Raw genomic sequence first — 51,241 nt, forward strand, 5'->3', positions numbered from 1 at the left:
GGGGGCGATCGCCATCGGCCACCCGCTCGGCGCGTCCGGCGCCCGCATCGCCCTGACCCTGCTCAACGAGCTGGCCCGGCGTGGCGGCGGGATCGGCGCGGCCGGCCTGTGCGGCGGCGGCGGCCAGGGCGATGCCCTGATCCTGCGCGTCCCGGCGGCGTGACCACCGGCTCCGCCGCGGGTGTCGGCCGCGAGCGGAGTCTGCCCGACCGCGCTCGCGCCCCGGCCACGGCGGGGCTGGGCGGGGCGGATCCGGCCACGGCGGGGCTGGGCGGGGCGGATCCGGCCACGGCGGGGCTGGCCACGGCGGAGTCGGCTGGAGCGGAGTCGGCTGCGGTGCAGTTGGTCGCGGCGGCCGTCGGCGGTGATCGGCGGGCGCTCGCGCGGCTGCTCTCGGCGGTGGAGAACACTCCCCGGTGGTGGCCCGAGATCAGCGCGGCGCTGGCCGGGCACGTCGGCGGCGCGCAGACAGTCGGCCTGACCGGCGCCCCGGGCGTCGGCAAGTCGACGACCGTCACCGCGCTGGTGCGGGCCTACCGCCGCGCCGGGCGCCGGGTGGGGGTGCTCGCGGTCGACCCCTCCTCGCCGTACTCCGGCGGCGCGCTGCTCGGCGACCGGGTGCGGATGAGCGAGCACGCCGGTGATCCCGGGGTGTTCATCCGCTCCCTGGCCAGCCGCGGGCGCCTCGGTGGGCTGGCGGCCGCGACCGCGCAGGCACTGCGGGTCCTCGACGCGGCCGGGTTCGACGTCGTCATCGTCGAGACCGTCGGCGTCGGCCAGGCGGAGATCGACATCGCCGCGCTCGCGGACACGACCTGCGTCCTGCTCGCTCCCGGCGCGGGCGACGACGTGCAGGCGGCCAAGGCGGGCCTGCTGGAGGTCGCGGACGTTCTCGTCGTCAACAAGGCGGACCGGCCGGGCGCGGCACGCACCGTCGCCGACCTGACCGCGCTGACCCGGATGCGCGCCGGCGCCCGGCGGCCGGCGGTGGTCCGCGTCGCCGCGACCCTGGGCGAGGGCATCGACGAGCTCGTCGCGCGCATCGCCGCGCACCGGCGGGAACTCGCCGCGACCGGTGAGCTCGACCGCCGCCGGCTGGCCCGCGCCGCCGACGAGATCCGGGGGCTGGCCCTGACCGCGCTGCGGGACCTCCTGGCCGCCCCGCCGCACGACGCGCGCCTGGCGGAGCTCGCCCACCAGGTCCTCGCCGGTGCCGCCGACCCCTGGTCGGCCGCCGAGTGCCTCCTCGGCGACATCCTGACGGCACAGNCGGCTCCGTCCCGCTGACGGTCCGGCCGACCCGGCACGTCCCCGGCGTGTCGCTGTCCCCGGCGTGTCGCTGCGCCCGGCACGTCGCTGCGCCCGGCACGTCGCTGCGCCCGGCACGTCGGTGCGAGCTGTGGGGGAGGATCTGCCGATGAGCCGTCTCGACGACCCGACGACGTCCGCCGACGAGCTGATCGACACCCTCGGCCTTGAGTCCCACCCGGAGGGCGGCTGGTACCGCCAGACCTGGGCCAGCCCCGACGTTGTCACGGCGCACGGCGGGCAGCGCCCCGCGATGACGTCCATCCTGTTCCTGCTGCGCCCGGGCGAGGTTTCCCGGTGGCATCGGGTGGCCTCGGCCGAGATCTGGCTCTGGCAGGGTGGTGGCACCCTCGAGCTCACCCTCGGCGGCACGGCCCGCCGGCCGTCGCCGGGCCCCGCAGGCCTGCTCGGGCCGGATGCGACGGCCGGCGAGGTGCCGCAGCTCGTCGTTCCGGCGGGGCAGTGGCAGACGGCCGCGCCCCGCGACGGGCGGCACGTTCTCGTCGGCTGCGTCGTCGCGCCCGGCTTCGACTGGGCCGACTTCGAACTCCTCGCCGACTAGACGACTCAAGTCCACACAGGGCGGGCCGGTGGCGGAGAACGCTCGTGGTCCGGGGGCGAGCGTGAGGTCAGGGCGGCGGCACTGCTGTTACTCAACGTCGATCGTCCACGACTCGGAGCAGGTGGGGCTTGCTCGCCTCAGCCGCCTGTCTACTTGTGATCACAATCGGATACGCGCCTGAACAGCCATCTCCGAGCTCATGAGGAAGGGTCCGGCGGCCGGTCGGTGCCCCATGACGGTCATCAGTTGCTGGAGGTCAGTGGCGGTTCGTCCGCCCGCCGACGTCATCAGCCTCCGGCAATTGCCGGAGCAACCGGCGGCTGGGGGCCGAGCGGGGGAGCGGACGCGGATCAGCGGGGGGCGGTCATCGCGGCGGTGAGGGCAGTCGCGGCGGCGACGAGGCTCGCCGGGTCCAGCGGGAGGGCGAGGATGTCGACCGCCCCGGCGCGGCGCAGCATGGTGCGCTCGCGGGGATCGGTGTCCTCGGTCAGGACGAATGCCGGCGTGGCGGCCGTGGTGGGGTCCGCCGCGAGCTGGGCGAGCAGCTCGGGCGCGCTCGCGTCGGGCAGGTCGCGGTCGAGCAGGATGAACGCCGGCCGCGCGCGGCGCACCGCGTCGACCGCGAGGGCCGCCCGTGGCACGGTGACCGGGTCGGCGGCGAGGCTTTCGGTGAGCATGTCCGCGACGGCCGCCCGCACGGCCGGATCGCCGCTGACGTGCACGACCCGTAGGCCGCCGGGAGCCGCCCGCCGCCCGACTCCGCCCGCTGCGCCGCCGACGGAGACGCGCGCGTGTCGCCCGCCGTGGGCACCACCCTCGCCGGTGCCGGTAGGGCGGGCCCGCCCATTGCCGGCGTCGCCATAGGCGGCGTCGCCATAGGCGGTGTCACCGTAGCCGGCGCGACCGTGACTCGCTTCGCCGTAGCCGGCGCGACCGTAGCTCGTCCCACGGTAGCCGTGGCCGCCGAGGTGATCGCCGAAGCCGTCGTCGTCGGAGTCGGGGTCCTCGAAGCGCATGTCGACGGCGTCGAGCACGATGGCGAACACGCTGCCGACCCCGTAGCGGCTGGCGACCGTCAGCACCCCGCCCATCGCGGTGACCAGGGCGTGGGAGAGGGCGAGCCCCAGCCCGCTGCCCTCGATCCCGCTGCGTTCGGCGCCCAGCCGCTCGAACGGTCGGAACAACCGGTCGATCGCCCGCGGGGACAGGCCCGCGCCGTCGTCCTCGACCTCGATGCGGATGCGGGAGCCCGTGATCGGCACGATGCCGACCCGCACGCTGCCGCCTTCGCGGCCGTACTTCAGGGCGTTGCCGACGAGGTTGAGCAGCACCTGCCACAGCCGGCGGCGGTCCGCGTCGGCGATGAGCGGCACGGCCGGGTCGATCACGCGGCGGATGCTGCGCTGCGCGGCGAGCGGCTCGACCAGCTCCACCACGCCCTGGACGATGTCGAGGACGTTGACCGGGCCCTTGTTGATGTCGCCGCGACCCGCACGCANCCGGGCCAGGTCCAGCACGTCATCGATGAGGGCCTGCATGTGCCGGCCGCCGGTGATGATCCGCTCGACGTCGTCGTGCAGGTCGGGGGTGAGTGGCTCCAGCTCCAGAAGCTGGGCGAAGCCGAGCATCGCGTTGAGCGGGGTGCGCAGCTCGTGGCCCAGGCGGGCGATCAGCTCGTCCTTGGCCCTGGAGTCGTTCTCGGCGATCTCGCGGGCACGCTGGTCGGTCGTGTCGCGGGCGAGCAGGACCAGGCCGCCGTCCGGATCGCGCCGGATGGTCACGTGGTGCGGCACGGTCGTCCCGGCGGGGTCGACCAGACCCACGGAGCCGCGCCACTGCCCGGACTGCGCCAGCGCGGCCGTCGCAGCCTCGCTGAGCGCGGCGCGGAACGCCGGGTCGACCACCTCGACGAGGTCCCGCAGATGCGGGTCACGGGGGATCCGGTCACCGAGGAAGGCGCGAGCCGCGGCGCCCATGTCGGTGACATGGCCGTCCGCGCTGACGACCACAGCCAGGTCCGTCAGCGCGTCGAGCAGTGTGCGTGGCCCCACCTACGCCTCGTCATCCGTCTTCTTCCACCCCACGGCGGGCAATGGTAGGGCGTGCCGTCAGAGCCCGTTGTCCCGGGTTTGCGTAAGCGCCCACACGGGGGTCGATCGCGCAACTTTTCGTGACAAGTCGCTAGCTTACCGACCCATCCGTTTTGTCAAAGTAGCAGGCGCGTGGCACTGCGTCGGAGCGATGGTCGTCGCGGCGTCGGCGTGGTAGGTCTGATCCCATGCTGGTTGCCTTCAGTGTCACGCCCATTGGAACCGGCGAGGGTGTCGCCGAGCTGGTCGCCGAGGCGGTCCGCATCGTGCGCGCGAGCGGCCTGCCGCACGAGACCAACGCCATGTTCACCACGATCGAGGGCGAGTGGGACGAGGTGATGGACGTCGTGCGCCGGGCCACGCAGGCCGTGGGCGCCCGTGCCGGCCGGGTCAGCCTCGTGCTCAAGGCGGACCTGCGCCCCGGCGTCAGCGACGCCCTGCACGGAAAGGTGGCGAGCATCGACCGGCTGCTCGCCGGGGGTCCCGCGGGGGACGTCGCGGGGGACCTCGCGGGGGACGATGCGGGCTGACCCGGGCCGCCGGGAGACGGCGCGGACAACGGGCCCCGAAAAGTCATCCGCCGGCAGGGCCGTCCGCCCCACCCGGATGTCACGATGGAGGCATGCAACGTAGGCCACCAGTCCCATCCGGACCGCCGCGGGGTGCGGGAGGCCCGGGACGACCCGGGCGCCTGCCCGACAGCCTCGGCGGTCTGCGCCTCGCCGGCGCCGTCCCCCTCGACCCGAAGCCGGCCACCCCGCCCCCGCCCGCGAACGCCGGGCCCGCCGCGACGGGCGCGAACGGCGCCACCGCCGCCGGCTCCGGTGACGCGCCCGGCGGTCCCGTGGTCATCGACGTCACCGAGGCGAGCTTCGCCACCGACGTCGTCAGCCGCTCGATGCAGGTGCCGGTCGTGCTCGACTTCTGGGCGTCCTGGTGCGGCCCGTGCAAGCAGCTCAGCCCGGTGCTCGAGAAGCTGGCGCTGGCCGACGGCGGTCGCTGGGTCCTCGCCAAGATCGACGTCGACGCCAACCCGGGCCTCGCCCAGGCGGCGGGGGTGCAGGGCATCCCGGCGGTGAAGGCCGTCGTCGGCGGCCGCATCATCGGCGAGTTCACCGGCGCCGTCCCCGAGCGCGAGGTGCGCAACTGGCTCGACCAGCTGCTTTCCCTCGTCGACGAGGCGATGGGCGGGATGCCCGGTGCGGCGGCCGGTGATTCCGCGCGGGATCCGCACCTGGCGGCGGCCGAGGCCGCGCTGGCCCGCGGCGACATCGACACGGCGGTCGAGTCCTACCGGGTCCGCCTCGCCGAGGCGCCGGCGGACCCGGATGCGCTCACCGGTCTGGCCCGCGCCGAGCTGCTGCGCCGGGTGCGCGACCACGACCCGGCGGACATCCGCGCGCGGCTCGCGGCCGATCCCGACGACGTGGACGCCGCGATCGCCGCGGCCGACCTGGGCATCGCGCAGGGCGACGTGGCCGGTGCGCTCGCCGGTCTCGTCGCGGTCGTGCGGCGTACCTCCGGCCCGGAGCGAGAGCAGGCCCGTGCCCACCTCGTCGACCTGTTCCAGGCACTCGGCGACGCCGAACCCGCCGTCGCCCCCGCCCGCCGAGCCCTGGCCGCAGCCCTGTTCTGACCGCGGCCCGGCGGCTGCGGCCCCGACTCCGCCGACGAGACGCCGACCCCGGCCAGGCCTTCAGGCCGGGGAACCGGGGGAGTCGGCGGTGCCGGGCTCGTAGCGGAACCAGACGGTGCCCAGCGGCGGCAGCGTAAGGGTCGCGGAGGCGGGCAGGCCGTGGTGGGACTCCTCGACGGCCTGCACGGCGCCGAAGTTGCCGACGTTGCCGCCGCCGTAGCGCTGTCCGTCCGAGTTGAGCACCTCCCGCCAGCGGCCGGGGAAGGGCAGGCCGAGGCGGTAGCCGTGGTGACCGATTCCGGCGAAGTTCGTGACGCAGGCCAGGACCCCGCCGTCCGCCGCGTCCGCCCCCGTCGGGTTGCCGCCGGCCGTCGGCTGCCCCGCCACATCGGCCCCGGCCCGGGCGGCTGCGTTCGGGGCGGCTGCGGCCGGGTGGCCGCCGGCCGAGGTCCCGTCCGACCAGCGCAGGAACGAGAACACGTTGTTGGCGGTGTCGTTGGCGTCGATCCAGGAGAAACCGCTCGGATCGCTGTCTCGGCGGTACAGCGCCGGGGTGGACCGGTACAGCTCGTTGAGGTCCGCCACCAGGTTGGCCACGCCCCGGTGCGACGGGTCGCTCAGCAGCGGCCAGTCGAGCGAGGCGGCCTCGTTCCACTCGTTGTCCTGGCCGAACTCGCAGCCCATGAACAGCAGCTTCTTGCCGGGATGCGCCCACATGTAGGCGTAGAGCGCGCGCAGGTTGGCGAGCTGTTCCCACCGGGTGCCCGGCATCTTGCGCAGCAGCGACCCCTTGCCGTGGACGACCTCGTCGTGGCTGAACGGCAGGACGAAGTTCTCCGAGTAGGCGTAGACCATCGAGAACGTCATCTGGTGGTGGTGGTAGCTGCGGTGCACCGGCTGGCGGGAGTTGTAGTCCAGCGTGTCGTGCATCCAGCCCATGTTCCACTTGAAGCCGAAGCCCAGCCCGCCGAGATGGGTGGGGCGCGTGACGCCCGGCCAGGCCGTCGACTCCTCGGCGATCATCATGACGCCCGGGAAGCGCCGGTAGACCGTCGCGTTGGTCTCCTGCAGGAACGCCACCGCCTCGAGGTTCTCCCGGCCGCCGTGCACGTTCGGCAGCCAGCCGCCGTCGGGGCGGGAGTAGTCGAGGTAGAGCATCGAGGCCACGGCGTCGACCCGCAGGCCGTCGATGTGGAACTCCTCGAACCAGTACAGCGCGTTGGCGACGAGGAAGTTGCGCACCTCGTTGCGGCCGACGTCGAAGACGTAGGTCCCCCAGTCGGGCTGCTCGCCCCGGCGCGGATCGGGGTGCTCGTACAGGGGCGTGCCGTCGAAGCGGCCCAGCGCCCAGGAGTCCCGGGGAAAGTGGGCCGGCACCCAGTCGACGATCACGCCGATGCCGGCGCGGTGCAGCGTGTCGACGAGGTGGCGGAACTCGTCCGGGCCGCCGAAGCGCGCCGTCGGCGCGTAGTACGCCGACACCTGGTAGCCCCAGGAGCCGCCGAACGGATGCTCGGCGACGGGCAGCATCTCCACGTGCGTGAAGCCGTTGTCCAGGACGTAGGCGGTGAGCTGGTCGGCGAGCTCGCGGTAGGACAGCCCGCGCCGCCACGAGCCCAGGTGGACCTCGTAGACGCTGATCGGCTCGGCGTGCCAGGCCGTGCGGGCACGCCGGTCGAGCCAGTCCTGGTCGTCCCACGTGTAGTCCGAGTGGGTGACGACACTCGCGGTGGCGGGCGGGACCTCGGTGCGGAAGGCCATCGGGTCGGCCTTCTGCCGCCACACCCCGTCGAAGCCGAGGATCTCGTACTTGTACCGAAGCCCGACGCCGGCGCCGGGCACGAACAGCTCCCACACGCCGCTGTGGNCCAGCGAGCGCATCGGGAACGCCCGGCCGTCCCAGAAGTCGAAGTCGCCGACCAGCCGCACCCCCCGCGCCGACGGTGCCCAGACGGCGAAGCTCACCCCGGTGACGGTCGTGCCGCCCGGGGTCGACAGCTCACGCAGGTGCGCCCCGAGCACCTTCCAGAGCTCCTCGTGCCGGCCCTCGCTGATCAGGTGCAGATCCATCTCGCCGAGGGTCGGCAGGTGCCGGTAGGGGTCGTCGACGACGTGGGAGCCGTGCGGGTAGGCCACCTCGACGCGGTAGTCGGGCAGGACCTCCGGCAGCGCCACGGCGAACACCCCGCCGCTGTGGAGTCGAGCCGCCGGGTGGCGGTCCTCGCCGACGAGCACGGTCACGGCGCTCGCGTCGGGACGCAGCACCCGCACGACGGTCGTGTCCCCGGCCGGGTGCGCCCCGAGCAGCGAGTGCGGGTCGTGGTGGGTGCCGTTGACGAGCCGTTCGAGGTCCTCGCGTGGCAGGCCGAGCGGCACGCCCGGCGCCGGCGCGGCGGCGGCGAGGGACGTCGGCGGCCTGGTAGCCGCGTCGGGGCCGCCCGGGGTCGCTGGGTCGCCGGCCGCCGCCGGCGCGTCGGTCGCCGAGTTGTCCAGATCGGGCAGGCGCCCCGGGACCCGGTCGGCCAGGGCCACGCGGCCCGAGCGGTCGCGGGCCGGTGCGCTCGCCGGATCGGCGTCGGGTCGGCCGGTGATCTGCCCGGCGCCGCGGTGTCCCGTCCGCGCCGTGCCGTTGTTGACGTCGCCGCTGTTCACTGGGACACCCCTGCCTCTCTCCGCGATGGGGACGATGGTTCGGCGCACCGGCGGCGGATCGGTCCGCCCGCTCCCGCTCATCCGGCCGGTGGGTGGGTCTGAGCCGGTGGGTGGATCTGAGCCGGTGGGTGGGTCTGGGCCGGTGGGTGGGTCTGGGTGAGCCGCTCCACCGAGGCCATCGGGATGCCGATCCACCCCGGCCGGTGGCGCGCCTCGTAGAGCACCTCGTAGACCGCCTTGTCGAGCTCGAACGCACGCAGCATCGCCGCGTCCTCGCGTGGGTCGCGACCGGCAGCGGCGCCGTACCCCCGGCAGAACGCCTCCCGGTTGCGGTCGNCCCACTCCTGCGCCCGGTAGACCAGCGCGGGCTCGTCGCCCCGCTCCAACAGCATGGAACGAGCCGCGTAGTCGAACGACCGGAGCATCCCGGCGACGTCGCGCAGCGGCGACTCCAACCCCACCCGCTCGGCGACCGGGCGGGCCGGCTCGCCCTCGAAGTCGAACAGCACCCAGCCCGAGTCGACCCGCAGCACCTGGCCAAGATGCAGGTCGCCGTGCAGCCGCTGGAACGGCCGGGGATGAACGACTGCCGGCGCCGCGCCGGTGAGCTCGTCGTAGGACTTGCGCACGGCGGCCTCGAAGGGCCGCAGCTCGGCAACGGCCTCGACGGCGGCGTCGAGGCGGCCGTGCAGGTACGTCACCAGGGCACGCAGCGCGTCGGCGGTGGGTGGGCGCGTCGGCAGTGCCCGGGCCAGGTCCGCGTGCACCTCGGCGGTGGCCACGCCGAGCCGCTCCGCTTCCGCGTCGAAGTCCCCGCCGACCTCGTCGGCGTGNAGGTCGGCCTCGGCGTAGAGGTCGCGCACGCTGGCCAGCGCCAGCCGCCAGCCCTCGGTCCCGCTGCGCAGGTACTCCTGGAGGAAACCGAGCGTGGTCTGCCGCCNCTCGACCTCCCCGGAGAACCAGGCGACCGGGGCGGCGACGTGCGTGCTGCCGACCCCGGCGAGAGCCCGGGTGACCTCCAGGTCCGGGTTGATGCCCGGCCAGAGCCGGCGGAACACCTTCAGGATGTAGGCGTCGCCGTAGATGATCGAGGTGTTGGACTGTTCCGCGCCGACGGCGTGCGCGGGCAGGTCGTCCAGCGTCCGCGTCGTCTCGGCGACGAGGTCGTCCCGGNGGGCCGAGCGGCCGAGGAACTGCAGCAGGGCGGCGCTGCCGTCGGGGTCGTGCAGCCCGTCGTACACCAGCCCGCCGGCACACTCGCCGATCAGGAAGCCCTCGTGGCCGAAGGGGGCGTCGGTCCGGACCACCAGGGGAACCTGGTAGTGGTCCGGTGGCCCGTGGTCGTAGTCCACGTCGACGACGAGCAGCCGCAGCGGCTCGAAGACGGTGGTGTCCCGGCGAATCCGGATCCGCCCGGCGCCGCGGCCCTTGCCGGCGAACCAGCGCTGTCGGGGAAGCCAGTCGGTCAGCAGGCCGGTCAGTTCGGCGTGGTGGTCACCCATCCTCGACCTCCCGATGCCTGTGCTCGACGATCATCGTGTGCACCTAACGTCGAATGTCCCGAAAGTTACCTTTCGTCAGCCACGTCGCGCGCGTACCACCGCGGCGACCTCGGTGTTCCCGCCGGCCAGCCCCGCGGTCTGCCGGCCGGCCCGCCGGTTTCACCGGACCCTGCCGCCGTCACCGGGACCGGGTCTAGCGCTCTACTCTCCCCCCGTCCGCCCCAGGGGGCTAGGGGGTGAATTCCCCCGGTACGGTCAACGCGAACCAGTAATGTCCGTGCCCGGGCAACGTCAGAAGGTAGGGAAGCTCGCCGATCGGCGGGAAGTGCACCCGGCCGAGCAGCTCGACGGGCACCAATCCCTCGAAACGGCGCAGATCCAGCTCCACCGGCTGGGCGAAGCGGGACAGGTTCGCGACGCACAGCACCCGGTCGTCACCGAATTCGCGCACGTAGGCGAAGACCGACGGATTGGACGAGGCCAGCTCCTCGTACGTACCCAGACCGAAGACGGGATGGCGCTTGCGCACCTCGATCATCCGCTTCGTCCAGGACAGGAACGACGTCGGCATCCGCTGCCCGGCCTCGACGTTCAGGGCCTGGTAGCCGTACACCGGGTCCATGATCAGGGGCAGGTAGAGCCGGGCCGGGTCGGACGTGGAGAAGCCCGCGTTGCGGTCGGGCGACCACTGCATCGGGGTCCGCACGCTGTCCCGGTCGCCGAGGTAGATGTTGTCGCCCATGCCGATCTCGTCGCCGTAGTACAGCACCGGGGAACCCGGCAGCGACAGCAGCAGGGCGGTGAACAGCTCCATCTGGTCGCGGCTGTTGTCCAGCAGCGGGGCCAGCCGGCGGCGGATGCCGATGTTCGCCTTCATGCGGGGGTCCTTGGCGTACTCCGCCCACATGTAGTCGCGCTCGTCGTCGGTCACCATCTCCAGGGTGAGCTCGTCGTGGTTGCGCAGGAAGATGCCCCACTGACAGTTCGGCGGGATCTGCGGCGTCTGGGCCAGGATCTCGGAGATGGGATAGCGCGACTCCCGCCGTACCGCCATGAAGATGCGCGGCATCAGCGGGAAGTGGAACGCCATGTGGCACTCGTCGTCGTTGCCGAAGTACTCNACGACGTCGGAGGGCCACTGGTTGGCCTCGGCGAGCAGCACCCGGTCGGCGTACTTGGCGTCGACCTCCTTGCGGACCCGCCGGAGGTACTCGTGGGTCTCCGGCAGGTTCTCGCCGTTGGTGTTGTCCCGCACGTAGAGGTAGGGCACCGCGTCGAGCCGGAAACCGTCGATGCCGAGGTCCAGCCAGAAGCGCAGGACCTCCAGCATCGCCTCCTGCACATCCGGGTTGTCGTAGTTGAGGTCGGGCTGGTGGGAGAAGAAGCGGTGCCAGTAGTACTGACCGCGCACCGGGTCCCAGGACCAGTTCGACTTCTCCGTGTCGACGAAGATGATCCGCGCCTCGGGATACCGCTCGTCCGTGTCTGACCAGACGTAGAAGTCCCCGAAGGGCCCCTCCGGATCCGACCGGGACGCCTGGAACCACGGGTGGGCGTCGGAGGTGTGGTTCATCACCAGGTCGGCGACGATCCGGATGCCGCGCCGGTGCGCCTCGTCGACGAGACTGACAAAGTCGCCCAGGTCGCCGAATTCGGGCANGATCTGGAAGTAGTCGCTGATGTCGTAACCGCCGTCGCGCAACGGCGAGGAGTAGATCGGCAGCAGCCACAGACAGTCGACGCCGAGCCACTCCAGATAGTCGAGCTTGGAGATCAGGCCGCGGATGTCGCCCGTGCCGTCGCCGTTGGAGTCGGCGAAGCCTCGGATGAGCACCTCGTAGAACACGGCGCGCTTGAACCAGTACGGGTCGCGGGACGACTCCCCGACGGGACCGGCGGGGGCCGGGCGGGGGGTGTCGTCGCCGATGGGCTCGCTGAGGGGCTCCGGCTCCGTCACGACCGGGCTCGCACGGTGAGGATGTGCGCGGGCTCGACGGACGGGTCGAGCCGGACGTAGTTGTCCCGGCCCCACCGGAAGGTCTGCCCGGTGATCTCGTCGGTCACGTCGAAGGAGTCGTCCCAGCCGAGGCCGAGGGCGGGCATGTCGAGGCGCACCGTGGTCTCCCGCGTCTCGTGCGGGTCGAGGTTGACGATGACGAGCACGGTGTCAGCGCCGCCCGTCCCGCCCGGACCGGCTGGCCCGGCCGATCCGCCCGGGTCGTCCACCTCCGCCAGCCGCTTGGAGTAGACGATGAACTCGTCGCCGTCGGCGTGGTGCAGGTGCAGGTTGCGCAGCCAGTGCAGCGCCGGGTGGGCCCGGCGGATCTGGTTGAGCCGGGTCAGGTAGGGCGCCAGCGAGCGGCCCTCCCGCTCGGCCGCCGCCCAGTCCCGCGGCCGGTACTGGTACTTCTCCGAGTCGAGGTACTCCTCGCTGCCCGGCCGGACCGGGGTGTTCTCGTACAGTTCGTACCCGGCGTAGACGCCCCAGGTCGGCGACATCGTGGCCGCGAGCACCGCCCGGATCCGGAACGCCGCCGGCCCGCCCTCCTGCAGGTAGCCCGGCAGGATGTCCGGGGTGTTCACGAAGAAGTTCGGCCGCATGTAGTGGGCGGCATCGATCAGTTCGCGGGCGTACTCCTCCAGCTCCCACTTCTGGTTGCGCCAGGTGAAGTACGTGTACGACTGGGTGAAGCCGACCTTGGCGAGNGTGTGCATCATCGCCGGCCGGGTGAACGCCTCGGCGAGGAACAGCACGTCCGGCTCGGTCGCCTTCACCTGACCGATGAGCCACTCCCAGAACTCGACCGGCTTCGTGTGCGGGTTGTCCACCCGGAAGATTCGCACTCCGTGCGCGGTCCAGTGCCGGACGACCCGCAGGATCTCCTGGTAGAGCCCGGTCGGGTCGGTGTCGAAGTTCAGCGGATAGATGTCCTGGTACTTCTTCGGCGGATTCTCCGCGTAGGCGATCGAACCGTCGCTGCGCACGACGAACCACTCCGGGTGGTGCTTCGCCCACGGATGGTCCGGCGCGCACTGCAGGGCGAGATCCAGGGCGATCTCCATGCCCAGGGAACGGGCCCGCGCGACGAACAGGTCGAAGTCCTCGATCGTGCCCAGGTCCGGGTGCACGGCGTCGTGGCCACCGTGCTCACTGCCGATCGCCCAGGGCGAGCCGGGGTCGTCCGGGCCGGGAACGAGGGTGTTGTTCGGACCCTTGCGGTTGACCTCGCCGACCGGGTGGATCGGGGGCAGGTAGACCACGTCGAAGCCCATCGCCGCGATCGCCGGCAGGCGCTCAGCGGCGGTGAGGAAGGTCCCCGAGCGCGGCGGGTCGAGGGTCGCCCCCTCCGAGCGGGGGAACATCTCGTACCAGCTCCCGTACAGCGCCCGGGGCCGGTCGACCCAGACCCGGTACAAGGAGGAGCGGGTCACCAGCTCGCGCAGCGGGAAGGCGTCCAGCAGGCTCGTCAACCGAGGGTCCAGGGCGGCGGCGATCCGTTCGTGGGGATCATCGCGACTGTCGTCGCGCAGCGCGGCCACCGCCCGGGCGATCTCGGCGCGCCGGCCCTCCGGCACGCCCGGCAGCGCCCGCAGCAGCAGCCGCGCGCCGTCCTCGAAGTCGACCGCGAGCTCGTCGACGTCCTGTCCCGCACCGACCTTGAGCTCGATGCCGTGCCGCCAGGTGGCGACCGGATCGGACCACGCCTCGACGCGGTAACCCCACAGGCCCTCGTCGCCGGTAGTGATCTCCGCCTCGAGCCGGTCGGTGCCGGAGCCCNCGGACCGCATGCGGATGAACGGCGTGCCCTGGCCGTCGGGTCCCGACAGCACGACGTTGGCGCCGATGAGGTCGTGACCCTCCCGGAACACGGTCGCACCGACGGTGAGGNTCTNGCCCACGACCGCGCGCGCGGGCCACTGCCCACACGACACGACCGGGGTCACATCGGAGATGACAACCCGGCCTACTGAACGTCCGATCATCATGGCGACCTTATCCAGACGAACCACGCCTCAATAGTCCGCCCTGCACGTGGCGAATAGCGACACCTCTGCGTGAACTGCCTGCGGCCACCGGATGGGTGATTGTTGGCGTTGGGGTGGGTCTGACGGCCCCGTCCGGATGGTTCCCGCCGAAGCCGATGTTCCCCAGTTGCTGCGCCTACGAACGTCCGAACCTCGTCTGTTGTGCCGTCCGGCGTGCACATTCGCTGCCGCACCGGTGACAGTGTCGGGCCCGGAGNGGATCCGGCGGGGCCGCCCCGCGTTGTTGTTGCGTTGGGTGACCGGTCGGGTCGTGTTCCATCCGCGTTTCCGCCGGGTGAAGTGACCGCCTGATGGGGTCATCGCGGGGCTGGTCCTGGTCCTGTCGGCTGCGCGACGGCGAGCGGGCTGGCGGCCCGGTATACCGGATCGGGTCGCGCGGCCGTCCGCCGCCGGACCGGCGGCGGACCGGCGGCGGGAACCTCGCGCGTGACTCGTTCGTCCCGCAGAGCACACGTACTCCGGCACGTGGCCTCCGCGGGCGGAGAGTCACCGTGCCGAACGCGTCGGGCAGTAGGCTGCCGGCGCCCGGCCGCCGGGGTATCCGGGACACCCGGGGGCGTGCCGCGCTTCCGGACAGCGGCCGCCGCCCGGCTCGGGTGCGGCCCCCAGACAACGCAGTCGACGCACAGCAGGAGGAACACAGTGGGAGTCAGTCTCAGCAAGGGCGGCAACGTGTCGCTGTCCAAAGAGGCGCCCGGCCTGACCAACATCCTGGTCGGCCTCGGCTGGGACGTGCGCAGCACGACCGGCGCCGACTTCGACCTGGACGCCAGCGCCATCGCGTGCCGCGCCGACGGCAAGGTCGTCTCGGACGGGCACTTCGTCTTCTTCAACAACCTCAAGAGCCCCGAGGGCGCGATCGAGCACCAGGGCGACAACCTCACCGGTGAGGGCGAGGGTGACGACGAGGCCATCTCCGTGAACCTCACGTCGTTGCCCGCGGAGATCGACAAGATCGTGTTCCCGGTCTCCATCTACGACGCGGACTCGCGCCAGCAGAACTTCGGCCAGGTCCGCAACGCCTTCATCCGCATCGTCAACGGCGCCGGCGGNACCGAGATCGCCCGCTACGACCTCACCGAGGACGCCTCCACCGAGACGGCCATGGTGTTCGGCGAGGTCTACCGGCACGGATCGGACTGGAAGTTCCGCGCCGTCGGCCAAGGCTACGCCTCGGGCCTGGCCGGGATCGCCCGCGACTTCGGCGTCAACGTCTGACCCGGGTTCGCAGCACGTGCGGCACGCCGGGCCACGTGCCCGGCGGCGGGGACGGCCGGCGCCGGTCGCAGGACCGGCACCGGCCATCCCGGGGAAGCCGTTCACCGGCCCGGGACGGCCGGCGGCGGCCCGGCGGCCCGGTCACCCGGAGTGTGTGGAGGTAGTGCGCGGGTAGGGCGCGACCTATCCGGTGTAACCCATTTGTCAGGTCGCGCCCACCGGATGAACAGCTACGATGCCGACGACCGCCGCTCCGGGCCAACCGGCCGCGGGCCGACGCGGTCTCCGGCGAGTTCAGGCGACGCGGCGGGATCCGACGGACCGCGGATCCGCCCGCGCGGCGCGACCGGGGTCTGGCGATCGGTCCGGAAAGGTGTTGATGGGCGTGCACGCCTTGCGGATCTTCGGGTGGTCGTTGGCGATCACCGCGATCGGGGTGGCCGGAGCGGGGGTGATCGGCAGCCCCCGGGACGCGGCGATCGTCGCCATCCTCGCCGTGCTCGAGATCAGCCTTTCCTTCGACAACGCGGTCATCAACGCGACGATCCTGCGCCGGATGAACCCCTTCTGGCAGAAGCTCTTCCTGACGCTTGGCGTCGTCATCGCCGTGTTCGGCATGCGACTGCTCTTCCCGATCATCATCGTGGCGCTCACCGCGCACCTCGGTCCGATCAAGGTCTTCGACCTGGCGCTCAACGACAGCGCGCAGTACGCGGAGAAGCTCGGCGACGCGCACCCGGCGATCGCCGCCTTCGGCGGGATCTTCCTGTTCATGCTGTTCCTGGACTTCCTGTTCGACACGGAGCGGGACGTTCAGTGGATCAAGAAGCTGGAGGAGCCGCTGCGCCGCGCCGGCCAGCTTGACGTGATCCCGACCGTGATCGGCCTCGTCGCGCTGCTCGTCGTGGGCGAGGCGTTCTCCGGTGACCACACCCAGCAGGTGCTGACCGCGGGCGTCGCGGGCCTGGCGACCTACCTCGGCGTGCGGGGACTCGGCGAGTTCTTCGAGTCGCGCGGAGTCGGCGCCGACGCCGACGAGGACGAGGACGCCGACGACGACGCGGCCGCCGAGGGCGCCGGGAAGACCGCTGCCCCGCGGTCCTCCGGGCAGCCGAAGCTGGTGCTCGCCACCGGCCGGGCGGCCGCCTTCCTGTTCCTCTACCTGGAGGTCATCGACGCGTCGTTCTCGTTCGACGGCGTCGTCGGCGCGTTCGCGATCTCCCAGAACATCTTCGTCATCGCCACCGGCCTGGGCATCGGCGCGATGTACATCCGTTCGCTGACCGTGTACCTCGTCCGCCGCGGCACCCTGTCCGAGTACATCTACCTCGAGCACGGCGCGCACTACGCGATCGGCGCGCTGGCGATCATCCTCGCCATCTCGATCGAGACCGAGGTCCCGGAGATCGTCACCGGCCTGGTCGGGGTCGCCTTCATCGGCCTGGCGCTGGTGTCCTCCATCCGCCACCGCCGCCGGCACGCCGACGCCGACGCCGATGCCGACTCCACCGGCTCCACCAGGGGCGACGGAGGCGAGGGCGGCCAGGGCCAGCCGCGCGAGGCGGTGGGCGCGCCGCTGTAGCGCCGGCGCGACCGGCCGGGGCCGGCCGGCGGCGGACGGGTCGCCGACGGTCCCGCGCATCCGGCGGGTAGCTGCGGTCTGGAGTGGTCCACCGCCGATGTGACATCGTCGAGGCGACATCGGGCGCAGCCGGCGACGGTCCACCCACCGGTCGTGTCCGTCCACCGATGGCAGATCACCAATCCGGCAACCGCGAAGGAGCGGACCATGGGCATCGACTACACCAAGCGTCCCGCCACGCCACCGGCCGGCTCCGGACCGGTCTCGCTGAGCAAGGTGACGCTGACGAAGTCCGCGCCGTCCGTGTCGCTGAGCAAGCAGGGCGGCGGCGGCCGGCTGCACGTCAACCTCAACTGGAACCAGCACCCGTCCGGAGGCCAGCAGCAGAAGGGCGGCTTCCTCAAGCGGGTGCTCGGCGCCGCCGGCGGGGGCATCGACCTGGACCTCGCCGCGCTGTTCGAGCTCACCGACGGCCGTTCCGGCGTGGTGCAGGCGCTCGGCGACGCGTTCGGCTCGTTCGACGGGCCGCCCTACGTCAACCTCGACGCGGACGACCGGACCGGCGCCGCCGTGGGCGGCGAGAACCTCTACGTCAACCTCGCGCAGATCGGCCAGATCCGCCGGCTGCTCGTGTTCGCCTTCATCTACCAGGGCGTGGCGTCGTTCGACCAGGCCGACGCGGTGGTAACCCTGACGCCCGCCCAGGGTGCCCCGATCGAGGTACGCCTCGACGAGCAGGCCGGCGGCGCCCGGATGTGCGCGATCGCGCTGCTGACCAACACCGGCAACGACTTCACCGTCAGCCGTGAGGTCCGGTACGTCAGCGGTCACCGCGAGCTCGACCAGGCTTACGGCTGGGGGCTGAACTGGACTGCCGGCCGTAAGTGAGTAACGCCGGTACCTCGCGATGACCCCCCCGGTCCCGCCGCCCGGCGGCGAGGAGGATNGATACCCGATGTTCCAGTCACGTCGCGATCCCGCGTCCCGCGGCCGGGCAAGCTGGTTCCCGCCCGGCGGGCCGCGCTCCGGCCCGCCGGACCACCTGGTTCCCGATCCCCTGGTTCCCGATCCCCTGGATCCGGAGTCGCTGGATCCGGAGTCGCTGGAGCCCGACCCGTCGGACCCGGATCCGCTCGCGGCCCCCGGCGAGTCGGGNCGTGACCCGCGGGGGGCACGGGATGGGCTGGAGCCGTTCGGCGCGGACGACTACTCGGCCTGGCGGGGACCGGACCATCCTGCGGACCGGGCGGCCCACGACCGGGCGGTCCACGACCGGGCGGTCCACGACTGGGCGGTCCACGACCGGGCGGTCCACGACCGGGGGGCCTTCGAGCGGTCGGGGCGGGACCCCGGGTCGCGGCGCGACGACCTGCTCCGCGGCTGGGATCCGCGGCCGGCCGACCATGGTCCGAGAGACTACTTTGACCTGCCCGACCGCACCCACGGCTCCGGCGGGCGTCCCGAGGCGGGTGGAGAGGCCCCCCCTGGGGCCGGCGTGGGCTGGGACGAGTCCGTGCCGGTGGGGGTGCGCGGATTCGGGGTGCCGCCCCTGGGCTCCGCCCCGCCGATCAACTCGTACGAGCCCGCGGGACGCGACCGTGCCGGTACCGCGGACGTCCGCCACGCCGATGACACCCCAGGCCCCGCCGCCGACGCCGGTTCGTACGCCGACGCCGATTCGTATGCCGACGCCGGTTCGTATGCCGACAGCTCCCCTTATGTCGCCGGCGTCCCCTACGCCGACGCCGCGCCTCACGCCGGCGGCGCCCTGGACTCCGCGGCCGACGCCCTCGGCTCCTCCGCCGATGCCTTCGGGGGTGCGGCGGCGGATACAGCCGCCACCGACGCGGGGCCCGCGGACGACGGCTACGAGGGCGGGCACTGGCGCGACGAGCCGGCCGGCGGTCACCGCGGCGAGCCCTACCCGCCCGCCGTCCGGCGCTACGCCACCGATCCCCAGCACCTGGCCGAGCCTGCCCGTTGGGCTGACTCCGGTCGTCGAGCCGAGCCTGCCCACGAGGCCGACTTCGCGGATCCGGATCACTCGGGCCGCGCTGAGCCCACCTGGCCCGGCGGTGTCGAGCCGGTCCCCGAGTCGGACCCCGGCGGCCCGCGGCGGGCCGGCGGCCGGCGCCTGTACCCGCAGGAGCTGGAGCGTTCCCGCCGCCTGGACTACCCGGATCTGCTCGCGCCGGGGGAGCGCCACAACCCGGGCAAGTATCCCCACGGGGCGCGGCCCGACGACCCGATGGTGGCGGCGGCCGGCGGGTATGCCGATCTCGCCGGGCCGGCGCAGCGCCCTGGGCCGACCCTGGGTGTTGGATCGGCGCAGGATGTTGGGCCGGTGCAAGGTGCTGGGTCGGTGCACGGTGCTGGGCCGGTGCGGGATGTCGAGGCGGTGCAGGGCGATGCACCGGTAGCCGAGGCGTGGGGGACGGGCAGCGCGTGGGGCGCGGGCGAGGCCGGGGCGATCGCCCGCGGCGTCGACGACGACGCGCTGCGGGCGGCCGGTTTCGCCCTATCGCCGGCGACGGGCCCGCTGACAGCGCCCGGCGACTATGCGGATCCCGGCGACTATGCGGATCCCGGCGACTATGCGGATCCCGGCGGGCGTGACGCCGACCACGCCGCCGACGCCGGGTCCGGTGCGGGCGGGTCGAGTTCCGTCGAGGTGGGGGACATCGGGTCGCCAGCGGTCCGGGGCGGCGGCGACCACGACGACGTGGCGAGCCCGGCGGGCGAGAGGTACCACGACGAGGTGGACGATCCCGCGGAGGCGGACTACCACGGAGGACCGGATCATCCCGGCAACTCGGACTTCTCCGGTGACTCGGACTTCTCCGGTGACTCGGGCTACCCCGGCGACTCGGACTTCCCCGGTGACTCGGGCTACCTCGGAGACTCGGACTTCCCCGGTGACTCGGGCTACCTCGGTGACTCGGACTATCTCGGTGGATCGGATCATGCCGAGGGATCGGATCATGCCGGCGGTTCCCTGCCGGACGGCGGGACCCGTGGAGGTGCGGCGCGCGTCGGCGGGCTGCCGGGCCCGTCCGTTCCCGGCTTCGACGATGATGCGGACGGAATGTTGACGGCGCAGGTGGCGGGCGGTCGGAGCGGCGAAGTCGGTCGTCACCAGGATCTCAACCGCAGGGATACCGGCCGTGAGGACGCTGCCGGTCGTCATGAGGATGCCGGGTCGGCGGGAGACGGGGACCTGGCCGGGTCGATCGGCGCGATCCAGGCGGTGGCCCTCGAGCGCCTCGCCGGCCAGGTCGACGAGCTCGCCCGGCTGCGCCGCCACGATGCGGAGCTGGTGGACCGGCTGCATGCGGAGAACAGCCGCCTGCGGGCCGGGGAGCTCACCGAGGCGATGGCGCCGCTGCTGCGGGGCCTGATCCGGCTCCACGATCAGATGGGTAGCCTGGGGGCGGACGATCCGCAGAGCGTCGCCGGCATCCTGCGCAAGNAGCTCCTCCAGGTGCTGGACCTGGCCGTGGACGTGCGGCCGTACACAGCGGTACCGGGCGGGACCTTCGACCCGGCGCGGCATCTCGGTGTGCGGCGGGTGGCCACGGACGATCCGGGACGGGACGGGACTATCGCCCGCACCGTGCGCCCCGGCTTCGTCCGTGGCGAGACGACCGTCGTCCGGCCCGCGGAGACCGAGGTCTACCGCACGCGCTGAGTCGCGGTGGCGGCGAACGCTGACGAGACTTGCGAAGGGAAGAGTTCAGACGGTGGCGGGTACCAAGGTGTTCGGGATCGACCTGGGCACGACCTACTCCTGCATCGCCCAGGTCGACGAGTACGGCCGGCCGGACGTGATCCGCAACATCGAGTCCCAGCCCACGACGCCNTCGGTCGTGTTGTTCGACGGCGGTGGCGAGGGCGCCACGTCCTTCGTGGTGGGCACTCAGGCCAAGCGGCAGGCCCGCATCCGCCCCGACGACGTCGCGCGGCTGGTCAAGCGGCACATGGGCGCGTCCGACTGGCGCTTCGTCGCGCACGACGTGGAGTACAGCGCCTCCGCGGTGTCGAGCCTCGTGCTCAAGGCGCTCGCCGCCGACGCCGAGCGGGCGACCGGTACCCCGGTCACGGACGCGGTGATCACCGTGCCGGCGTACTTCGGTGACGAGGAGCGCAAGGCGACCAAGCTCGCCGGCGAGCTGGCCGGGCTGAACGTGGTCGACATCATCAACGAGCCCACGGCCGCGGCGTTCGCGTACGGCTTCGGCCAGGACGGCGCGGAGGAGTCGACCGTCCTGGTCTACGACCTCGGTGGCGGCACGTTCGACACCACGGTCATCCGGCTGAGTGAGGGTGCGATCACCGTGGTGGCCACCGACGGTGACCACGAACTCGGCGGTGCGGACTGGGACAACGAGCTCGTCCGCTACCTGGCGCAGAAGTTCACCGAGGCCCAGCCGGACGCGGGCGACCCCCTCGACGACGTCTACGACGAGCAGGAGCTGCTCACCGCGGCCGAGGACGCCAAGCTCGCGCTGTCCGGACGGGACAGCGTCGACGTCCTCGTCGTGCACAAGGGCAAGCGGGTGAGCGTGCCGGTGACCCGGGCGACGTTCGAGGAGATCACCGGGCCGCTGCTGCGCCGCACCCTGGACCTGACGGGTTCCGTGCTGGAGCGGGCCCGGGAGAAGGGCGTCGAGAAGATCGACCTGTGCCTGCTGGTGGGCGGCATGAGCAAGACCCCGGCGGTCGGCCGCCGGTTGCAGGAGTCCTTCGGGCTCACGTCCCGGCTCGTCGACCCGGATCTGGCGGTGGCCAAGGGCGCCGCCGTGTACGGGCAGAAGAAGGCCCTCGAACGCGAGGTCCACTCCGACCTGGTGGCCAGCGGGGCGCTGCGGCCCGATCAGGACCTCGCCGCGGCCGACGCCGCCGAGGTGGAGAAGGCGGCGGCGGCCAGCGCCGACGCCGCGGGGCTCGCGACCGCGGCCGTGGTCGACCTCGTCCGCACCAAGGTCACCAACGTCACCTCCCGCGGCTTCGGGATCTTCGCGGAGGACCGCGGTGTGCCGGTCGCGGCCTTCCTCGCCCACCAGAACGACCCGCTGCCGATCTCGGTGACCCNCACCTTCTACACCGTGACCGACGATCAGGCCGAGGTCGACATCCGGGTCTTCGAGCAGGGGACCACGGCCGAATCGACGGCGATCGACGACAACAAGGTGATCGTCGCCGGGGCGATCTCCGGAATTCCGCCGGGTCACCAGCGCGGCACGCCGGTCGAGGTCACCTTCGCGATGGCGGGGGACCAGACAATTCGGGTTACCGCGGCGCACGAGGGTGCCGCCACCGCGCTGGTCCTTCAGGTGCGTGCCGGGGTCGGTTCGGAGGAGATGCGCGCAACCGAGTCGGCGAAGGTCAGTCTGCTCAAGCAGCGGGACTGAGCCGGTCGATCCCGCGACCAGGGACTTCTCCCACGGCCCGGGAAAAAACCGCTCGAGAAGTGTTATGAGCTGCCAATTTCCCACGTACGCAGGCGCTTCCGGGTGTCGGCCCCGTAGTCGGTAGGGTCAGCCGGGACGCACGGTCAGGGCCCGCCAATCGTCGCCAGACGGCGATACCGGGCCGCCGATCCGCAAGGACCGGGCTGGGCGTCCGCGGCGTCCGGGACCCGGGGCGGGGCGCCGCTTCGTACTCTCGGGTGTGGGGCCTGTCGGGTGTGGGGCGGTAAACTGCCGCCCCGCGTTCGGCGCCCGAAGACGGGCCGGTTGCCGGTCCGTCCGGAGGGCACGGCGGTCACGTGGGACGAAGGTGGATCCTTGAGCGCGGCGTTCGACGGCAGCGGCTATCGCCAGCGGGTGCTCGCACCGCTGCGGGCGGGCTCCTTCCTGGACACCGCCGACCCCTTTCTCATCGCCGGTCTCGACCCCACCGTGCCGTATACCGACTCCGACATCGGAGCCCATCTCGTCCGCGTCCTCGCCTTTCTGNAGCGGGAGCGCAACTCGGCCAAGTACGCCACGCTCGCCACCGAGCTGGTGCGTCGCCGCGGGGAGTGGGAGGAGCCGCTGCGCGACGCGGAGTCCCGCGAGCGGGTCCGCGCCCACGTGCTCGCCGCCCGGCGCAGCGGTGACGCGGAGCGGCTGGCCAAGGTCGACGGCTACCTCGCCACCGTTCGGGAACGCTTCGGCGGCATCCCCGCCTCCCGCGTCGACGGCCTGCGTCGGCTCGCCGTCGCCGCCGGGGTGACCGTCGAGGAGTTCGACGCCCGGCTCAGCCGGGAGCAGATCATCGTCGACGGGGTCGGCGGCGGGGTGGAGCCGCTGCCCCCCGAGGTCCGCCGCCAGATCGCCGAGCGGTTGGCCGAACTGCGCGCCCTGCGCGGCGGCGACCGGGTGTCCAGCGCGTCGCTGTGGGCGTTCCTCGGGCTCGCCCCCGACGCCTCGCTGGAACGGCTGTCCGCCGCCTACGCCGCGGTGGCGGCCGCCAACAGCCGCCGCCCGCACGACCGGGAGAAGACGGTCACGGCCGACCTGCTGGCCCTCGTCTCGACCCGGTTGGTCGAGGGTGATCCGGCCGCCTACACGGTCGGCCTGATGGCGGACGCCGCCGACGAGTTGCGCCCCGCGGTCGAGGAACACGTCGTCCTCGACGGTGAGCTCACCGCCGTCGCCTTCGAGGGCCTCGTCCGCGCGGCGCTGGCCACCGGGCGCGGGCTCACCGCGGCACAGGCGAAGTCCGTGGTGCTCGGGGTGGCGCGGGAGCTCGGCGCCGCGGTCAACGTCGGCGGGGTCGTCGACTACGTCGTCTGCCCCGGCTGCGGGCGCCCGGAGGCGGCCGGCGCCGCCCGGCACTGCCGGTACTGCGACACCGACCTCTACACGACCTGCCCGTCCTGCGGCTCGATGACCGAGGCCGCCGCGGTGGTCTGCCGGCACTGCGGGCACAGCCTGCGCCAGGCCCGAGAGGCGGCCGAGGCGCTCGCCGCCGTGCGCCGCGCGCTCGAGGGCGGACGCCCCCGCGAGGCCGGTGAGCTGCTCGCCGCCGCCCGCCCCGTGCTGGTCGCCGTCGGTGGCCCCGTCGCCGGCGCCGCCGACGAGCTCGGCGCCCGGGTGTCCGCGGCGCTCGGCGCGGCCGACGCCGGCTGGCGGGCCCTGTCCGAGGCGCGCGCGGCCAACCGGGCCGACGCCGCCCTCGACGACGCCCGCTGGCTCGCCGCGCAGGCGGCGGACGTGCCCGGTCCGGACGGCCGCAGCCCGGCGGAGGTGCTGGCCGAGCTCATCGCCGCCCAGGCAGTGATCCGCCGGCGGGTGGAGGCCGCCCGGGCGCTGCCGCCCGAGGCCCAGGAGGCCGCCCTGGCCGCGGTGCTCGCCACCGCCGCGGACAACCGGGAGGCGCTCGCGGCGTTGGCGGCGCTGCCGCTGTCGCCGCCGTCGGACCTCGTCGCGGTCGCCGGCCCCGACGGTTCGGTGCAGGTGCGCTGGCGGGCGTCGCCGTCCGTCGGCGGCCCCGTCTCCTATCGGGTGGAGCGCGTCGTGCTCGTCGAGGGTGGCGGGGCGACGCTGGGCCGGCGCAGCCTGGGCACCACCCGCTCCACCGAGCTCTACGACGCCGGCGCGCCGGCGTGGACGCCGGTGCGGCACGAGGTCACCGCGATCTGCGGCGAGCGCCGCTCCGAGCCGGTCGCCTCCGCGCCCGTGGTCTGCACCCGTGACCTCGCCGAGCTGCGCGCCGAGCGGACCGCCGCCGGGATCCGGCTGGGCTGGCAGCTCGACGGCGCCCTGTCGGTCGTCACCGTCGAGCGGACCCTCGCGCCCGGCTCGCCCGTCAGCCAGCCGCCCCGGCGGGCCCGGGTCACCGGCGGCGTGTTCCACGACACGGACGTCGTCGTCGGCGTGACGTACCGTTACCACGTCTTCGTCGAGTACCACGACGCGGCCGGGCGCCCCGTCCGCACGCCCGGCGCCGAGGCCGAGGTCGAGGTGACCGCCCGGCCCCGGCCGGTGCAGGATCTCGCCGCCGTCACCACCAGCGGGCGCACCACGCTGCGCTGGACGCCCCCGCCCGGCTGGGAGGTGCGGATCTACGCGACGCCGGTCGCGTCGGGTCCCGCCGGCGGCACCGGGAACACCGGTCCGCGGCTGGTGCCGGGCTCGGGCTCCGGCCCGCTGCCGCTGCCCGGCGCCGGCTCGGGCCCCCTGGCGATGCCCGGCTCCGGCCCGCTGCCCCTCGGCGGCCTCGGNGGCGAGGGCGACGACGTGCAGCTCGCCGCCATCACCGGGCCCGTCCGCCTGGTCGGCGCCAGCCGCGCCGGGNAGGCCGCGGAGTCCGCCCCGGTCGGCGAGGTGATCTACACCCCGGTGACGGTGCACGGGGAGTCGGCCGTCGTCGGCCGGGCCGTGCGGCACGTGGTGATCGAGCCCGTGCGNGACCTGCGCGCCGATGACCGCGGCGAGTCGATCGTGCTGTCCTTCCAGATGCCGCCCGGGGTGACCGAGGCGCGGGTGCTCTGGCGGNGGGACCGGACGCCCACCGGCCCGGACGACCCGTACGCCGCCAGCGCCAAGGTCACCAACACCAGCCTGGAGATCAAGGGCGGCTGGCATCTCGCCGCCCCGGCGGACGGCTGGGCCTACCACGTGGCCGCCTATCCGATGTACCGGGCGGGTGGGATCGCCCGCGTCGCGACCGCGGGGGTGGCGGTGCTGGCCCGGCCCGCGACCCGCAGCGACCCGCCGCCGCCGCTTCCCACGGCATCCGGGCCCGCCACCGGCGGTCACGTCGTCGGTGGACCGGGGGGAGGGCCCGGGAGCATCCTCGGCGGTCCGTTCGCGGGGCGGCCCATCGCCGGGTCCGACCCGCCCGGCTCCGATCCGATCACCGCCGCGCACCCGCTCGGGGGCCCGGCCCAGCCGCGCACCGGCGCGGTCCCGATGCCCGTGCCGGTCGGCGCCCGCCATCCGGTGGCGGGGGTCCCCCAGCCGGGCGGGACCCGGGGGTCCGCGCATGGGGACAACCCGCCCACGACCCCGCTCGGCGGGCTGCCGCTGCCTCTGCTCCCGCCGGCCGGCCGGAGCATGCCGGCCGCGGGCGGCCCGGCGCAGGCGTGGCACGGGCGGTTCGCGCCCGGCGCGCCCGGCGCGCCCGGCCCGCTCGGCCCGCTCGGTCCCGGTGGCGCGGCACCGGGGGGACCCGGTCCCGGCGCGGGGCAGCCGGTCGTCCCCGACGGTCCCGGCGGGTCGGACGGCCGCGGTGCCCCCGGTGCCCCGGCGATGCCCGGTGCCCCGGCGATGCCCGGTGCTCCGGCGATGCCCGGGGCCCCGGCCGGTTCCGGGGCCTCGGCGGGCGCGGCGGGCGGTCCGGTAGTGACCGGACCGGTGCCGCTCGGGTCGGATGTCGGTGCGCTGATTCAGCCGACGGTTACCTACACGGTGAGCCGATCCGGTTGGCGGCGGCGGACCATGCGGGTTCAGGTGCGCACCTCCGGCCCGGTCGGCGAGCTGATCCTGTTCGCGCGGCCGGGCGCCGCGCCGCCGCGGGTGGCCGCCGAGGCCCACGAGCTGTCCCGCCTGGCCGCCGTCGATCAGGCCGTCACCCGCACCATCGACGTCACGCTGGATGGGGCGCAGTTGCCGTGGGGCGTCCGGCTGTTGCCGGCGCTGGTGGCCCCCACCGGCTGGACCGTCACGCATCCCGCCGACGAGGATCTGGTCGTCCGCTGAACGGCCGTTCCGCCCCGGTCAGATCACGTTTCTCCGTGCTGTGATTTGGGTAAGTGTTGTCTTCTGGCGGCGGCCGTGCGGAGATGTCACACCAGATCTGCAATGATGGCACTACCACGGAAAGTATTCGTCCTAGTGCTGTTCCTTGCAGGCGGTGTGCCCCTTACGATTGGGTCCATCACGCGTAGTTCCAGTACCGGCCAGGTGGGTGTTCGCCACCCGGTCGGAGCATCTGTCGAACCGTCCTGACCCCGAGGTCGGAGACGGTCGGCGTCACGGACGGGCCGCAGTGGCAGCCCGGTCGACGCGCCCGCCGCGGTTTCGTCGAACTCTGATGGCGCGCTGAGTGGCCGCGCAGGCGGCAACTCGGAGGGGACGCCCCATCAACNGTCGTGATCCGACCATGCTCCGTTGTCGGTGCGCGGCGCGCTCGGCGGGTGCGTCTCACGCCAACTCCGAAAGGCAGCGCGCGAGCATGGTCTCGACCTCTCGTCGCCGACCGTCCCCTCCGGTCGGCCGTTCGGTCTCCCCGCCCACTCGACCTCGTGGCGCGCCCGGCCGCCGCGGCCCCGGCCGCCGCCGGGCCCGCCGGCCGGTCCGTACCAGTGCCCGGCTGGGCCTGGTGTCGGTGTTCGTCCTCGGTCTGNTGGGGGCGGTCACCCCGCTGGCGCAGGCCGCGGGCGAGACGCCGAGTCCGCAGCCGTCCCCGACGCTGCCGAGCGCGGTGTCGCCGAGCGCCAGCCCGACGGCCTCGACCGAGCCCGCCGGCACCGTCCAGCCCGGGGTCCCGATCTCCACGATGACCCCGCAGGCCCGCAGCCGCATCACGCTGGTCCTGTTCGACGAGGACATCGTGCTCGTCGGCGGGCGTGACTTCGCCGCCGGAGACGACGTCACCGTCGCCGCCGAGACCACCAGCCTGGGCGGCAGCGCGCTGACCAAGGCGGACGCCGACGGCCGCTTCATCCTGGGCTTCCGGGTCCCGGCGGACTTCAAGGGCACGGTCAACGTCAAGGCGAGCCAGGGTGGCGCCACCGCCGCCGACGCCCTCGACGTGACCGGCCCCGAGGCGGCGGCGAAGGAGTTCAAGGAGGCGCCGGCCCTGCCCGACGTCCCCGTGCAGCGCTCCGACACCACCACCGCGACGGGCACCACCACCGCGACGGGCACCACCACTGCGACGGGCACCACGGGCACCGCCGCCTCGGCGAGCCCCGGCACCGCGTCGCCGAGTCCGGACGCCGCGGGATCGCCGACNCCGAGCGCCGCGCCGCAGCCGTCGCCCACTGCCGACGTGACCGCGTCGCCCAGCCCGACCGCGAGCCCGTTCGCCGCCGTGGGCAAGGGTGGCCGCCGGCAGTTCGGCGCCGCCTCGCCGTCGGCCTCGGCCGCCTCGCCGTCGGCCGCCGGGCTGCCGACGGTCCCGCCGGCAAGCCCGACCCCCACGACCGGCGCGGCCGCCCCGGCTGCCGGCGGCGCGCCGGAGATCGACGCCGGTGGGACCAAGTCGGGCCTGCCCTGGCTGTCCGGGTTCCAGTCGCACCAGCTCGCGCAGCTCACGGAGTTCGGCAACTGGCGCGGGCGGCCCAACGACCTCGTCCACGTCTACACCGACCGCACCTCNGGCTGGGGCGGGCTTGTGGAGCCGACCTGGCCGGTCGACCTGTTCAAGGGGTTCGCCGGCAAGCTGCTGATCAGCGAGCCGACCTACCCCAAGGGGCAGGGCGACAACGGAGCCTGCGCCCGCGGTGAGTACGACGGCCAGTGGAAGAAGCTGGGCAGCTTCCTGGTCCAGCACGGCCGGGGCGACTCCATCGTCCGGATCGGCTGGGAGTTCAACGGCACGTTCATGTACTGGCACACCGACGCCGACCCGGCGACGTTCCGCACCTGCTTCCAGAAGATCTCGGCGGNCATCAAGTCCACCGACCCGCAGGTGAAGATCGACTGGACGTTCAACGCGCACAACNCCCCGGTGCCCACCGGTAACAGCCCGTGGGGCGCCTACCCCGGCGACGAGTACGTTGACTACGTCGGCATCGACGCCTACGACCACTTCCCGCCGTCGAAGGACGACGCGACGTGGAACAAGCAGTGCGAGGACGTCAACGGCCTGTGCTACGTGATCCGGTTCGCCCGGGAGCACGGCANGAAGGTCGGGGTCGGCGAATGGGGCGTGGCCTCCTGCAGCGGTGACGGTGGCGGCGACAACCCGTTCTACATCCAGAAGATGTTCGAGACGTTCAAGGCGGCTGGCGACGTGATGGGCTACGACGCCTACTTCAGCGATCCCACCCCCGGCAACGTCTGCTCGACGATCACGAACGGCGGCCAGAACCCGAAGTCCGCCGCCGAGTACAAGAAGCTGTTCGGCACCGGAGCAAGCTGACCGGACGCAGGGCGCGCCAACGGCAGATCGTCGGGCCGGGACGGAGGGATCCGTCCCGGCCCGACCCGTTGAGGGTTGCTCAGCCGCAGGTCGGCTGCTTGCTGATGACCCCAGGGTGACCGCCGAATGTCGGCTGACTGACGGTTGTCGTTGTCTGTTGTCAGACGCCCCCGGGCAGGTACCGTCACCCGAAAGGCGACGTTTGACGATCTTGCCAGTCCGGCCGGCGCACACCGAACCGGGGACCTTGGTCGAGCGACGCCGCCGCCTTTCACGAGGGGAACGTCGCTTGCGCCACTTCGCCTTCCTCGACAACGAGACGATCAAGATCCTGTTCCACCGTCCGCCGGAGGAGATCGCCGTCGATGGGGACCGCCGGCTNCTGGCCACCGCGCTCGGCGCGACGCTGTACGCGCCGGGCACCAGGCCCCACCTGGCGTTCGACGTGCGCCGGCAGAGCGCGGCCGGGGTGAACTCGATGGTGCTCTGCCTCGAGGACTCGATCGCCGACACCGAGGTGGCCGACGCCGAGGCCAACGTCGTCGCGGCGCTGCGCTCGCTCGCCGACGACCCGCCGCGCTCCGGCGACGGGCTGCCCCTGCTGTTCGTCCGGGTGCGCGCCGTCGGGCAGATCCCGGACCTGATCGCGCGGCTCGGTCCGGGCGGGGCCCGCTGCCTCGCCGGGTTCGTCCTGCCCAAGTTCGCCGAGGAGGGCGGCGAGGCGGGGTTGGAGGCGGTGCTGCGGGCCTCCGACATCGTCGGCCGGCCGCTGTGGGCGATGCCGGTGCTGGAAAGCCCACCGGTGATCAATCGGGAGACCCGGGTCGAGGCGCTCACGGCCGTGCGGCGACTGGNCGACAAACACGCCGAGCAGGTTCTCGCGATCCGGCTCGGCGCCACCGACCTGTGCGGGCTGTTCGGGCTGCGCCGGGACCGGGACCTGACGATCTACGACATCGCCGTGGTCCGCGACTGCATCGCCGACATCGTGAACATCTGCGCCCGCGGCGGCGATCACATCGTCACCGGCCCGGTGTGGGAGTACTTCGCCCAGCCGGAGCGCCTGTTCGTCAGCTCGCTGCGGGTGACTCCGTTCGAGCAGGCCGACCGGGTCGACGGCAGCCAGGAGGCGATCCGGATGCGCAGCGCGCTGGTCTCGGCCGACCTCGACCGGCTGATCCGGGAGGTCGTCCTGGACAGGGCCAACGGTCTGATCGGCAAGACCGTGATCCATCCCAGCCACGTCCCGGCCGTGCACGCGCTGCACGTCGTCAGCCAGGAGGAGTTCACCGATGCCNAGACGATCCTCGCCGGGGACTCCGGCGGGGTCCGCCCGAGCAGCTACGCGAACAAGATGAACGAGCTGCGCCCGCACCGGGCCTGGGCCGAGGCGGTGCTACGCCGGGCCAGGGCGTTCGGGGTCCTGCGCGAGGGGGACACCTTCGTCGAGGTGCTGGCGGCGACCCGCGGCCACAGCGGCGTGGGGACCGCCCGATGACCACGACGACGCCGGTGCCGGCGGACCCGGGCTGGCTGTGGGCGGAGCTGGGACTCGCCGTCGAGGTCAGCGCGGACGTGCGCGGCGGGGGCCTGGACGCGCTGGTCGGGCTGGCCCTGCGGCGCAACCCGCGCCGCGCCCACCTGCTGGTCAGCCGGGTGCTCGGCAAGCACCTGCCGGTCGCGCCGGGTGCGGGCCTGGCCGCCGGCGCGGACCTCGCGGCGCTGGTACGGGCTCTGCCCGACTTCCCCGCCGACGGCGCGGCCGCCGCCGCGGCCCGCCACGACGGTGGCGTGCGGACGGGGCCGCTCGTCATCGGCTACTGCGAGACGGCGACGGCGCTTGGCCACGCCGTCGCCGACGGCCTGGCGGGTAGCCATTACCTGCACACCACCCGGCGGGGCCTGTCCGGAGTGCCGCCGGTGCTGGAGTTCACCGAGTCGCACTCGCACGCCTCCCACCACTGGCTGGTCCCCGAGGACCCGGCGATCCTGCGCGGCGGCGAGCCGATCGTGCTCGTCGACGACGAGCTGTCCACCGGCCGGACCGCCCTCGGCACGATCCGCATCCTGCACGCCCACGCCCCTCGCGGGCGCTACGTGGTGGCGACCCTCGTCGACGCCCGGCCGGCCGCGGCGCGCACGGCGTTCGCCGAGCTCGCCACCGAGCTCGGCGTCCGGATCGAGGTCGTCGCCCTGATCGCGGCCACCGTCACGGTGCCGCCCGAGATCGCCGACCGGGCGGCGAGCATCCGCGCCCNCCTCGCCGGGGCCGCGCCGCCTACCCAGGTGTCGCCGCCCGCCCAGGTGTCGCCGCCCGTCCAGGTGTCGCCGTCCGTCCAGGTTTCCGCGCCCGCCCGGGTCTCCGCGTCCGTCCAGGCCGGCCATCCGGTTCGGTGGCTGGCCGCGGACTGGCCGGCGGACCTGCCCGAAGGCGGCCGGTACGGCTGGTCGCCGGCTCATCGGCGCCGGCTCGACGACGCCCTGGCACCGGTCGCCGCCGCCGTGCGCGCGGCGCTGACCCGGCCGGACGGCCGCACACTCGTCCTTGGGACGGAGGAACTGATGTACACCCCGATGCGGATCGCGGACACGCTGGCCGCCGCCGGCTTCGGCGAGGTCCGTTACCAGTCGACGACCCGCTCGCCGGTCCATCCGGTCGACGTCGAGGGCTACGCCATCCGGGCGGCGCTCACGTTCCCGGCGCCGGACGACCCGAGCCGGGTCAGCCACGTCTACAACGTCCGTCCCGGCGTCTACGACGACATCGTCCTGATCGTCGACTCCGGCGCGGACGCCGCCTCGCCCGCGCCGGTCGCCGACCCGGCGGGCCTCGTCGCCGAGCTGCGCCGCTGCGCCCCGGTCGCCGTGCTCACCCTGCCCGCCTACCGCCCGGCCCGGCCGGAGCAGGCCCGATGAGCGCCACCGGTTCCGGGCCGGCGACGCCGGTGGCCGGGCGGCCGGGCGACCCCGCGCTCGCGGGGACGATCGGCTCGGGCTCGTACGACCCGGCGGACGTCACCTTCCTGCTCACCGATCTGAGCGCCGTCGACCTCGAACGGCCCACCGAGGACCGCGAGGAGGCGATGCAGGCCGGCCGGCACTACTCCGAGGACCTGCCCGTCGAGTACCAGCCCGACGCCGGTTACCTCCGCCTCTACCATCAGGCACTGGAACGTTCGGCCCGGCGGGTGGCGCTGGCCACGGGGCTGGTCGCCGAACTCGTCCGGGTCACGAAGCCCGAGCCGGTCCTGGTCTCGATCGCCCGGGCCGGAACGCCGGTCGGGATCCTGATGCGCCGCTGGTACGGCTGGCGGCACGGCCTGGACACCCCGCACCACGCCATCTCCGTGATCAAGGATCGCGGGGTGGACATGAACGCCGTGCGCTACCTGACCGACCGGTTCGACCGCGAGGCGATCCAGTTCGTCGACGGCTGGACGGGCAAGGGTGTGATGACGCGGGTGCTCAGCGAGGCGGTCGCGGGTCTCGGCCTCGACGACACCCTCGCCGTGCTCGCCGATCCGGCGCGGTGCGTGCCGCTGTANGGCACCCGCGACGACTTCCTCATCCCGAGCGCCTGCCTGAACTCCACGGTCAGCGGGCTGGTCAGCCGGACCGTCCTCAACGCCGAGCACATCGGCCCGAACGACTTCCACGGCGCGAAGTACTACGGCGAGCTCGCGCCGCACGACCTGTCCCGGCACTTCATCGACACGGTCGTCGCGCAGTTCGACGCGGTCGCGGACGAGGTCGCCGAGACCTGGCCGCGGCTGTNGGCGGGCGACCGGCGGCCGACCTGGGCCGGCTGGGCGGCGGTGGAGCGCATCGCCNCCGCCTACGACATCCCGGATGTGATCATGGTGAAGCCCGGGGTCGGCGAGACCACCCGGGTGCTGCTGCGCCGGGTGCCGTGGCGCATCCTCGTCGCCCCGGACCGCGTCGACGAGCTGCCCCACGTCCTGGCGCTGGCCGCCGACCGCGGCGTCGAGGTCGAGGAGATGGCCGACCTGCCGTTCTCGTGCGTGGGGCTGGTGCGTCCGGTCGGCGCGGCGCCGGTGTTCCACACCCCGAACGCGCGCTGGCGCCCGGACGTCCCGGATATCTCGGACATCCCTGATGTCCCGGGCCCCTCGGACGCCTNGTGACGGCGGGAGGCGGCCACCTGGTGGCCCTCGACCTGGACAAGACACTGATCTTCTCCCGGCGCTCGCTGCTGCCGCCAGCCGGCACCGTCGAGCCCGCGCTGGTCGAGCCCGCGCTGGTCGAGCCCGCGCTGGTCGAGGTCGAGCTGGTCGAGGTCGAGCGGCTCGACGGCGCCCCGCTGTCCTTCGCGACGGCGCGGGAGCTCGCACTGCTGGCCGAGCTGCATCGCCGCGCCGTCGTCGTTCCCGTCACCACCCGCACGCTCGCCCAGTACCGCCGCGTCGACCTGGGCATCCGGCCGCGGTACGCGATCGCGGCCAACGGCGGGCACCTGCTCGTCGATGGAGCACCCGACCCGGCGTGGGCGGCCGGGATCGCGGCGCAGCTGGCCGCCGCCGGCGCGCCGCTGGCCGAGATGCTGGCGCTCGCCGAACGGTTCGCCGCCGGCGGCTGGGCCCGGACGGTCCGCGCCGCCGACGACCTGTTCGTCTATCTCGTCGCCCACGACCGGCCCGCCATCCCGGACCTGACCGGCGTCACCGCGGCGGCACGGGCGGCCGGCTGGTCGGTGTCGGTACAGGGCCGCAAGGTGTACCTGGTGCCGACGGTGCTGACCAAGCAGCGGGCCGTCGACGAGGTGGTCCGCCGGGCCGGGACGGCGACGCTGCTGGCCGCTGGCGACTCGGTCCTGGACATCCCGATGCTGCTGGCCGCCGACGCCGCCGTCCGGCCTGCCCACGGTGAGCTGCACGAACTCGGCTGGTCGGCGCCGAACGTCGCCGTCACCGCCGACGCGGGGGCGGTCGCGGGCGAACAGGTGCTGGCGGCGCTGCTGGACCGGGTGCGCGCCGACCGGCCCGATCCGACTCCCGCCGTCCCGTGATGAGCCTGGGCGGCGGCCGGTCTTCGTGGTAGACCGGGGACGGTGTCCAAGCGCACACCGTTTCGTCCAGGAGGAACCGTGACCGATCCGGGCGTGAGCGCCACGACCGACCCGAGCGCCACGAACGATCTGGAGGCCACGCTGGAGGGCCTGCTGTCGGTGGAGAGCTTCGATCCACCGGCGGGGTTCACCCGACGCCGGCCCGTGGACGCCGACCGGGCCGCCGCCGCGGCGGACCCGCAGGCGTTCTGGGCCGCCGCGGCCCGCGAGCTGCTCACCTGGGACAAGCCGTTCACCCAGGTGCTCGACGACACGAACCCGCCCTTCTACACGTGGTTCGCCGACGGCGAGCTGAACCTGTCGGCCAACTGCCTGGACCGCCACGTCGAGGCCGGCCGGGGCGAGCGGGTCGCGTTCCACTGGCGCGGCGAGGAGGGCGAGCACCGCGACGTCACCTACGCCGACCTGCTCGCCGAGACCCAGCGGCTGGCGAACGGTCTGCTGTCCCTCGGCGTCCGGGCCGGGGACGTCGTCGGCATCTTCCTCCCGATGATCCCCGAGGTGGCCGCCGCGATGCTGGCCTGCGCCCGGATCGGCGCAGTCCACAACGTGGTCTTCGGCGGCTTCGCACCGTCAGCGGTCCGGGAGCGGATGGAGGTCTCCGACGCCAAGGTGCTCATCACCGTCGACGGGGCGCGGCGCAAGGGGCGCCGGTCGCCGGTGAAGGCCGCCGTCGACGTCGAGCTCGGCGATCTGCCCGCGCTGGAGCACATCGTGGTGGTCCGCGGCCCGGGGGAGAACGCCGCCGAGGTGCCGATGACCGCCGGCCGCGACGTCTGGTACGACGAGCTGCTCGCCGCCGCCGACCCGGTGTGCCCGGCGGTGGCGCTCCCGGCGGAGCATCCGTTGTTCATCCTGTACAGCTCCGGCTCGACGGCGAAGCCGAAGGGCATCCTGCACACCACCGCGGGCTACCTGCTCGGGGCGACCTACACCCTGCGGACGGTCTTCGACCTCGACCCGGAGACCGACGTCTACTGGTGCTCCGCCGACGTCGGCTGGATCACCGGCCACTCCTACATCGTGTACGGACCACTGTCCAACGGCGTCACCAGCGTGATGTTCGAGGGCGCCCCGGACTATCCGGACCACGACATCTGGTGGCGGATCATCGAGGAGTACAGGGTCACCGTCTTCTACACGGCACCGACGGCGATTCGCACCTGCATCAAGTGGGGCGCGCAGTACCCCGCCCGCCACGACCTGTCCTCGCTGCGGGTGCTCGGCACGGTCGGCGAGCCGATCAACCCGAAGGCGTGGCTGTGGTACCACCTGGTGATCGGGGGTGGCCGCTGCCCGATCGTCGACACCTGGTGGCAGACCGAGACCGGGTCGGTGCTCATCTCGCCCCTGGCGGGGGTTACCCCGACCAAGCCGGGATCGGCGACGAGGCCGCTGCCCGGGATCAGCCCGGCGCTGCTGGACGAGGACGGCCGGCCCGTCACCGAGGGCACCGGAATTCTGGTGATCACCCAGCCGTGGCCGTCGATGCTGCGCACCCTGTACAAGGACGACAAGCGCTTCGTCGAGACGTACTTCTCCCGCTTCGGCCCGAGGACGTACGTGGTCGGGGACGCGGCCCGGCTCGATGCCGACGGCTATTTCTGGATCATCGGCCGGATCGACGACGTCATCAACGTCTCCGGGCACCGCCTGTCCACCGCCGAGGTCGAGTCGGCGATCGTCGCCNACGAGGCCGTGGCCGAGGCCGCCGTCGTCGCGCAGGCCGACGAGCAGACCGGCCAGGCGATCGTCGCGTTCGTGACGCTGGCGGGCGAGCGGGTCGGCGACTCCGCCGTCGAGGCCGAGCTGCGTGAGCACGTCGCCCGGCGCATCGGCAAGCTGGCCAGGCCGCGGCGGATCGTCTGGGCCGACGACCTGCCGAAGACCCGGTCCGGCAAGATCATGCGCCGGTTGCTGCGGGACGTCGCCGAGGGGCGGGAGCTCGGCGACGTCACGACCCTGCGGGACCCCGCGGTCATGTCCGCCCTCGCCGCGAAGGTGGCCGCCGGGCCCGACGACGAGTAGCAAGACCGGTCGGTCTCAGGAGTGCAATTCCGGAGGATTCCGACTGGTCGTTCGGCCGGGCGGCGAGTTGTTCGGAGAACGTAACCCGCCGGTCGAACCCGGGTGCGCCCACGTCACCGGCACTCCTCTAAGCTCACGTCTTCGTGAGAGCCCTACGACGGTTCACCGTCCGTGCGCAGCTCCCCGAGCAGCTTGCTCCACTGGGGGAACTTGTCCTGAATCTTCGCTGGTCCTGGCACCCCGAGACGCTGGACCTGTTCGAGTCGGTCGATCCCGAGCTTTGGCGGGCCACCAAGGGTGACCCGGTACGTCTGCTCGGCGAGGTCGATCACGATCGGCTCGTCGCGCTCGCCGCGGACCGCCGCTTCGTGCGCCGGCTCACCGACATCGCGGACGATCTCCAGGACTACCTTTCCGCCGACCTGTGGTACCAGCGGCAGCAGCTGCCGGGCGCNCCGGCGGCGATCGCGTACTTCTCGCCGGAGTTCGGCATCACCGAGGTGCTGCCGCAGTACTCCGGCGGCCTGGGCATCCTCGCCGGCGACCACCTCAAGACNGCCAGCGACCTCGGCGTGCCGATCATCGGCGTGGGGCTGCTCTACCGGGCGGGCTACTTCGTCCAGTCCCTGTCGCGCGACGGCTGGCAGCAGGAGCGCTACCCGGGCATCGACCCGCACGGGCTGCCGCTGACCCAGCTCACCGACGCCGCCGGCGTGCCGGTGAAGGTGGCCGTCGGGCTGCCCGAGGGCCGCACCCTGCACGCGCAGATCTGGAAGGCGCAGGTCGGGCGGGTTCCGCTGCTGCTGNTCGACTCGGACGTCGAGGACAACCAGCCGGCCGAGCGGGGGGTGACCGACCGGCTCTACGGCGGCGGCACCGACCACCGACTGCTGCAGGAGATGCTGCTGGGCATCGGCGGTGTCCGGGCGCTGCGCGCCTACGCGGCCGTCACCGGCACGCCGACGCCGGAGGTCTACCACACCAACGAGGGCCACGCCGGCTTCCTCGGCCTGGAGCGGATCCGCGAGCTCGTCGAGACCGGGCTCAGCTTCGACGAGGCGCTGGAGGCCGCCCGCGCCGGCACGCTGTTCACCACGCACACCCCGGTGCCCGCCGGCATCGACCGCTTCCCCCGCGACCTCGTCGCCCGCCACTTCGGCGGGGACAACTCCTGGCCCGGCGTGCCGGTCGAACGGGTCCTGGAGCTGGGGGTCGAGTCCGACCCGAACGTGTTCAACATGGCGCACATGGGCCTGCGCCTCGCCCAGCGCTCGAACGGCGTCAGCAAGCTGCACGGCATCGTCAGCCGGGAGATGTTCGCGGGCCTGTGGTCCGGGTTCGACTCGGCCGAGGTGCCGATCGGCTCGGTGACCAACGGCGTGCACGCCCCGACCTGGGTGTCGCGGGCCGTCATCGAGCTGGCCGACCGCCAGCCCGGCCCCGGGCTGCTCGCCGACGACGCGGCCGGCTTCGCCAAGATCTCCGCCCTGCCCGACGAGGTCATCTGGGCCACCCGCCGCCAGTTGCGGGAGCGGCTCGTCGGCGAGGTCCGCCGCCGGGTGCGCGCCTCCTGGCTGGAGCGCGGCGCCGCCCCCGGCGAGCTCGACTGGGTCGAGTCCGTCTTCGACCCCGACGTGCTGACCATCGGCTTCGCCCGCCGGGTGCCGTCCTACAAGCGGCTCACGCTGATGCTGCGTGACTCCGACCGGCTGCGCCGGCTGCTGCTGCACCCGCAGCGGCCGATCCAGATGGTCATCGCCGGCAAGGCCCACCCCGCCGACGACGGCGGCAAGCAGCTCGTCCAGCAGATCGTCCAGTTCGCCGACGACCCGGCCGTGCGCGCGCGGATCGTGTTCCTGCCCGACTACGACATCGGCATGGCGCGGTTCCTGTACTCCGGTTCGGACGTCTGGCTGAACAACCCGCTGCGCCCGCTGGAGGCGTGCGGCACGTCCGGGATGAAGGCGGCGCTCAACGGCTGCCTCAACCTGTCCATCCGGGACGGCTGGTGGGACGAGATGTTCGACGGCCAGAACGGCTGGGCGATCCCGACCGCCGACGGCGTCGAGGACCCCGACCGGCGCGACGACATCGAGTCCGCAGCCCTGTACGACCTGCTGGAGAACACCGTCGCCCCGCGGTTCTACGACCGCGACGCCGGCGACGGCGCGCCGCGGCGCTGGACGGCGATGGTCAAGCACACCCTGTCCAGCCTCGGCCCCCAGGTGCTGGCCAGCCGGATGGTGCAGGAGTACGTCGAGCGGTACTACGTGCCGGCCGGCGTCTCCGCCCGGACCGTCGCCGCCGACGGCCTGGCTGGTGCCCGCGACCTCGCCGCCTGGAAGAGCCGGGTCCGCGCCGCCTGGCCGGGGGTGCGGGTGCTCAACGTCGACTCCGCCGGACTCGGCGACACCCCCCAGGTGGGCCAGTCGTTGGTGGTGCGGGCCACGATCGACCTCGGCGGGCTCGCCCCCGACGACGTCGACGTCCTCGCCTCCTACGGCCGGATCGACCAGACCGACCGGATCCTCGCCCCGGAGGTGCTGTCGTTGCAGCTCGCCGGCGAGGGCGAGGGCGGGCCTCGTTACGAGGGCACGATCCCGCTGGGCCGCACCGGCCCGTTCGGCTACACCGTGCGGGTGCTGCCCCGCCACCGCCTCACCGCGAGCGTCGCCGAGCTGGGTCTCGTCGCCAACCCGTAGCTCGCCGACTCGTCACCCGCCCGTCGCCCGTCGCCCGTCGCCCGGCCGCCGGCCTCCGGCCGCCGGCTCGGNGGGCGCCAACCCTGATGGCCCCGGCTGGCTGATCAGGCCGGAGGATGCGCCCGCAGCAGCAGGACGCTGCGGGCGCGGACGGGCACGACGGCGCCGGGCAGCAGGGTCCGGCGAGGGTCGGCCAGGGTCGCCGGGAAACCCGCGAGATCCTCGTCTGCGGTGTCGAGCAGCAGGTCGTAGCGCTGCGCCCACGGCGCCGCGGGCAGGGTGATGGTGGTGTCCGCGCCATCGGGGTGGATCACGCCCAGCACGCCCGGCGCGCACCCACCATCGCGCCCTGCCTCCTCGGTGGCGTCCGAGGTGGCGCTCGAGGGGGCGCCCGCCCGTGCGCTCGAGGGGGCACCCGCGGCGATGTGGGCGACCAGCGTGACGACCTTCGGCGCGTTCCAGTCCGCCGTGGACATCACCTGCCCGTCGGCGCGGAACCAGGTGATGTCCGCGAGCCGGCCGGGGCCTGACTCGCCGCCGTGGAAGAACACCTCGCGGCGTAGCGCCGGCTCGAGGCGACGCAGCGAGATCAGGCCGCTGACCAGGCGTAGCAGCGCCGGGTCCGGCCCGGCGGGGTCGCGCCCACCGGCCCCGGCACCGGCTGCGGCACCGGCTCCGGCCCTGGGCCTGGGTTCGGAGCCCGGCCAGGCCAGCCAGGACACGGGGTTGTCCTGACAGTAGGCGTTGTTGTTGCCGCCCTGAGACCGGCCGAACTCGTCGCCGGCCAGCAGCATCGGCACCCCGGCCGACAACAGCAGCGTGGCCAGCAGTCCGCGGCGCACCCGGCGGCGGGTGGACAGGATCGTCGGGTCGTCGGTCGGGCCCTCCGCACCGTAGTTCGACGAGCGGTTGTCCGACTCCCCGTCCCGGTTGCCNTCGCCGTTGGCCTCGTTGTGCTTCTCCGCGTAGGAGACCAGGTCGGCCAGGGGGAAGCCGTCGTGGGCGGTGACGAAGTTCACCGACGCCCACGGCCGCCGCCCACCGTGCTCGAACAGGTCGGACGAGCCCGTCACCCGGTAGCCGAGGTCGGCGACCCCGCTGGTCCGCCCGTTCCACACGTCCCGCACCGTGTCGCGGTAGCGTCCGTTCCACTCCGCCCACGGCGCCGGAAACGAGCCGACCTGGTAGCCGCCCCAGCCGACGTCCCACGGTTCGGCGATCAGCTTCACCGACGACAGCAGCGGGTCGGCGTGGATCGCCGTCAGCAGGCCGGCGGTGGGATCGAAGGCGTCGGGGTTGCGGGCGAGCGCGGTGGCCAGGTCGAAGCGGAAGCCGTCGACGCCCATCTCGCTCACCCAGTAGCGCAGGGAGTCGCAGATCAGCTTCACCACGTGCGGCGACGTCATGTTCAGGGTGTTGNCGCAGCCGGTCACGTCGCGGTAGCGCCGCGGGTCCGTGGGTTCCACCCGGTAGTAGGTCGCGTTGTCCAGGCCGCNCAGGGACAGCGTCGGGCCGCGTTCGCTGCCCTCGGCGCTGTGGTTGTAGACGACGTCGAGGATCACCTCGATGCCGGCGGCNTGCAGCGTCGCCACCATCGTCTGGAACTCGCCGATCGGGTCGCCGGTCGCCGCGTACGCGGCGTGCGGGGCGAAGAACCCCAGGGTGTTGTAACCCCAGTAGTTGATTCTCGAACGTTCGAGCAGTGCCGGCTCGGAGACCGAGGCCTGCACCGGCAGCAGCTCGAGTGCGGTGACGCCCACCCGGTGCAGGTGGTCGACCACGGCGGGGTGGGCCAGCCCCGCGTAGGTGCCGCGCAGCCGGGCCGGCAGGCCCGGATGAAGGCGGGTGAAGCCACGCACGTGCGCCTCGTACAGCACGGTCTGCGACCACGGGATCCCGGGTCTGTTGTCCGCCGGATGCCGCCCCCGGCCCCGGCGCCGAGTGCCGTCCCGGCGCGCGGGGCCGGCGACGACGCAGCGGGGCACGAAGGGGGCGGAGTCCCGTGCGTCCGGCTCGTAGCCGTAGGGATCGCCGCCACCGAATCCGTAGATCGCCGGATCCGGCCGCAGCGCCCCGGTCAGCAGCCGGGCGTACGGGTCGACCAGCAGCTTCGCCGGGTTGTAGCGCTGGCCCCGGCCCGGGTCGTAAGGGCCGTGCGCGCGCAGGCCGTAGCGTTGCCCCGGTCCGACGCCGGGCAGGTAGCCGTNCCACACCTCGCCGTCGCGCTCCGGCAGGCGGTGGCGGGACTCCCGGTCGGCGTCGTCGAACAGGCAGAACTCGACCGCCTCGGCGCCGGGGGCGGCGACGGCGATGTTGACCCCGGCGCCGTCCCAGATCACCCCGAGCGGGCTGGGTCGGCCCGGGCGCGGGTCGCCGCTCGAGCGGGGTGACACGTGGGATGCGCGGGTGCTGCCGCCTGCGTCGGACACCTCGGTGACGTTAACGGACGCCCCCGCCCCCGGTGGGCCGATCGGGCGCCTCCGTCCCACCCCGCCCCCGCCGCCGCGATCGCAGGAAGATCAGCGTCGGTCGGCCTATCGTGACCTCCGACCACCCACCGATCCGCGCGATCCGACCCGGGCGGCCGACGCGACCCACCCCTGGAGCGACCGACGCCCAGGCCGGGTGGCGAGCGGCCCTGGCCCGCGAACGCCGCGGCCGGCCGGGTGTCGCCATGCCCCGCCTGCCCGGGCGCGGGCCAGAGCGGGAGGACCCTGGATGAGCGTCGTGCGGCTCGAGGTCGACGGTGGGATCGGCACCATCCGGCTGGATCGGCCGCCGATGAACGCGCTGGACTCCGGCGTCGCCGCCGATCTGCGGGCGGCCGCCGTCGAGGCGACCCGCAACCCGGCGATCCGGGCGGTGGTCATCTACGGGGGCGAGAAGGTCTTCGCCGCCGGCGCGGACATCAAGCAGATGGCGCCGATGGGGTACGCGGAGGCGTCGGCCTGGGTCGGCGACCTCAACTCCACCTTCGAGGTGGTCGCCCGCATCCCGAAGCCGGTGGTCGCGGCGGTCACCGGCTACGCCCTCGGCGGCGGGCTGGAGCTCGCGCTGTGCGCCGACGTGCGGGNGTTCGCCGACAACGCGAAGGTCGGTCAGCCGGAGATCCTCCTCGGGGTGATCCCGGGGGCCGGTGGGACGCAGCGCCTGCCGCGGCTGATCGGCCCGGGGCGGGCCAAGGACCTCATCTTCAGCGGCCGGCAGGTGCGTGCCGACGAGGCCGCCGAGATCGGGCTGGCCGACGTCATCGTTCCCGCGGCCGAGGTCTACGACCGGGCCCGGGAGATCGCCGGGCGGTACACGGCCGGCCCCGCGATGGCGCTGGCGGCGGCGAAGCAGGCCGTCGACGACGGTTCGGAGCTCGCCCTCGCCGAGGCCCNGCGCCTGGAGGCCGCCCTGTTCGCCGGCCTGTTCGCCACCGAGGACCGCCGGATCGGCATGGAGTCCTTCCTCGCCCACGGCCCCGGCAAGGCCGAGTTCATCGGCCGCTGATTCCGCTACCGCATCGCCAGGTCGGCGATGACGGGGAAGTGATCACTGCCGAAGTCGTGGCCGACCTGGAAGCCGGTGACCGCGAAGGCGGGCGAGGCCAGCACGTGGTCGATGCGCAGCACCGGCGGCAGCAGCACCGAGCGGGCGCTCCACGTCGGCTCCCATCCGCCGCCGACGACGTCGTGCGCGTCGCGGACCCCGGCGCTGACGAGCCTGCGCAGCGGCCGGTGGTCGCGGGTGGCGTTGAAGTCGCCGGCCATGACCACCGGCAGGGTGGCGTGCTGGGCCTCGTGGCGCAGCGCGGTGAGCTGGGTGCGCCACCGGTCGGTGTACGAGCCGGACGTCGGCGAGATGGTGTGCACCGCGTACATCACGAAGCGGCGGTTCTCGTCGACCTCGACGGTGGCCCGCAGCGACATCGACCCGCCGATGACCGGGGCGGCGGCGTCGCGCAGCGGGAAGCGGGAGTAGATCGCCGCGCCGAACGCGCCGTCGGTCGGGTGCACCTCCCGGTAGGGGAAGCCGGCCAGGGCGCCGGAGGCGTTCACCCGGGCCAGCGTCAGCGGCGAGAGCTCGACGAGGATGAGTACGTCGGGGTTGGCCGAGCGGATCTGCGCGCCGAGCCGGTCGGCGTGGGCGTTGTGGTACAGCAGGTTCGCCGACATGATCCGCAACCTGGCCGACCCCTGAGGCGCATTCTCGGCGCCGCCCGGGAGCACCTCGGGCACCGACCAGAACAGGTGGACGGCGACCAGCACGACCGACAGGATCAGCAGAAGGTTGCGGCGCAGGGCGAAGGCCACGGCGAGCGTGGCGTAGGCCGGCAGGTAGAGCAGCGGGGTGACGGCGTTGATCGCCGAGTAGGGCCAGTCGAGGCCGTCGTCGAGGTGCACCAGCCGGCCGAGGGCGAGCAGGGCGAGGCCCGCGGCGACCACCCAGGCGATCACCGTGATGACGGTGCCGACCGAGACGGCCGGGCGGGCCCTGGGCTCTGGGGCGGCGACCGGGATGTCGCCCGGTCCGGTGTCGGTCTTGGCGTCCGGCGCCGTGCGGCCGGACTCCTGCGCGGATGTCACCATCCCAGAGTGCCCGGCGCGCCGGGGCATCCGAGCGGTGGGTGACCCGCGTGACCTGGCGGGGACCCCCGCGCGGCCCGGCGGGAGCGCCGGGCCGCCACGAGGCAGACCTCGGGAGTGCGTCACGTGGGGGAGGGATCACACCGAGTGGCCGCCTCCGTCGGGAGGTCAGGCGGCGGAGGCGGACTGGAGCAGTGGGCGGGCCTGTTCGCGCCACTCCCGCACCGCGACGGTCGGGTGCTTGCTGAGGGCCCCGTCCAGCTCGGCCAGTTTCCGCGCGATCCGTTGCGAGGAGACCTGCCCGGCGACGGAGACGGCCCGGTAGCCCGCCTCCAGGGCGCCTTCCAGCTCCGCTACCGGCCCGCTCAGGTACGCGAGTGCCAGGTCGGCCTCGGCGTAGCTGCGGGTGCGTGCGCGGGCCGCGCCCTGCAACGCGCGCGCCTCGACCAGCCTGTCCACCGCCTCGCGCGGCCGCTCCAGCAGCCGCAGGCAGTGACCGCGGCACTCGGCGGCGTCGCCGGCGTTGTAATGGCCGGCCCAGGACGGCCCGGCCCCGTCGTCGCGGGCGATCGCCTCGTCCATCTTGTCCAGGGCGCGCCGGCATCCGGCCTCGTCGCCGTTGCGCGCCAGCGCCCAGGCGTTCTTGTCGTACAGCATGGCGCGCACCGCGCTGGTGGAGTGCGTCAGCGACCGGCGCAGCGCGGCCCGGGCCAGCGCCAGGCTCTGGCGCGGATGGCCGAGCTGGGCGGCCTGGTCGCTCATGCCGGACAGGATCCGTCCGGCGAGCATGGCGTCGTCGGCATGCTCGGCGAGACTGAGGGCCTGGATGTAGTAGCGCTGGGCGNGCGCCTCGCGCCTGCTGTCCTGGGCGAGCCAGCCGCAGAACTGGGTCAGCTCCGCCAGGGCGCTGAACAGGTCCGGGTTGGGGCGGTTGTCGCGGGCGGCCCGGGTCTGGTCGTGCAGGAAGCTGACCGCCTGGGCGCGGATCTCGCTGCCGCCGAACTTGGCGTCGAGCGTGCGGAAGGTCTCGGTCACGTCGCGGATCAGCGCGCCGCCGCCCGCGGCCGGTGGCGGCGCGCCGACGATCCGGTCGACGACGCCGGTGAGGCTGGAGAGCACCGGCTCGGCGAAGGCGGACGCGATGAAGGCGGTTCCGTCCTGGAGAAGATCACGTCGCCGCATGTCTCTCCCCGATAGTCCGGCGAGGGTGCGCAGGGTCTCGACAGGTGCGTTCGCTCCGCTCAGCCCCAGGTCGTCGTGGCGGTAGGACTCCCCGCGCCAGCCGAGGTCGGCTGGCAGGACGGGGTAGCCCAGCGCGGCCGACATCTCGGCGGCCGCCAGCTCGGCGACCATCGGGTCGCGCGGGCGCATGCCCCGTCGCCAGTGACCGACCGTCGTCCTTGCCAGGCCCAGCTCGATCTGGCGCTGCTGGCGGGCGCGGGCGTTCACCTGACAGGCGAACCTGGTGTCCGATACCCCGGCCTCGCGCAGCAGACGCGCGAAGGGGGAGGTGGGTGCGGGATTTTCCGGCGGCGTATTCGACATCTGTCCCCCGTCGAAGTTAGGTCGGCCTAAGTTGGCGGCGGCCCGACCGCGCACACCGCCTGAGGCAGAAAGTAGTGGAACGGTCACTGTCAAGGGAAGAGGGTGTGCATAACCCGGCCGCAATGCACGCACGGCCGGGACCGATGCCTCTGGTGTCCTGTCGGCGGGCGGGGATGGCTTCGCGACAAGGCCACGGAGCGTGGATGTCCAGTCATCTGCTCATCCATGTGCATGGAACTTATGCACGTGCATGATGGGGTGGATTGGACAAATGCCCCGCAAAGCGATGTCGGCGGGGGAGACCTTGTCCTGCTCTGGGGGGAACTGGCCGGGCGTGATGCGCCCACCGCGGGGTATGGCTGCAGCGGGGCGCACGGACTAGTCTTGGTGACGGCGTGTAGTCGATCCCCGTCCCGAGCCGGCTGTCCAGGTCAGGGGCACAGTGCGGTCCGCGTCACGCCGCCGATCATCGGGCGTGTGAGCGCCCCAGATGCGACGATGTCAAGAGCACTGACATCGGATGTTGGCTACGGAGGCCCCAAGGCGTGAACATCGTCGTTACCGTCAAGCAGGTTCCCGATACCTGGGCGGAGAAGAAGCTCGACGCCGCGGACAAGACTGTCGACCGCAAGAGCGTCGACAACGTCATGAACGAGATGGACGAGTACGGGGTCGAAGAGGCCCTGAAGATCAAGGAAGCGCACGGGGGTGAGGTCACCGTCGTCACGATGGGGCCCGCCAAGGCGGTCGAGACGATCCGCAAGGCCCTGTCGATGGGCGCGGACAAGGCCGTTCACCTCACGGACGACTCGCTGCACGGGTCGGACGCGCTGGCGACCTCCGCGGCGCTCGCAAAGGTGATCTCGACGCTGTCCCCGGACATCGTCATCACCTCCTCCGAGGCCTCGGACGCCCGTGGCGGCGTCATCGGTGCCCTGCTGGCGGAGCGCCTCGGGCTACCCCAGCTCACCCAGGCCCGCAAGGTCACGGTGGACCCGGGCGCGAGCAAGGTGACGATCGAGCGGCTCGCCGACAACGGCTACGCCCTCGTCGAGGCGAGCCTGCCGGTGGTCGTCGGTGTCGTCGAGAAGATCAACCAGCCGCGTTACCCCTCGTTCAAGGGCATCATGGCGGCCAAGAAGAAGCCGCTGACGACGCTGTCCGCCGCTGACGCCGGGCTCGACGGCGCCGCGGTCGGCCTCGCGGGCGCCGCTTCGGCGGTCGTCACGTCGCAGCCCGCCCCGCCGCGTTCGAGCGGGACGATCGTCAAGGACGAGGGCGACGGCGGAACGAAGGTCGCGGAGTTCCTCGCCGCGCAGAAGCTCATCTGAGGGGTTTGTTCGATGGCTGAAGTTCTCGTACTCGTCGAGCACGCCGACGGTGAACCCAAGAAGGTCACCGCCGAGCTGCTGACGCTCGCCCGCACGCTCGGTGAGCCGTCCGCGGTCTTCCTCGGTGCCCCGGGCACCTACGCGAAGGCCAAGGAGTACCTCGCCCAGTACGGCGCCGCCAAGGTGTACGTCGCGGAGTCGGACGACATCGCGAGCTACGTCGGCGGACCGGCGGCGGAGGTGCTGGCCAAGCTGGTTGGCGAGGCGTCACCGGCGGCCGTGNTGGTCGCGGCCACCGCGGACTCCCGAGAGGTCGCGGCCCGGGTCGCGGCCAAGACCGAGTCCGGCCTGATCTGGGACGCCACCGCGCTGTCCGCGGACCTGGTCGCCACCCAGGGGATCTTCGGTGGTTCGACGATCGTGACCTCGAAGGTCACCAAGGGCGTCGCCGTGGTCGTCGTCCGGCCGAACTCCACGGCCCCCGAGGCCGCGCCGTCGACGCCGGCCGAGCAGACCGTGGATGTCGCGATCTCCGACGCCGCCAAGGGCGCGAAGATCGTCGACCGGGTGGTCGAGGCCAAGTCCGGCCGGCCGGACCTCACCGAGGCCCAGGTCGTCGTCTCCGGCGGCCGCGGTCTCGGCGCCGCCGAGCACTTCGCGCTGGTGGAGAAGCTGGCCGACACCCTCGGTGCGGCCGTCGGCGCTTCGCGTGCCGCGACCGACGCCGGCTGGTACCCGCACCAGAACCAGGTCGGCCAGACCGGCAAGACGGTGTCGCCGCAGCTCTACATCGCGGTCGGCATCTCCGGTGCCATCCAGCACCGGGCCGGGATGCAGACGTCCAAGACGATCGTCGCCGTCAACAAGGACCCCGAGGCGCCGATCTTCGAGTTCGCGGACTACGGGCTGGTCGGCGACCTTTTCAACGTCGTCCCGCAGCTCACCGAGGCGATCGAGAAGCGCAAGGCTGGCTGATCGGTTCCCCTGGACCGGCACGGCCGGGCCTCCACCCGTCCCCGACGAGGCTGGAGCCCGGCCGTTGTTGTCTCCGTATCCTGTCCGGATGTCGTCGCAGTCACAGTCGTCGCTGTCGTCGCAGTCGCTGTCGTCGCAGGCACAGGGCGCATTCCGGGTCGAACCATCCGCGACGGCGGCCGGGCTCGGGGCGCCGGGCCGCGCCGGCGGGCCCGCGCTCGCCGTCGACATCGGCGGCACCAAGATCGCGGCCGCGATCGTCGACGCGGACGGCACGATCGTCGCGACCGCCCGCCGACCCATGCCCGTGCCCGTTTACGTGCACCGGCCGGCCGAGGATCACCCGGGCGGGTGTACGCCCGGCCGCGGCGCGGGCGGGTCCGCCGAGGAGGTCTTCGGTGCGCTGCGGGACTGCATCGGCGCGGTGCTGGCGGCCGCAGAGGTCACGGCGGACGCGGTCGCCGGGGTCGGCTGCGGGTGCGCGGGCCCGATGCAATGGCCGGCGGGTGAGGTGTCGCCGCTGAACATCCCGTCCTGGCAGGCGTTCCCGCTGCGCCCCCGACTGCGCGAGCTGTTCCCCGGGCGGCCCGTGCTGGTCCACAACGACGGCGTCGCGCTCGTCGCCGGCGAGCACTGGGCCGGGGCGGGGCNGGGCGTGCGCAACCTGCTCGCGGTGACCGTCTCGACCGGCGTCGGCGGTGGGTTGGTGCTGGGTGACCGGCTGTTCCACGGCACCTCCGGCAACGCGGGCCATATCGGTCACGTCCCGGTGGACGTGGACGGACCGGACTGCCCGTGCGGCGGTCGCGGCTGCGTCGAGGCCCTCGCGTCCGGTCCGCGCACGGTGCACCGGGCGCGGGCGGCCGGGTGGACTCCCGCCGACGGCCAGCCGGCCGACGGCCACACCCTCGCCGCCGCGGCCGCGGCCGGTGACGAGATCGCCCGCCGGGAGCTTGCCCGGGCCGGGACTGCCGTCGGCGCGGGGCTCGCCGCCAGTGCCAGCCTGCTCGACCTCGAGGCGGCCGTCGTGGCCGGCGGATTCGCGCAGTCCGGCCCGATCTTCTGGGATGCCCTGCTCGCCGGCTTCGAGCGCCATGCCGGTCTGGCCTTCGTCCGGCGGATGCGCATCGGGCGCAGCGACGATCCGGCCCGTGTCGCGCTGCGGGGAGCCGCCGCCTTCGTCCTGGCGCCGGAACGCTACGGCTGGCCCGACTGACAGCCGTCTCGCCGCACCCCCGTCGCGCCGCTGCCCCCGTCGCGCTGTGCCCTCGTTGCGCTGTGCCCTCGTCATGGGGCGCCCCCGTCAGGCGGGGTGCCGGGCTGGGCGCTCAGCCGGTGAACCCGCCGTCCGCGGCCAGCACGGAACCGGTCATCCCGCTCGCCGCGGGTGAGCACAGGAAGGCCACCGCGGCGGCGACCTCCTCGGGTTGCAGCAGTCGGCGCAGGTAGGCATGGCTGGCGAACTCTCCCGGGTCGGGCAGGTCGTAGATCTTCGCCGACTCGGCCAGCATCGTGGTGTCCATCGAGCCGGGGCAGACGACGTTCGCCGTCACCGCCGTCCCGGCGAGGTCCGCGGCAAGGCTGCGCACGAGCCCGACGACGCNGTGTTTGCCGGCGGAGTAGGCGGCCAGGCGGGCCAGCGGCCGCGTTCCCGCCGCGGAGGCGATCGCGACGAACCGGCCGGCGGGCGCCTCGAGCAACGCCGGGACCGCCGCCCGGATGACGTGGAACACACCCGTGAGGTTCACGGCGAGCAGCGTCTGCCAGGAGTCGTCGTCGGTCTGCCAGATCGGGGGCCCGCCGGCGATGATGCCGGCGGCGGCGACGGCGGTGTCGAGCCGGCCGTAGCGCTCCCGGGCGACGGCGACGGCCGCGTCGACGTCGGCCTGCCGGCGGACGTCCACCCGGACCGCCACCGCGTCGCGGCAGCGGGCGGCGACGGCGTCGAGTTCTCGCCCGGTCGCGTAAGGGTAGCCCGCCGTCGGCGGCTCCGGCACCGCCAGATCGGCAAGGACGAGGCGGTATCCGGCCGCGTCGAGCGTTTCGGCGACCGCAGCCCCGAGACCGCGCGCCGCCCCGGTGATCAGCGCGACGGGGGCCGGCGACGAGGCCGGGCCGCCGCTGCCGCGCGTCACGCGGACCGATCCACGGTTCGCGCCGCGGGGGGTGTGAGGCCCTGGCGCCGCGTCCAGCCCAGCAGCCGTTCGACGGCGTCGTCGACGTAGGCGTCGAGCAGGCGGGCGCCCTCGGCCGCCGACGCGCCCCCCGGGTCGCCCAGCACCCCGGAGGGGCTGAGCGCGGCGACGCCGTGGGCGAGGAGGTCGTCGAGCGACGGGCTGGGCCCGGCCACGGCCAGGTCCAGCCGGACCAGGTCGGGGGCCAGATGTAACAGCAGCGAGGTCTCCGAGCGACCGGCGTGCAGGTCGCGGTTCGCCGCCGGCACGCCGACGGCCGCGGCCAGGNCCGCCGTCGGGGNCCACAGGTGCACCGGGCGACCCTCGTCGGCCAGGATCCGCCGGGCCGAGCAGAGGGCTGCGGTGTTCCCACCATGACCGTTGACCAGTACGACGGCGCGAGCCGTGTCGTCGACCGAGCGGACGAGCTCGACGACCACCCGCTCGAGCACCTGCGTGCCCAGCGAGACCGTGCCGGGGAACCCGGCGTGCTCGCCACTGGCTCCGTACGGCAACGCCGCCCCGACGAGCAGGGGCTCCAACCGCTGCGCGAGACCGTGGGCGACGGCGGACGCGACCCGGGTGTCGGTGTCGAGCGGGAGGTGCGGTCCATGCTGCTCGGTGCTGCCCAGTGGCAGCACCAGCAGCGGGCGGTCGTCTCCGAGCTCCCGCCAGGTGGCTCGGCCGAGCATCGACACCTCGTCACTCCTCTCCCGGACAACCGTGCTGGTCTCTTCGGACAACCGTGCTGGTCTCCCGGCCGCCCGTGCGGTGCCGGGCCGGCGCAGGCGCCCGGCAGGGGTTCCGTTGCGCGCGACGACCACGCTTCCGCCTCTCTGCGCGGACTGGCGCCGGCGGCATCCGGTCGGGACGCGGCCCTGCGCCGTCCCGCCGCGCTCCGGGCCGGGACTCGGCTGGACGCGCCGGCTGTCGCGGGGAGAATCCGGCCTGGCGGCCGTAGTGCCCGGCCTGCGACGCCGACGAGTGCGGCTCGGCCGGGCCTGGCCGACGCCGGAATCCGGGGCGATCGCGGCATGGCACCCGCGTCGGATCCATCCCAGCATGTCGGGGGACCCACGGTCGACCGGTGCGCCCGAGGTCGGCCTCGGGGTGCGACCGATCCACCGTCCGAGAGCCCGTCGTCCTCGTCCGGCGCTCGGTCGACCCGTCGGAGGCGAGGCCTGCGGCCTTATGGAACAGCCGCGGGTCGGCAGACCCGTACGCCGGCGGCTTCCCCGTTCACCCCCGGACGGGGTGCCGATCAGCCTCGGTCCGCGAAGGAAGGTTTGGGTGGCGTGGGTACCGGGCATCAACCCGGCAGAGCGCACCGAGGGCTTGGGCGGGCGGGCCGGGAACCGGGTCGAGGAGTCGGACGTTGACCTGGGCAGACGGCAACGGACTGTGGTTCGACGCCAGTCGGTGGGTGTCCAGCAGGGTCGGAACCACCCGAACGTCCCGGCCGTCGGACCGGGACGAGGGCTAACGCACCGTCCGTCGGCGGTGCCAGAAAGTTATGCCCTCGGGGTCGCCCACGGCGCCCCTCCTCGTGTATAGTTCTCCTTCGTCGCCCACCGAGCTCCGCAAAGAGCTCGATGTCGCGCAGGACCACATCTCCTCCGAGGGGGCACAGACCCCCCGAGGAAACGGGCCGCGGACGGTGCGATACGGTGTGAAAGTGGCAATCGCCGGCAGGTCGGTGCGAAAACATCGAAAGCCGGAGCGATTTGACACAATCCAGCCAAAGCTCGTAACCTAGAAACATCGCAGGAGCCAATCACCGTAGGGCGGATTGTCTCAGGCGCGCATGAAAGCAAAACCTGTTCGAAACGGTTCATCTCGCACAAAACGAAGCGATTTGACACCGAACGAAGAGGCCGAGTAAGTTAAAAAAGCACCAACGCGAACCCCGCAAGGGTAAGTGAGAAAAAGCAAGACCTGTTCGAAAAAGGTTCATCTCGCACAAAACAGAGCGATTTGACACCGAACGAAGAGGCGAGTAACTTAAAGAAGCACCAGAACGAAGCCCGCAAGGGCAAAGAGCTGGTAGCGCCTGCTCCTTGAGAACTCAACAGCGTGCCGATTGTCAGTGCCAATTGTTTTACCCCGTTCATGGCCTGGCTGGTTGTTCTTCGCGCATCGTTCTGGTGTGTGGGG

The 51,241-nt window shown here is 73.2% G+C and carries 24 protein-coding genes and 45 pseudogenes (1 of these 69 only partly in view); 40 read left to right on the forward strand and 29 right to left on the reverse strand.

The window, feature by feature from the left end; all coding sequences use genetic code 11:
- The 3 genes from FF86_RS07035 to FF86_RS07045 all read left to right on the forward strand — a co-directional run.
- On the forward strand, nt 1–163 hold the 3' portion of the coding sequence (locus tag FF86_RS07035) for an acetyl-CoA C-acetyltransferase (RefSeq protein ID WP_044886688.1). Its footprint begins 1,025 nt before the window's first position; 163 of the gene's 1,188 nt are visible here — the last part of the coding sequence; its start codon lies beyond the left edge, outside the window; the stop codon is at nt 161–163.
- Nucleotides 160–1,269, forward strand: a 1,110-nt coding sequence (gene meaB, locus FF86_RS07040) for a methylmalonyl Co-A mutase-associated GTPase MeaB (RefSeq protein ID WP_242418318.1), incomplete at its 3' end; no start/stop codon positions are given. The genes FF86_RS07035 and meaB, both read left to right, overlap by 4 nt.
- Nucleotides 1,270–1,417: 148 nt before the next feature.
- A complete protein-coding gene (locus FF86_RS07045; RefSeq protein WP_044886708.1) occupies nt 1,418–1,870 on the forward strand; it encodes a cupin domain-containing protein in 453 nt (150 codons plus the stop codon).
- A 350-nt stretch (nt 1,871–2,220) separates the two neighbouring features.
- Here the strand turns inward: FF86_RS07045 and FF86_RS07050 are convergent.
- Together FF86_RS07050 and FF86_RS42275 are read right to left on the reverse strand one after the other, a co-directional pair.
- On the reverse strand, nt 2,221–3,368 hold a 1,148-nt coding region (locus FF86_RS07050; RefSeq protein ID WP_242418319.1), incomplete at its 5' end, for a hybrid sensor histidine kinase/response regulator.
- A 1-nt stretch (nt 3,369) separates the two neighbouring features.
- A pseudogene (locus tag FF86_RS42275) lies at nt 3,370–3,921 on the reverse strand (histidine kinase dimerization/phospho-acceptor domain-containing protein); the annotation flags it as partial.
- A 227-nt stretch (nt 3,922–4,148) separates the two neighbouring features.
- Between FF86_RS42275 and FF86_RS07055 the strand changes: the two are divergent.
- Both FF86_RS07055 and FF86_RS07060 read left to right on the forward strand, forming a co-directional pair.
- Complete coding sequence (locus tag FF86_RS07055) at nt 4,149–4,490, forward strand: MTH1187 family thiamine-binding protein (RefSeq protein ID WP_044886686.1); 342 nt, start codon at nt 4,149–4,151, stop codon at nt 4,488–4,490.
- A 161-nt stretch (nt 4,491–4,651) separates the two neighbouring features.
- On the forward strand, nt 4,652–5,596 hold the full coding sequence (locus FF86_RS07060; RefSeq protein WP_044886707.1) for a tetratricopeptide repeat protein: 945 nt from the start codon (nt 4,652–4,654) through the stop codon (nt 5,594–5,596).
- 60 nt (nt 5,597–5,656) lie between these two features.
- Here the strand turns inward: FF86_RS07060 and glgB are convergent.
- From glgB to FF86_RS42335, 13 genes and pseudogenes are all read right to left on the reverse strand, one after another.
- Nucleotides 5,657–7,463, reverse strand: a 1,807-nt coding sequence (gene glgB, locus FF86_RS07065) for a 1,4-alpha-glucan branching protein GlgB (RefSeq protein WP_242418320.1), incomplete at its 5' end; no start/stop codon positions are given.
- Between the two features lies 1 nt (nt 7,464).
- A pseudogene (locus FF86_RS42280) lies at nt 7,465–8,128 on the reverse strand (1,4-alpha-glucan branching enzyme); the annotation flags it as partial.
- 197 nt (nt 8,129–8,325) lie between these two features.
- A pseudogene (locus tag FF86_RS42285) lies at nt 8,326–8,584 on the reverse strand (aminoglycoside phosphotransferase); the annotation flags it as partial.
- Nucleotide 8,585: 1 nt separating this feature from the next.
- Nucleotides 8,586–9,081: pseudogene (locus tag FF86_RS42290) on the reverse strand (phosphotransferase); the annotation flags it as partial.
- 108 nt (nt 9,082–9,189) lie between these two features.
- Nucleotides 9,190–9,421: pseudogene (locus FF86_RS42295) on the reverse strand (aminoglycoside phosphotransferase); the annotation flags it as partial.
- A 1-nt stretch (nt 9,422) separates the two neighbouring features.
- Nucleotides 9,423–9,750: pseudogene (locus tag FF86_RS42300) on the reverse strand (aminoglycoside phosphotransferase); the annotation flags it as partial.
- Between the two features lie 229 nt (nt 9,751–9,979).
- On the reverse strand, nt 9,980–10,870 hold an 891-nt coding region (locus FF86_RS42305), incomplete at its 5' end, for an alpha-glucosidase C-terminal domain-containing protein (protein ID WP_242418321.1).
- A 1-nt stretch (nt 10,871) separates the two neighbouring features.
- Nucleotides 10,872–11,409, reverse strand: a pseudogene (locus FF86_RS42310) (alpha-amylase family glycosyl hydrolase); the annotation flags it as partial.
- 1 nt (nt 11,410) lies between these two features.
- Nucleotides 11,411–11,677: pseudogene (locus FF86_RS42315) on the reverse strand (alpha-amylase family glycosyl hydrolase); the annotation flags it as partial.
- 26 nt (nt 11,678–11,703) lie between these two features.
- A pseudogene (locus FF86_RS42320) lies at nt 11,704–12,456 on the reverse strand (alpha-1,4-glucan--maltose-1-phosphate maltosyltransferase); the annotation flags it as partial.
- A 1-nt stretch (nt 12,457) separates the two neighbouring features.
- A pseudogene (locus FF86_RS42325) lies at nt 12,458–13,528 on the reverse strand (maltotransferase domain-containing protein); the annotation flags it as partial.
- A 1-nt stretch (nt 13,529) separates the two neighbouring features.
- A pseudogene (locus FF86_RS42330) lies at nt 13,530–13,639 on the reverse strand (maltotransferase domain-containing protein); the annotation flags it as partial.
- 5 nt (nt 13,640–13,644) lie between these two features.
- Nucleotides 13,645–13,737: pseudogene (locus tag FF86_RS42335) on the reverse strand (maltotransferase domain-containing protein); the annotation flags it as partial.
- 702 nt (nt 13,738–14,439) lie between these two features.
- On the opposite strand from FF86_RS42335, the gene FF86_RS07085 reads away from it, so the two are divergent.
- The 27 genes and pseudogenes from FF86_RS07085 to glgP all read left to right on the forward strand — a co-directional run.
- A partial coding sequence (locus FF86_RS07085; RefSeq protein ID WP_242418322.1) for a TerD family protein occupies nt 14,440–14,849 on the forward strand: 410 nt, incomplete at its 3' end.
- Between the two features lies 1 nt (nt 14,850).
- A pseudogene (locus FF86_RS42340) lies at nt 14,851–15,015 on the forward strand (TerD family protein); the annotation flags it as partial.
- A gap of 385 nt (nt 15,016–15,400) precedes the next feature.
- The gene (locus FF86_RS07090; RefSeq protein WP_052681251.1) at nt 15,401–16,597 is read left to right on the forward strand and encodes a DUF475 domain-containing protein; all 1,197 of its coding nucleotides are present in this window, start codon (nt 15,401–15,403) and stop codon (nt 16,595–16,597) included.
- 207 nt (nt 16,598–16,804) lie between these two features.
- On the forward strand, nt 16,805–17,485 hold the full coding sequence (locus FF86_RS07095; RefSeq protein ID WP_044886706.1) for a Tellurium resistance: 681 nt from the start codon (nt 16,805–16,807) through the stop codon (nt 17,483–17,485).
- A 2,852-nt stretch (nt 17,486–20,337) separates the two neighbouring features.
- The coding region (locus FF86_RS42345) for an Hsp70 family protein (protein ID WP_242418340.1) at nt 20,338–20,456 on the forward strand (119 nt) is incomplete at its 3' end.
- A gap of 1 nt (nt 20,457) precedes the next feature.
- Nucleotides 20,458–21,688 (forward strand): annotated as a pseudogene (locus FF86_RS07105) (Hsp70 family protein); the annotation flags it as partial.
- 1 nt (nt 21,689) lies between these two features.
- Nucleotides 21,690–22,008 (forward strand): annotated as a pseudogene (locus tag FF86_RS42350) (Hsp70 family protein); the annotation flags it as partial.
- A 324-nt stretch (nt 22,009–22,332) separates the two neighbouring features.
- Nucleotides 22,333–22,554 (forward strand): hypothetical protein (locus FF86_RS42355; RefSeq protein ID WP_242418323.1); only part of this gene is annotated, 222 nt, incomplete at its 3' end.
- 1 nt (nt 22,555) lies between these two features.
- Nucleotides 22,556–24,806, forward strand: a pseudogene (locus FF86_RS42360) (zinc ribbon domain-containing protein); the annotation flags it as partial.
- A gap of 3,119 nt (nt 24,807–27,925) precedes the next feature.
- Nucleotides 27,926–28,199 (forward strand): annotated as a pseudogene (locus FF86_RS61975) (beta-mannanase); the annotation flags it as partial.
- Between the two features lies 1 nt (nt 28,200).
- Nucleotides 28,201–28,255 (forward strand): annotated as a pseudogene (locus FF86_RS42375) (hypothetical protein); the annotation flags it as partial.
- Between the two features lies 1 nt (nt 28,256).
- Nucleotides 28,257–28,436: pseudogene (locus FF86_RS42380) on the forward strand (glycosyl hydrolase); the annotation flags it as partial.
- 621 nt (nt 28,437–29,057) lie between these two features.
- A pseudogene (locus tag FF86_RS42385) lies at nt 29,058–29,529 on the forward strand (HpcH/HpaI aldolase/citrate lyase family protein); the annotation flags it as partial.
- A gap of 1 nt (nt 29,530) precedes the next feature.
- Nucleotides 29,531–29,972 (forward strand): annotated as a pseudogene (locus FF86_RS42390) (HpcH/HpaI aldolase/citrate lyase family protein); the annotation flags it as partial.
- A gap of 1 nt (nt 29,973) precedes the next feature.
- Nucleotides 29,974–30,173 (forward strand): annotated as a pseudogene (locus FF86_RS42395) (HpcH/HpaI aldolase/citrate lyase family protein); the annotation flags it as partial.
- Nucleotides 30,170–30,932: phosphoribosyltransferase domain-containing protein (locus FF86_RS42400; protein WP_242418324.1), on the forward strand; the 763-nt coding region annotated here is incomplete at its 3' end. The pseudogene FF86_RS42395 and the gene FF86_RS42400, both read left to right, overlap by 4 nt.
- 1 nt (nt 30,933) lies before the next feature.
- A pseudogene (locus tag FF86_RS42405) lies at nt 30,934–31,591 on the forward strand (TRSP domain-containing protein); the annotation flags it as partial.
- The coding region (locus tag FF86_RS42410) for a cysteine protease StiP domain-containing protein (protein ID WP_255355724.1) at nt 31,588–32,219 on the forward strand (632 nt) is incomplete at its 3' end. The pseudogene FF86_RS42405 and the gene FF86_RS42410, both read left to right, overlap by 4 nt.
- A 1-nt stretch (nt 32,220) precedes the next feature.
- Nucleotides 32,221–32,449, forward strand: a pseudogene (locus tag FF86_RS42415) (cysteine protease StiP domain-containing protein); the annotation flags it as partial.
- 57 nt (nt 32,450–32,506) lie between these two features.
- Nucleotides 32,507–32,815 (forward strand): annotated as a pseudogene (locus FF86_RS42420) (RNA-binding protein); the annotation flags it as partial.
- A 1-nt stretch (nt 32,816) separates the two neighbouring features.
- Nucleotides 32,817–33,701 (forward strand): annotated as a pseudogene (locus FF86_RS42425) (hypothetical protein); the annotation flags it as partial.
- Between the two features lie 78 nt (nt 33,702–33,779).
- Nucleotides 33,780–35,450, forward strand: a 1,671-nt coding sequence (gene acs / locus FF86_RS07140; protein ID WP_242418325.1) for an acetate--CoA ligase, incomplete at its 3' end; no start/stop codon positions are given.
- Nucleotide 35,451: 1 nt separating this feature from the next.
- Nucleotides 35,452–35,789: pseudogene (locus tag FF86_RS42430) on the forward strand (acetyl-coenzyme A synthetase); the annotation flags it as partial.
- 143 nt (nt 35,790–35,932) lie between these two features.
- On the forward strand, nt 35,933–36,243 hold a 311-nt coding region (locus tag FF86_RS42435), incomplete at its 3' end, for a DUF3417 domain-containing protein (protein ID WP_242418326.1).
- 1 nt (nt 36,244) lies between these two features.
- A pseudogene (locus FF86_RS42440) lies at nt 36,245–36,345 on the forward strand (hypothetical protein); the annotation flags it as partial.
- A gap of 1 nt (nt 36,346) precedes the next feature.
- A pseudogene (locus FF86_RS42445) lies at nt 36,347–36,595 on the forward strand (hypothetical protein); the annotation flags it as partial.
- Between the two features lies 1 nt (nt 36,596).
- Nucleotides 36,597–38,491 (forward strand): annotated as a pseudogene (glgP, locus tag FF86_RS07145) (alpha-glucan family phosphorylase); the annotation flags it as partial.
- A 104-nt stretch (nt 38,492–38,595) separates the two neighbouring features.
- On the opposite strand, the pseudogene FF86_RS42450 reads toward glgP, so the two are convergent.
- The 6 pseudogenes from FF86_RS42450 to FF86_RS42475 all read right to left on the reverse strand — a co-directional run.
- Nucleotides 38,596–39,426: pseudogene (locus tag FF86_RS42450) on the reverse strand (glycogen debranching enzyme GlgX); the annotation flags it as partial.
- Nucleotide 39,427: 1 nt separating this feature from the next.
- Nucleotides 39,428–39,910: pseudogene (locus tag FF86_RS42455) on the reverse strand (glycogen debranching enzyme GlgX); the annotation flags it as partial.
- Nucleotide 39,911: 1 nt separating this feature from the next.
- Nucleotides 39,912–39,986: pseudogene (locus FF86_RS42460) on the reverse strand (hypothetical protein); the annotation flags it as partial.
- Between the two features lies 1 nt (nt 39,987).
- Nucleotides 39,988–40,068: pseudogene (locus FF86_RS42465) on the reverse strand (hypothetical protein); the annotation flags it as partial.
- A 1-nt stretch (nt 40,069) separates the two neighbouring features.
- Nucleotides 40,070–40,697: pseudogene (locus FF86_RS42470) on the reverse strand (glycogen debranching enzyme GlgX); the annotation flags it as partial.
- Between the two features lies 1 nt (nt 40,698).
- Nucleotides 40,699–40,884, reverse strand: a pseudogene (locus tag FF86_RS42475) (hypothetical protein); the annotation flags it as partial.
- Nucleotides 40,885–41,209: 325 nt separating this feature from the next.
- Between FF86_RS42475 and FF86_RS42480 the strand changes: the two are divergent.
- The 3 genes and pseudogenes from FF86_RS42480 to FF86_RS42490 all read left to right on the forward strand — a co-directional run.
- A partial coding sequence (locus tag FF86_RS42480) for an enoyl-CoA hydratase/isomerase family protein (RefSeq protein ID WP_242418327.1) occupies nt 41,210–41,564 on the forward strand: 355 nt, incomplete at its 3' end.
- Between the two features lies 1 nt (nt 41,565).
- Nucleotides 41,566–41,873: pseudogene (locus tag FF86_RS42485) on the forward strand (enoyl-CoA hydratase-related protein); the annotation flags it as partial.
- A gap of 1 nt (nt 41,874) precedes the next feature.
- Nucleotides 41,875–41,986: pseudogene (locus tag FF86_RS42490) on the forward strand (enoyl-CoA hydratase/isomerase family protein); the annotation flags it as partial.
- Between the two features lie 5 nt (nt 41,987–41,991).
- Here FF86_RS42490 and FF86_RS07160 read toward each other — a convergent pair.
- The 3 genes and pseudogenes from FF86_RS07160 to FF86_RS42500 form a co-directional block, all read right to left on the reverse strand.
- Complete coding sequence (locus tag FF86_RS07160; protein ID WP_044886670.1) at nt 41,992–43,065, reverse strand: endonuclease/exonuclease/phosphatase family protein; 1,074 nt, start codon at nt 43,063–43,065, stop codon at nt 41,992–41,994.
- Nucleotides 43,066–43,230: 165 nt separating this feature from the next.
- Nucleotides 43,231–43,906, reverse strand: a pseudogene (locus FF86_RS42495) (transcriptional regulator); the annotation flags it as partial.
- A 1-nt stretch (nt 43,907) separates the two neighbouring features.
- Nucleotides 43,908–44,607: pseudogene (locus tag FF86_RS42500) on the reverse strand (transcriptional regulator); the annotation flags it as partial.
- Between the two features lie 545 nt (nt 44,608–45,152).
- Here FF86_RS42500 and FF86_RS07170 point away from each other — a divergent pair.
- The 5 genes and pseudogenes from FF86_RS07170 to FF86_RS42515 all read left to right on the forward strand — a co-directional run.
- Entirely contained in the window at nt 45,153–45,938 is a 786-nt protein-coding gene (locus FF86_RS07170; RefSeq protein WP_044886668.1) for an electron transfer flavoprotein subunit beta/FixA family protein, read from the forward strand.
- Between the two features lie 12 nt (nt 45,939–45,950).
- Nucleotides 45,951–46,220, forward strand: a pseudogene (locus tag FF86_RS42505) (electron transfer flavoprotein subunit alpha/FixB family protein); the annotation flags it as partial.
- Between the two features lies 1 nt (nt 46,221).
- A pseudogene (locus FF86_RS07175) lies at nt 46,222–46,913 on the forward strand (electron transfer flavoprotein subunit alpha/FixB family protein); the annotation flags it as partial.
- Nucleotides 46,914–47,214: 301 nt separating this feature from the next.
- The coding region (locus FF86_RS42510) for an ROK family protein (protein WP_396229801.1) at nt 47,215–47,563 on the forward strand (349 nt) is incomplete at its 3' end.
- 1 nt (nt 47,564) lies between these two features.
- A pseudogene (locus FF86_RS42515) lies at nt 47,565–48,129 on the forward strand (ROK family protein); the annotation flags it as partial.
- Nucleotides 48,130–48,241: 112 nt separating this feature from the next.
- On the opposite strand, the gene FF86_RS42520 reads toward FF86_RS42515, so the two are convergent.
- The 5 genes and pseudogenes from FF86_RS42520 to FF86_RS35560 all read right to left on the reverse strand — a co-directional run.
- Nucleotides 48,242–48,516: SDR family oxidoreductase (locus FF86_RS42520; protein ID WP_242418328.1), on the reverse strand; the 275-nt coding region annotated here is incomplete at its 5' end.
- 1 nt (nt 48,517) lies between these two features.
- A pseudogene (locus tag FF86_RS07185) lies at nt 48,518–49,048 on the reverse strand (SDR family NAD(P)-dependent oxidoreductase); the annotation flags it as partial.
- The coding region (locus tag FF86_RS42525) for a creatininase family protein (RefSeq protein ID WP_242418329.1) at nt 49,045–49,375 on the reverse strand (331 nt) is incomplete at its 5' end. The pseudogene FF86_RS07185 and the gene FF86_RS42525, both read right to left, overlap by 4 nt.
- 14 nt (nt 49,376–49,389) lie before the next feature.
- Nucleotides 49,390–50,397, reverse strand: a pseudogene (locus FF86_RS64005) (creatininase family protein); the annotation flags it as partial.
- A 573-nt stretch (nt 50,398–50,970) separates the two neighbouring features.
- Nucleotides 50,971–51,241 (reverse strand): hypothetical protein (locus FF86_RS35560; RefSeq protein ID WP_206778909.1); only part of this gene is annotated, 271 nt, incomplete at its 5' end.

Source organism: Frankia sp. CpI1-P (genome assembly GCF_001421075.1).
GTDB classification, from domain to species: domain Bacteria; phylum Actinomycetota; class Actinomycetes; order Frankiales; family Frankiaceae; genus Frankia; species Frankia torreyi.

Coding starts and splice junctions, on each gene's coding strand:
- FF86_RS07095 (WP_044886706.1), top strand. CDS start 16,805: ATGGGCATCGACTACACCAAGCGTCCCGCCACGCCACCGGCCGGCTCC.
- FF86_RS07160 (WP_044886670.1), bottom strand. CDS start 43,065: ATGGTGACATCCGCGCAGGAGTCCGGCCGCACGGCGCCGGACGCCAAG.
- FF86_RS07055 (WP_044886686.1), top strand. CDS start 4,149: ATGCTGGTTGCCTTCAGTGTCACGCCCATTGGAACCGGCGAGGGTGTC.
- FF86_RS07045 (WP_044886708.1), top strand. CDS start 1,418: ATGAGCCGTCTCGACGACCCGACGACGTCCGCCGACGAGCTGATCGAC.